This window comes from Flagellimonas amoyensis, assembly GCF_003058265.1.
Classification (GTDB): domain Bacteria; phylum Bacteroidota; class Bacteroidia; order Flavobacteriales; family Flavobacteriaceae; genus Flagellimonas; species Flagellimonas amoyensis.
Map to the genome: position 1 here is coordinate 230,687 of NZ_QBUK01000004.1, position 54,605 is coordinate 285,291.

Annotated in this window: 69 protein-coding genes (2 of these 69 running past the window's edge); 15 read left to right on the top strand and 54 right to left on the bottom strand. The window is 44.8% G+C overall.

Going from position 1 to position 54,605, the window contains the following annotated elements; genetic code table 11:
• Both DB398_RS07345 and DB398_RS07350 read left to right on the top strand, forming a co-directional pair.
• On the top strand, positions 1-513 hold the 3' end of the coding sequence (locus DB398_RS07345; protein WP_108423742.1) for a TonB-dependent receptor. The gene continues 2,055 nt to the left of window position 1, outside the view; only the last 513 of its 2,568 coding nucleotides appear in the window; the start codon falls outside the window, past its left edge; the stop codon is at positions 511-513.
• Between the two features lie 89 nt (positions 514-602).
• A complete protein-coding gene (locus DB398_RS07350; RefSeq protein ID WP_108423743.1) occupies positions 603-971 on the top strand; it encodes an endonuclease domain-containing protein in 369 nt (122 codons plus the stop codon).
• Positions 972-1,037: 66 nt separating this feature from the next.
• Here DB398_RS07350 and argS read toward each other — a convergent pair whose 3' ends face one another.
• Entirely contained in the window at positions 1,038-2,816 is a 1,779-nt protein-coding gene (gene argS / locus DB398_RS07355; RefSeq protein ID WP_108423744.1) for an arginine--tRNA ligase, read from the bottom strand.
• 104 nt (positions 2,817-2,920) lie between these two features.
• Between argS and DB398_RS07360 the strand changes: the two genes are divergently transcribed.
• From DB398_RS07360 to DB398_RS07370, 3 genes are all read left to right on the top strand, one after another.
• Positions 2,921-3,274, top strand: coding sequence for a bleomycin resistance protein (locus DB398_RS07360; RefSeq protein WP_159076346.1), 354 nt, complete (start codon positions 2,921-2,923; stop codon positions 3,272-3,274).
• Positions 3,275-3,276: 2 nt separating this feature from the next.
• A complete protein-coding gene (locus DB398_RS07365; RefSeq protein WP_108423746.1) occupies positions 3,277-3,702 on the top strand; it encodes a hypothetical protein in 426 nt (141 codons plus the stop codon).
• A gap of 413 nt (positions 3,703-4,115) precedes the next feature.
• The gene (locus tag DB398_RS07370; protein ID WP_108423747.1) at positions 4,116-5,621 is read left to right on the top strand and encodes a peptidase associated/transthyretin-like domain-containing protein; all 1,506 of its coding nucleotides are present in this window, start codon (positions 4,116-4,118) and stop codon (positions 5,619-5,621) included.
• On the opposite strand, the gene DB398_RS07375 is transcribed toward DB398_RS07370, so the two are convergent.
• From DB398_RS07375 to DB398_RS07395, 5 genes are all read right to left on the bottom strand, one after another.
• Positions 5,599-6,012, bottom strand: coding sequence for a hypothetical protein (locus DB398_RS07375; protein ID WP_108423748.1), 414 nt, complete (start codon positions 6,010-6,012; stop codon positions 5,599-5,601). The two genes, DB398_RS07370 and DB398_RS07375, sit on opposite strands and share 23 nt — an antisense overlap.
• A gap of 322 nt (positions 6,013-6,334) precedes the next feature.
• On the bottom strand, positions 6,335-6,973 hold the full coding sequence (locus DB398_RS07380) for a Pr6Pr family membrane protein (protein WP_108423749.1): 639 nt from the start codon (positions 6,971-6,973) through the stop codon (positions 6,335-6,337).
• 148 nt (positions 6,974-7,121) lie between these two features.
• Positions 7,122-7,685 carry a hypothetical protein gene (locus DB398_RS07385; RefSeq protein ID WP_108423750.1) on the bottom strand — a complete coding sequence of 188 codons (564 nt, stop codon included), beginning with the start codon at positions 7,683-7,685 and terminating at the stop codon, positions 7,122-7,124.
• A 167-nt stretch (positions 7,686-7,852) separates the two neighbouring features.
• The gene (gene ctlX / locus DB398_RS07390; RefSeq protein WP_108423856.1) at positions 7,853-8,776 is read right to left on the bottom strand and encodes a citrulline utilization hydrolase CtlX; all 924 of its coding nucleotides are present in this window, start codon (positions 8,774-8,776) and stop codon (positions 7,853-7,855) included.
• A gap of 79 nt (positions 8,777-8,855) precedes the next feature.
• Positions 8,856-9,782 (bottom strand): dimethylarginine dimethylaminohydrolase family protein, encoded by a 927-nt coding sequence (locus tag DB398_RS07395; protein WP_108423751.1) that lies wholly within the window; start codon positions 9,780-9,782, stop codon positions 8,856-8,858.
• 264 nt (positions 9,783-10,046) lie between these two features.
• On the opposite strand from DB398_RS07395, the gene DB398_RS07400 reads away from it, so the two are divergent.
• Entirely contained in the window at positions 10,047-10,496 is a 450-nt protein-coding gene (locus tag DB398_RS07400; protein ID WP_108423752.1) for a hypothetical protein, read from the top strand.
• A gap of 52 nt (positions 10,497-10,548) precedes the next feature.
• On the opposite strand, the gene DB398_RS07405 is transcribed toward DB398_RS07400, so the two are convergent.
• The 37 genes from DB398_RS07405 to rpsL form a co-directional block, all read right to left on the bottom strand.
• Positions 10,549-11,832: a citrate synthase gene (locus DB398_RS07405; RefSeq protein ID WP_108423753.1), complete on the bottom strand. Its 1,284-nt coding sequence runs from the start codon at positions 11,830-11,832 to the stop codon at positions 10,549-10,551.
• 122 nt (positions 11,833-11,954) lie between these two features.
• Positions 11,955-13,493 (bottom strand): glycogen synthase, encoded by a 1,539-nt coding sequence (locus DB398_RS07410; RefSeq protein ID WP_108423754.1) that lies wholly within the window; start codon positions 13,491-13,493, stop codon positions 11,955-11,957.
• 118 nt (positions 13,494-13,611) lie between these two features.
• Positions 13,612-14,904, bottom strand: a complete 1,293-nt coding sequence (eno, locus tag DB398_RS07415; RefSeq protein WP_108423755.1) for a phosphopyruvate hydratase — start codon at positions 14,902-14,904, stop codon at positions 13,612-13,614.
• Between the two features lie 118 nt (positions 14,905-15,022).
• On the bottom strand, positions 15,023-16,135 hold the full coding sequence (gene carA, locus DB398_RS07420; RefSeq protein ID WP_108423756.1) for a glutamine-hydrolyzing carbamoyl-phosphate synthase small subunit: 1,113 nt from the start codon (positions 16,133-16,135) through the stop codon (positions 15,023-15,025).
• Between the two features lie 104 nt (positions 16,136-16,239).
• Positions 16,240-16,968 carry a hypothetical protein gene (locus tag DB398_RS07425; protein WP_108423757.1) on the bottom strand — a complete coding sequence of 243 codons (729 nt, stop codon included), beginning with the start codon at positions 16,966-16,968 and terminating at the stop codon, positions 16,240-16,242.
• A 25-nt stretch (positions 16,969-16,993) separates the two neighbouring features.
• A complete protein-coding gene (rplQ, locus tag DB398_RS07430; RefSeq protein WP_108423758.1) occupies positions 16,994-17,494 on the bottom strand; it encodes a 50S ribosomal protein L17 in 501 nt (166 codons plus the stop codon).
• Positions 17,495-17,556: 62 nt separating this feature from the next.
• Positions 17,557-18,549 carry a DNA-directed RNA polymerase subunit alpha gene (locus DB398_RS07435; RefSeq protein WP_108423759.1) on the bottom strand — a complete coding sequence of 331 codons (993 nt, stop codon included), beginning with the start codon at positions 18,547-18,549 and terminating at the stop codon, positions 17,557-17,559.
• A gap of 21 nt (positions 18,550-18,570) precedes the next feature.
• Positions 18,571-19,176, bottom strand: a complete 606-nt coding sequence (rpsD, locus tag DB398_RS07440; protein ID WP_108423760.1) for a 30S ribosomal protein S4 — start codon at positions 19,174-19,176, stop codon at positions 18,571-18,573.
• 104 nt (positions 19,177-19,280) lie between these two features.
• Positions 19,281-19,676: a 30S ribosomal protein S11 gene (gene rpsK, locus DB398_RS07445; RefSeq protein ID WP_108423761.1), complete on the bottom strand. Its 396-nt coding sequence runs from the start codon at positions 19,674-19,676 to the stop codon at positions 19,281-19,283.
• Between the two features lie 101 nt (positions 19,677-19,777).
• Positions 19,778-20,152 (bottom strand): 30S ribosomal protein S13, encoded by a 375-nt coding sequence (rpsM, locus tag DB398_RS07450; RefSeq protein WP_072881268.1) that lies wholly within the window; start codon positions 20,150-20,152, stop codon positions 19,778-19,780.
• Positions 20,153-20,154: 2 nt separating this feature from the next.
• Entirely contained in the window at positions 20,155-20,271 is a 117-nt protein-coding gene (gene ykgO, locus DB398_RS07455; RefSeq protein WP_014166264.1) for a type B 50S ribosomal protein L36, read from the bottom strand.
• Between the two features lie 5 nt (positions 20,272-20,276).
• Positions 20,277-20,492, bottom strand: a complete 216-nt coding sequence (gene infA / locus DB398_RS07460) for a translation initiation factor IF-1 (protein ID WP_008239515.1) — start codon at positions 20,490-20,492, stop codon at positions 20,277-20,279.
• A 4-nt stretch (positions 20,493-20,496) separates the two neighbouring features.
• Complete coding sequence (secY, locus tag DB398_RS07465; protein WP_108423762.1) at positions 20,497-21,840, bottom strand: preprotein translocase subunit SecY; 1,344 nt, start codon at positions 21,838-21,840, stop codon at positions 20,497-20,499.
• 11 nt (positions 21,841-21,851) lie between these two features.
• Complete coding sequence (gene rplO / locus DB398_RS07470; RefSeq protein WP_108423763.1) at positions 21,852-22,304, bottom strand: 50S ribosomal protein L15; 453 nt, start codon at positions 22,302-22,304, stop codon at positions 21,852-21,854.
• Between the two features lie 14 nt (positions 22,305-22,318).
• Complete coding sequence (gene rpmD / locus DB398_RS07475; RefSeq protein ID WP_072881262.1) at positions 22,319-22,498, bottom strand: 50S ribosomal protein L30; 180 nt, start codon at positions 22,496-22,498, stop codon at positions 22,319-22,321.
• Positions 22,499-22,511: 13 nt separating this feature from the next.
• Positions 22,512-23,036 carry a 30S ribosomal protein S5 gene (gene rpsE / locus DB398_RS07480; protein WP_072881260.1) on the bottom strand — a complete coding sequence of 175 codons (525 nt, stop codon included), beginning with the start codon at positions 23,034-23,036 and terminating at the stop codon, positions 22,512-22,514.
• 8 nt (positions 23,037-23,044) lie between these two features.
• The gene (gene rplR / locus DB398_RS07485) at positions 23,045-23,398 is read right to left on the bottom strand and encodes a 50S ribosomal protein L18 (protein ID WP_108423764.1); all 354 of its coding nucleotides are present in this window, start codon (positions 23,396-23,398) and stop codon (positions 23,045-23,047) included.
• 12 nt (positions 23,399-23,410) lie between these two features.
• Positions 23,411-23,953, bottom strand: coding sequence for a 50S ribosomal protein L6 (gene rplF / locus DB398_RS07490; RefSeq protein ID WP_108423765.1), 543 nt, complete (start codon positions 23,951-23,953; stop codon positions 23,411-23,413).
• A 19-nt stretch (positions 23,954-23,972) separates the two neighbouring features.
• Positions 23,973-24,371, bottom strand: coding sequence for a 30S ribosomal protein S8 (gene rpsH / locus DB398_RS07495; protein ID WP_108423766.1), 399 nt, complete (start codon positions 24,369-24,371; stop codon positions 23,973-23,975).
• Positions 24,372-24,389: 18 nt separating this feature from the next.
• Complete coding sequence (rpsN, locus tag DB398_RS07500) at positions 24,390-24,659, bottom strand: 30S ribosomal protein S14 (protein WP_108423767.1); 270 nt, start codon at positions 24,657-24,659, stop codon at positions 24,390-24,392.
• Between the two features lies 1 nt (position 24,660).
• A complete protein-coding gene (gene rplE, locus DB398_RS07505; RefSeq protein WP_072881249.1) occupies positions 24,661-25,212 on the bottom strand; it encodes a 50S ribosomal protein L5 in 552 nt (183 codons plus the stop codon).
• A gap of 2 nt (positions 25,213-25,214) precedes the next feature.
• Complete coding sequence (rplX, locus tag DB398_RS07510; RefSeq protein WP_072881247.1) at positions 25,215-25,526, bottom strand: 50S ribosomal protein L24; 312 nt, start codon at positions 25,524-25,526, stop codon at positions 25,215-25,217.
• Between the two features lie 16 nt (positions 25,527-25,542).
• Positions 25,543-25,911, bottom strand: coding sequence for a 50S ribosomal protein L14 (rplN, locus tag DB398_RS07515; RefSeq protein ID WP_072881245.1), 369 nt, complete (start codon positions 25,909-25,911; stop codon positions 25,543-25,545).
• A gap of 2 nt (positions 25,912-25,913) precedes the next feature.
• Positions 25,914-26,171, bottom strand: coding sequence for a 30S ribosomal protein S17 (gene rpsQ / locus DB398_RS07520; RefSeq protein ID WP_014032003.1), 258 nt, complete (start codon positions 26,169-26,171; stop codon positions 25,914-25,916).
• A 13-nt stretch (positions 26,172-26,184) separates the two neighbouring features.
• Positions 26,185-26,376: a 50S ribosomal protein L29 gene (rpmC, locus tag DB398_RS07525; protein WP_072881243.1), complete on the bottom strand. Its 192-nt coding sequence runs from the start codon at positions 26,374-26,376 to the stop codon at positions 26,185-26,187.
• A gap of 21 nt (positions 26,377-26,397) precedes the next feature.
• Complete coding sequence (rplP, locus tag DB398_RS07530; protein ID WP_108423768.1) at positions 26,398-26,817, bottom strand: 50S ribosomal protein L16; 420 nt, start codon at positions 26,815-26,817, stop codon at positions 26,398-26,400.
• Positions 26,818-26,836: 19 nt separating this feature from the next.
• The gene (rpsC, locus tag DB398_RS07535; RefSeq protein WP_108423769.1) at positions 26,837-27,556 is read right to left on the bottom strand and encodes a 30S ribosomal protein S3; all 720 of its coding nucleotides are present in this window, start codon (positions 27,554-27,556) and stop codon (positions 26,837-26,839) included.
• Between the two features lie 10 nt (positions 27,557-27,566).
• Positions 27,567-27,974, bottom strand: coding sequence for a 50S ribosomal protein L22 (gene rplV, locus DB398_RS07540; RefSeq protein WP_108423770.1), 408 nt, complete (start codon positions 27,972-27,974; stop codon positions 27,567-27,569).
• Between the two features lie 7 nt (positions 27,975-27,981).
• Complete coding sequence (gene rpsS, locus DB398_RS07545) at positions 27,982-28,260, bottom strand: 30S ribosomal protein S19 (protein ID WP_108423771.1); 279 nt, start codon at positions 28,258-28,260, stop codon at positions 27,982-27,984.
• 12 nt (positions 28,261-28,272) lie between these two features.
• Positions 28,273-29,097, bottom strand: coding sequence for a 50S ribosomal protein L2 (gene rplB / locus DB398_RS07550; protein WP_108423772.1), 825 nt, complete (start codon positions 29,095-29,097; stop codon positions 28,273-28,275).
• Positions 29,098-29,106: 9 nt separating this feature from the next.
• On the bottom strand, positions 29,107-29,397 hold the full coding sequence (rplW, locus tag DB398_RS07555; RefSeq protein WP_072881232.1) for a 50S ribosomal protein L23: 291 nt from the start codon (positions 29,395-29,397) through the stop codon (positions 29,107-29,109).
• 7 nt (positions 29,398-29,404) lie between these two features.
• On the bottom strand, positions 29,405-30,034 hold the full coding sequence (rplD, locus tag DB398_RS07560; protein WP_108423773.1) for a 50S ribosomal protein L4: 630 nt from the start codon (positions 30,032-30,034) through the stop codon (positions 29,405-29,407).
• Positions 30,034-30,657 (bottom strand): 50S ribosomal protein L3, encoded by a 624-nt coding sequence (gene rplC, locus DB398_RS07565; RefSeq protein WP_108423774.1) that lies wholly within the window; start codon positions 30,655-30,657, stop codon positions 30,034-30,036. Before rplC ends, rplD begins: the two co-directional genes overlap by 1 nt.
• Positions 30,658-30,867: 210 nt before the next feature.
• The gene (gene rpsJ / locus DB398_RS07575; RefSeq protein WP_010519396.1) at positions 30,868-31,173 is read right to left on the bottom strand and encodes a 30S ribosomal protein S10; all 306 of its coding nucleotides are present in this window, start codon (positions 31,171-31,173) and stop codon (positions 30,868-30,870) included.
• A 12-nt stretch (positions 31,174-31,185) separates the two neighbouring features.
• Positions 31,186-33,312: an elongation factor G gene (gene fusA / locus DB398_RS07580; RefSeq protein ID WP_108423776.1), complete on the bottom strand. Its 2,127-nt coding sequence runs from the start codon at positions 33,310-33,312 to the stop codon at positions 31,186-31,188.
• Positions 33,313-33,320: 8 nt separating this feature from the next.
• On the bottom strand, positions 33,321-33,797 hold the full coding sequence (gene rpsG / locus DB398_RS07585) for a 30S ribosomal protein S7 (RefSeq protein ID WP_072881223.1): 477 nt from the start codon (positions 33,795-33,797) through the stop codon (positions 33,321-33,323).
• A 19-nt stretch (positions 33,798-33,816) separates the two neighbouring features.
• Positions 33,817-34,191: a 30S ribosomal protein S12 gene (gene rpsL, locus DB398_RS07590; RefSeq protein ID WP_013305196.1), complete on the bottom strand. Its 375-nt coding sequence runs from the start codon at positions 34,189-34,191 to the stop codon at positions 33,817-33,819.
• A 516-nt stretch (positions 34,192-34,707) separates the two neighbouring features.
• On the opposite strand from rpsL, the gene DB398_RS07595 reads away from it, so the two are divergent.
• The 4 genes from DB398_RS07595 to rlmB all read left to right on the top strand — a co-directional run bounded on the left by DB398_RS07595 (position 34,708) and on the right by rlmB (position 41,282).
• Positions 34,708-37,914, top strand: coding sequence for a SusC/RagA family TonB-linked outer membrane protein (locus DB398_RS07595; protein WP_108423777.1), 3,207 nt, complete (start codon positions 34,708-34,710; stop codon positions 37,912-37,914).
• Between the two features lie 11 nt (positions 37,915-37,925).
• Complete coding sequence (locus DB398_RS07600) at positions 37,926-39,344, top strand: SusD/RagB family nutrient-binding outer membrane lipoprotein (protein ID WP_108423778.1); 1,419 nt, start codon at positions 37,926-37,928, stop codon at positions 39,342-39,344.
• Between the two features lie 18 nt (positions 39,345-39,362).
• Positions 39,363-40,238, top strand: coding sequence for a DUF1735 domain-containing protein (locus DB398_RS07605; protein ID WP_108423779.1), 876 nt, complete (start codon positions 39,363-39,365; stop codon positions 40,236-40,238).
• A 312-nt stretch (positions 40,239-40,550) separates the two neighbouring features.
• Positions 40,551-41,282: a 23S rRNA (guanosine(2251)-2'-O)-methyltransferase RlmB gene (gene rlmB / locus DB398_RS07610; RefSeq protein WP_108423780.1), complete on the top strand. Its 732-nt coding sequence runs from the start codon at positions 40,551-40,553 to the stop codon at positions 41,280-41,282.
• A gap of 2 nt (positions 41,283-41,284) precedes the next feature.
• Here rlmB and DB398_RS07615 read toward each other — a convergent pair whose 3' ends face one another.
• A complete protein-coding gene (locus tag DB398_RS07615; protein ID WP_108423781.1) occupies positions 41,285-42,010 on the bottom strand; it encodes a rhomboid family intramembrane serine protease in 726 nt (241 codons plus the stop codon).
• A gap of 120 nt (positions 42,011-42,130) precedes the next feature.
• On the opposite strand from DB398_RS07615, the gene DB398_RS07620 reads away from it, so the two are divergent.
• Entirely contained in the window at positions 42,131-43,408 is a 1,278-nt protein-coding gene (locus DB398_RS07620; protein ID WP_108423782.1) for a replication-associated recombination protein A, read from the top strand.
• Here DB398_RS07620 and DB398_RS07625 read toward each other — a convergent pair.
• The 6 genes from DB398_RS07625 to radC are packed head-to-tail and all read right to left on the bottom strand — an operon-like array spanning position 43,405 to position 49,008.
• Entirely contained in the window at positions 43,405-44,253 is an 849-nt protein-coding gene (locus tag DB398_RS07625; RefSeq protein WP_108423783.1) for a hypothetical protein, read from the bottom strand. The genes DB398_RS07620 and DB398_RS07625 overlap by 4 nt on opposite strands.
• Before the next feature lie 12 nt (positions 44,254-44,265).
• Positions 44,266-45,723, bottom strand: a complete 1,458-nt coding sequence (locus tag DB398_RS07630; protein ID WP_108423784.1) for a DUF5723 family protein — start codon at positions 45,721-45,723, stop codon at positions 44,266-44,268.
• A complete protein-coding gene (locus tag DB398_RS07635) occupies positions 45,720-46,271 on the bottom strand; it encodes a hypothetical protein (RefSeq protein ID WP_108423857.1) in 552 nt (183 codons plus the stop codon). The genes DB398_RS07630 and DB398_RS07635 overlap by 4 nt, the downstream gene beginning before the upstream one ends.
• Positions 46,272-46,329: 58 nt before the next feature.
• Entirely contained in the window at positions 46,330-47,019 is a 690-nt protein-coding gene (locus DB398_RS07640; protein ID WP_108423785.1) for a YjjG family noncanonical pyrimidine nucleotidase, read from the bottom strand.
• Positions 47,012-48,307, bottom strand: coding sequence for a polysaccharide deacetylase family protein (locus tag DB398_RS07645; RefSeq protein ID WP_108423786.1), 1,296 nt, complete (start codon positions 48,305-48,307; stop codon positions 47,012-47,014). Before DB398_RS07645 ends, DB398_RS07640 begins: the two co-directional genes overlap by 8 nt.
• A gap of 2 nt (positions 48,308-48,309) precedes the next feature.
• Entirely contained in the window at positions 48,310-49,008 is a 699-nt protein-coding gene (gene radC / locus DB398_RS07650; RefSeq protein WP_108423787.1) for a RadC family protein, read from the bottom strand.
• A 54-nt stretch (positions 49,009-49,062) separates the two neighbouring features.
• Between radC and DB398_RS07655 the strand changes: the two genes are divergently transcribed.
• Positions 49,063-49,515 carry a DUF1569 domain-containing protein gene (locus tag DB398_RS07655; RefSeq protein ID WP_108423788.1) on the top strand — a complete coding sequence of 151 codons (453 nt, stop codon included), beginning with the start codon at positions 49,063-49,065 and terminating at the stop codon, positions 49,513-49,515.
• A gap of 1 nt (position 49,516) precedes the next feature.
• Here DB398_RS07655 and DB398_RS07660 read toward each other — a convergent pair whose 3' ends face one another.
• Positions 49,517-50,875, bottom strand: a complete 1,359-nt coding sequence (locus tag DB398_RS07660) for a UDP-N-acetylmuramate--L-alanine ligase (RefSeq protein ID WP_108423789.1) — start codon at positions 50,873-50,875, stop codon at positions 49,517-49,519.
• Between the two features lie 96 nt (positions 50,876-50,971).
• Here DB398_RS07660 and DB398_RS07665 point away from each other — a divergent pair, with 96 nt between their 5' ends.
• The 3 genes from DB398_RS07665 (at position 50,972) to DB398_RS07675 (ending at position 52,544) form a co-directional block, all read left to right on the top strand.
• Positions 50,972-51,283: a cupin domain-containing protein gene (locus DB398_RS07665; RefSeq protein ID WP_108423858.1), complete on the top strand. Its 312-nt coding sequence runs from the start codon at positions 50,972-50,974 to the stop codon at positions 51,281-51,283.
• Between the two features lie 2 nt (positions 51,284-51,285).
• Positions 51,286-52,071, top strand: a complete 786-nt coding sequence (locus DB398_RS07670; protein ID WP_108423790.1) for an SDR family oxidoreductase — start codon at positions 51,286-51,288, stop codon at positions 52,069-52,071.
• Positions 52,072-52,166: 95 nt separating this feature from the next.
• Positions 52,167-52,544, top strand: a complete 378-nt coding sequence (locus DB398_RS07675) for a DoxX family protein (RefSeq protein ID WP_108423791.1) — start codon at positions 52,167-52,169, stop codon at positions 52,542-52,544.
• A gap of 118 nt (positions 52,545-52,662) precedes the next feature.
• Here DB398_RS07675 and DB398_RS07680 read toward each other — a convergent pair whose 3' ends face one another.
• The 3 genes in view from DB398_RS07680 to DB398_RS07690 are tightly spaced (at most 59 nt apart) and all read right to left on the bottom strand, a layout consistent with a single transcriptional unit that may run on beyond the window.
• The gene (locus tag DB398_RS07680; protein ID WP_108423792.1) at positions 52,663-53,388 is read right to left on the bottom strand and encodes a LytR/AlgR family response regulator transcription factor; all 726 of its coding nucleotides are present in this window, start codon (positions 53,386-53,388) and stop codon (positions 52,663-52,665) included.
• Positions 53,385-54,443, bottom strand: coding sequence for a sensor histidine kinase (locus DB398_RS07685; protein ID WP_108423793.1), 1,059 nt, complete (start codon positions 54,441-54,443; stop codon positions 53,385-53,387). The genes DB398_RS07680 and DB398_RS07685 overlap by 4 nt, the downstream gene beginning before the upstream one ends.
• Before the next feature lie 59 nt (positions 54,444-54,502).
• Positions 54,503-54,605, bottom strand: partial view of a hypothetical protein gene (locus DB398_RS07690; protein ID WP_159076347.1) — the end only. Its footprint extends 107 nt past the window's final position; 103 of the gene's 210 nt are visible here — the last part of the coding sequence; the start codon falls outside the window, past its right edge; it ends in the stop codon at positions 54,503-54,505.

Consider the following 54,605-nt stretch of genomic DNA (forward strand, 5'->3'; position numbering starts at 1 on the left):
GGCATCGAATTCCTCATCAACAAGAAGAGTGATCGGTTCAGTACTTGGTTGAGTTATTCCTTCAACAAGAACGACTACACTTTTGATTCCATAGTGCCCCAAAAATTCCCCAACAATCTGGACATCCGCCACACGCTCACATTTGCCGGGGCCTATACCTATAAAAATCTGAAGTTGAGCGTAGGGGTGAACTATCGCACAGGCAAACCATTTACGGAACCCTTGGACGGCGACGATGCCCTCGACAATAATTTCTCTCCGGCACGCATCAATTACAAGCCACCGAACAGCAGCCGATTGCCGGAATATTTCAGGGCAGATGCCTCGGCTATTTATAGCTTTAAACTGGGTTCGGGCATCAATGCCAATGCCGGTCTCTCTTTATTGAACATGACCAACCGGAAGAACAGTCTGAACAAATACTATCGCGTGAACCAGAGTGATGAAATAGAGGCCGTGGAAAATCTTTCCTTGGGCATTACCCCTAATTTCAGTTTTCGGGTGAGTTTTTAATTTTCCCTATATTCAAGGTATCAATCTCCCCGGTTCAGTACCCTGAACCACCCCTCTTACGAAAGAGGGGAGCTTTTTAATTGAGATTGATGAAAAAAAGAATCCACAACCGGAAGGAACTCATCCAATTCCGAAAAAAATTAAGGAACAACGCCACTCCTGCTGAAGCATTCCTTTGGAGACACCTAAAGGCCAAAAAGTTATGTGGCAGACGTTTCAATAGGCAACATAGCATCAAAAACTACATTGTTGACTTCTATTGTGCAGCGGAAAAACTTGTCATTGAATTGGATGGGGCTGTCCATCAGTCGCCCAAAGCCCAAGAATATGACAAAAAGCGCACTGAAATTCTAAATGAACTGGGATATACCGTAATTCGGTTTGAGAACAAAATGGTATTTGAAAACTTGGAATCGGTACTCTCGGAAATTTCGGAACATTTTAAACAAACTCCATGAGCCTCTCCCTTTTTCAAAAAAGGGAGGTGTCCGTTGACTATTCGTCAATGGACGGAGGGATGTATGCTACATCCGCTCCGGCACATCGATGCCCAAAAGCAGGAACGCCGATTTGATCACTTCCCCCACTTTTTGGGACAACAACACCCTAAGCTGTTTCTTCTGCCCGTCGGGTTCGCCCAAAATGGACACCTGTTGGTAGAACGAGTTGAATTCCTTCACCAGATCATAGGTATAATTGGCGATAAGCGCCGGACTATAGTTTTCCGCAGCCAACTGTACCGTTTCCGGGAACAGTTGCACCTGCTTCAACAGCTCCTTTTCCTTTTCGTGGAGAACCAGTGAAGTCTCGACTGCGCTCGACCTGACATTGTCCGCCTTTCGGAGGATGGATTGGATCCTTGCATAGGTATATTGGATAAACGGCCCGGTATTGCCTTGAAAATCCACCGATTCCTCTGGGTTGAACAAAATCCGCTTTTTGGGGTCCACTTTTAGAATGTAGTATTTGAGGGCGCCAAGACCAATGGTGCGGTAGAGCTCCTTTTTTTCGGCATCGGAATAACCGTCCAATTTGCCCAGTTCCTCGGAAATGGCCTCGGCAGTATCCTCCATGCTCTGGATGAGGTCATCCGCATCCACAACGGTGCCTTCCCTACTCTTCATCTTACCGCTGGGCAGGTCCACCATGCCATAACTGAGGTGGTACAACTGTTCGGCCCAGGTGTAGCCCAATTTTTTCAGGATGAGGAACAGCACCTTGAAATGGTAGTCCTGTTCGTTCCCCACCGTATAGACCATTCCGTTGATGTCGGGAAAATCCGTCACCCGTTGGATGGCCGTACCGATATCTTGCGTCATATAGACCGCTGTACCATCGGAGCGCAGCACGATTTTTTCATCCAGGCCGTCCTCGGTAAGATCGATCCACACACTGCCGTCTTCTTTTTTAAAGAAGACCCCTTTTTCCAGACCGTCCTTGACCACATCACGACCCAACAGATAGGTATCACTTTCGTAGTACAATTGATCAAAGTCCACCCCAAGATTTTTATAGGTGATGTCAAAGCCTGCATATACCCAAGTATTCATCTTTTTCCAAAGGGCCACCACCGCTTCATCACCGGCCTCCCATTTGCGGAGCATTTCTTGGGCCTCCAACAAAATAGGGGCTTCCCGTTCCGCTTTTTCCTTCTCTGTTCCGGCAGCGATCAGTTCACCGACCTGCTCCTTGTAGGCCTTGTCAAACGCCACATAATATTTTCCCACCAAATGATCGCCCTTCAAGCCAGAGGATTCCGGGGTCTCCCCTTCTCCAAACTTCTGCCAAGCCAACATGCTCTTGCAGATGTGGATGCCCCTATCGTTGATGATCTGCGTCTTGTACACTTTGTTGCCCGATGCCTTTAAAATTTCGGCTACGGAATAGCCCAAAAGGTTGTTTCGAACATGCCCCAAATGCAGCGGCTTGTTGGTGTTGGGCGAAGAATATTCCACCATGATGGCATCATTGGACGTTGATTTCACGTATCCAAAATCCGCCTCATCTTTGATGGTGTTGAAAAAATTGAGGTAATAGCTGTCCGCGATCACAATGTTCAAAAAGCCCTGAACCACGTTGCACTTGGTCACCTCAGCCACATGTTCCTGAAGATAGTCCCCGATCTGGGCTGCAATCTGGGCCGGATTGCCCTTCACATAGCGCAACATGGGAAACACCACCACCGTGATGTCCCCTTCAAAATCCTTTCGGGTCGGTTGAAATTCCACCGAAGGCAGCTCAACTTGGTACAGTTGTTTTACCGCCTCGATCACTTTTTGGGTCAAATCGTTCTGTAAACTCATCTCATAGGCTTTCAGCCCGCAAAACTACATATTTTTTGCCCTTTTATGGCAATTCGGAGCAGTGTTGCCCCGATAGAAACCGTAATTTTATGCAAAACTCCCATATGGAACATTTACAACGTGCCGTGCCGGTACTCTTTGCCCTCAACGTTCGGAAAGCGGTCACTTTTTATCGTGAAAAATTTGGATTCGACAAACAAGGCTGGGTCGATGACCACTACGCCGTGATCGGTAGGGATAAGATTGAGCTCCATATTGCCAAATGCAATGACAAGATTTTTCCCGAGAACACCAGTTGCTATATCCATGTGGAAGGTGTGGACGAACTCTATGCGGAACTGAAAGAAACCGGGGTGGTCCACCCCAATGGCCCCTTGGGCGACAAACCATGGGGACTTCGTGAATTTTCGGCCCTGGACGGCGATGGCAATCTACTACGGTTCGGACAAAAATTGTGACCATGCTCCTGAACGTTTCCTATTCCGACAAGAACATCACCCAAAAAATAGACGAGGCCGTGGGCAAGCCCTTAACGCTAAAGGAACGTTTTGCCCTGGGCGGCATCGGTTCCCCAAAACTCCATATTACCCAGGCCAGTATGGAGATCAACAACCTGCTCCTTTTGGACAACAACCTCAACACCTGCAACATCGAGATCAGGCCCAAGGGCATCATCGTGCGGTTCCGTTCCCTGTTGGAGACCTACGGCCTCATCATCCCCTACTACAAATTGAACCTGTTCAAGGGGGATTTGGCGATCCATTCCATACACGTGGACAAGCATTTCATCAAGGTACGGTCGGACACAAAGGCCGTCCAAAAGTTTTTCAAAAAACTGCTGGATCATCGGACGGACAATTTGCCACCCTCTATCGATGATCTTTGAAGTATGCTGTCGGACTGAGCGTGGTCGAAATCTAGACAACGGACGAAGTACGAAGGTGGAAGTACAAACCAAACACTTTTGGAACACTCCACCAACCCATAGATTTCTCACATGCGTTCGAAATGACAGATGACTTTTACTGTCAGACTGAGCGCAGTCGAAGTCCATGTAAAAGAAGTACCCAAAAGCATTTCTAGACTGCTCCTTTGACTGCCCCTTCGACTGCGCTCAGGGTGACAGTTCAGGATGACATCTCGAAATGACAGATGGGCTATCAAGGAAAATTGTGTCAAAATCAACATCAGAAATAACAATCCTTTAAAACGCTTTGTTACAAAATTCGGCTAAGTTCGTCATATGACCGAAGCAACCTTGGCCGCTCCAATGGCGTCTTTATAGTAAAACACAAAACCATGGCATTCCACAAGATCCTGACCCTCTGTTCCCTTTTCATGTTGATGGCCCCTTCCCTCAGCGCCCAGACCATCAGTTCCCGTTTGGTGGATTCCAAGACCAAAAAGGGCATCCCCTACGCCACCGTGCAATATGGCGAACACCAAGGTGTGATCACCAACGACGAGGGCCGTTTCAGTTTTGTGCTGGAAGCCGGCACCATTCTACCCGACTCCATCCACATCTCCTCCATGGGGTACGAGAAAAAAGGTTTTGCCCCACAACAACTTCAGGACAGTGTGGTGATGCTCATCCCCAAGGCCATCGAGCTCAGCGGCGTGTACCTGTTTGACAAGGAACTGGAGGTGGACGACATCATCGAGAAAATGAAGGAACGCCTGCCCCAGAACATCAACAACGACCCCGTGAAACAACGGTTTTTCCTGCGGCGGTCCGAGTTCGCCACCATCACCAAGGTGGATTTCGGGTTTGAAAAGTCCACCATCAAGGAACTGGACAAGGAACTCATGGACAGCATTGCCCGCTCCGTGCCCAAAAATGCCCATCACTATACGGAGAGCCTGGGCGACCTCTACAAAAAGGGAACGGACTACAAACTGGCCATCGTCAAGGCCGCCGACCTGTACGACAAGAACAATGTGGGTTCTTTTGAGGACCTCGGCAAGCGCATGGAGGACATTTTCAAAAAGAACATCAAGCCGGATTCCTACCTGAAGATCAAGTCGGGTATTTTTAGCCAAAAAGTGCAGGTGGATTCCATTTTGGACGAAATGGACGAAGAACAGGCGCAGGAAGTGAAGCAGCGCATCCAAAAGGACAGCACTTCGGGGCTGTTGGACTCGCAGCGGCATACCATCAAGGACCTACTCGCGGAACTCTACTACCGGGAGGACAGCAAGCTGGACCTTATTGAAAAAACGAACCGCTACGACTTCAAACTGGCCGGCTATGCCGATATTGATGGTATGGGGGTGTATGTGGTGGACTTTTTCCCCAAGCGCAGCAGTGCCGATTTCAAGGGGCGGCTCTACATCAACATCGAGGATTTTGCCGTGATGCGGATGGATTTTGAGAACACCGACCGCCTGCGCAACTTCCGGTTGCTGGGCATTACCTACCGCGAGGTGCTCTACAAGGGTACGGCCCGCTTTGCCCAACTCCCCAATGGCCGGTACGACCTCAAGTTTATGGACCTTACCTTGGGGAACTACTTTGCTGTGGACCGTCCGCTGAAGGTGGTGGAAAAGAACAAACACGTAAAGGGCCGCCGCAAGCAGAACGAACTGGAGCTGAACATCGATTTTCGGATGAGCCCTACCGAAAAGTGGGAACTGGTGGTGTTTGGGCAGGACCTCGTGGACGAGCCGCAGTTTGCCAACTTCAAGGAGGACAAGACCGTGCGGGCCACCTATATGCCGCGCTACGACCCCGAGTTTTGGCAAGGCCACACCATCATGGAACCCAACCAGGCGATTAGGGGGTTTACCGTTGAGGAGGAGGATTAGTCCCTTTTGTTGGAATAGATACTACCTCTGTCGTTTCCATGTTGTAATAATATACCGCAATTCCTATGCTTACAAATATAATTTGAAGGAACAAAGAACCCAGTTCGACATTATCTCCTATGGTGAGATAAATAATTTTACTCAACAATGAAAACCCTGACCCAACCATTAATAGCATTGACCATATATTGATGGCCGATTTAGCATATTTATCTTTGGTGAGGACCAACACCAATACTGTTGCTTGAACAGCAAAAGGGAGCAGGGAAATATAACTTAAAGCAAAAATCGCATTAAATAGATTTACCGTCATCAAAATACCCAAAGCTGCCACTACTAATGCTTGGAAAGTTTGGTTATTAAAAACCGTTTTTTCTTGAATACTTGTCATATCCGACATTTAAAGTTGTCAATATAACCCTTTTCTTGTTTACCCAAAAGGCAGTAATAGTCCATTCATCCGATAGCTTATAATTTTGATTTTGTGCATGTTCGTATCAATCCATAAAACGAAGCACAAATCAATTTTACCTTGGCAAGCGGTCTCGATACATTCCAAACCCATTTGGAACACTCGACCTGACAACTACTTGCGGTATTGATAATTGGTTATTGTAAATTGTTCATTGCGATTTCCTTTACACCCCTAAAGTCCCCTTCCTTCGGCAGGCAGGCCTCAAGGGGACAATTCCTGGCAACCTATTGGAAATTGTTTATTGATCATTGGAAATTGTCCCCCTTCTGGGCTGCATCAATTTGCCCAAATAGAAAAGGGCGACCATGACCAACACCATCAAAGCACATACCACCGCAATGTTGAGCAAGGTGGGTGCCAGCCCCAATACTCCCACGTTCAGGAACGGATACGGGTAAAAACTGGAGAAATGCCCACGCACCATCACGAACAGCACATACCCTAAAGGGTATAGCAACCATCGGAAAAGCGGTTTCCACCCAACGGGCGTCCGCGCATGGAACATGACCCAGTAGATGTACACCAATACGGGGATGATGGTATGGAGCAGTTCGTCCACCACCATTTGCAATCCCGTGGGGTTCCAGAGTTTTCGCAGCACCACTTGGTATACCAGACCCACCACAATGATGAAGGCCGTGAGGGCCATCGGGGTTGCCTTTCCATGGAGCAGGGCCAATCGTTTTTGGTCTGCCCCAAATATTTTGATGGTAAAGAAAAGGGCCACCAAAGCGTTTGTCAAAATGGTGAAATAGCTGAAAAAGCGCACCAGGCTCTCGGCAACGCTCACTTCACGGTTTTGGAGCATCAGGTAGAGTTGGGCCATCACGGCGAACCAGCCCAAACAGAGCCCCAAGATCTCAAAATTTCTTCGCAAGGTCGGTTTTTGAACGTGAAGTTACAGATTTTTGGGGTTTTGTCAGGTAGCAAAAGCCTTTGGATAATTGATAGGCTTCAACTCATTTTGAGTTATAAATCTCAACAGAACGCTTTGGTTCACCAATATACTCCTTTTCAGGACCCCGTCAAAAACCCCTTAAATAAGTTATTACCGTTTGTCCAATAAATGGAGGTTTCAATACTTCAAAATCACCAATTGGAAATGCGATTTGATTTCCGTATTCTGATTTATCAGTATCATTTTTACATATATAAAGTCTACTTCTTATTGTTGAGATGTATGTTATAATCCTTACATGGCTCAATTTTTCATAATCAGATGAGTAACTATTCCCTACCAAGACCCTTTTTTCTTTTATCAAATTCCTTAGTTCTGCTAGATATCCATCATAATCAGGGATATTTTTTATTGGAAGAGAGATACTGTCCAAACAATACGTTTCCAATTGGCTACCATATGTGGATTCACTGTCCAAGTAAATTACAAATGGGTCATTTAGAAACTCATCTTCACCTGTATTCTCATTTTTTACAAGCTCAGCAGCCCAATACTTTGTTTTAATTTCTTTAGGTTCTGAAAACGTATCAGTTTCGTAAGTAAAAATCATCCATTCCTTTTCAGCAGTTTCTTGAGACTGTACATTATTGGTGGTAACAAACAAAAGCAGAAAATATATGCTTCCCCTCATAGTCAATACATTTTAATGTTCTAAAAAGAAGGGGAGCTTTTGATTAACCATTACAATATAAGTCTTTTATTAGAAAGCTTCCAATGAATAAACAGAGATAAATATGCGACAAAAAAGATACTTCAGGTCAATCACCATAATACATGTATCCCAAATATTCTTTTAACCTAGGATATCGTGAGACCCGATAAGTTTGGCAAAAACACTTCGGCCATCATACAACGGGCACTCCCGCCCCCGCAAGTCTCGATGGTGTCCAACGGACAGTGGATGATACCGCAATGCTTTTCCATGGCAGCGATCTGATCCTTCCGCAAACTATTGTAGGCCGCGGAACTCATCACCAGGTAACGTTGGTCGTCCGCACCTATAACTTGGAGCATGTTGCCCGCAAAGTGGTACATCTGGTCCACGGTAATGTCAATGATTTCCTTCCCGTCCTTTTTGAGGTGGTCCACCACGTTCTTGCGTTCTTTTTTATCGTCAATGGTGGCCAAACAGATCACGGCAAACGTCTCCGCCATGGCCATCATCACATTGGTGTGGTAAATGGGCAACCGCTGCCCGTCCACCGTCTGGTTGGCCGTAAAAATGACAGGGAAACAGTCAAAATCCTCACAGAACTCAATAAAAAGCTCCTCGTGCGCGCGCTCGGAAAGGGCGCAATAGGCTTTTTGGTTCACCCGGTCCAGCAGGATGCTGCCCGTACCCTCCAAAAAAACACCTTCCTCTTCCGCAGCGGTATAATCCATCACGTGGTCGATCACAAATCCCTGTTCCTCCAACAAGGCCAAAATATCCTCCCGGCGTTCCTTCCGACGGTTTTCGGCGAACATAGGATAGAGACAGACGGTCCCATCCTCATGAAAGGACACCCAATTGTTCGGAAAGATGGAATCGGGGGTGTCCCGCTCCTTGGTGTCGTCCACGGTGATCACGTTCACCCCATGGTCACGGAGCACCTGTACAAACTGGTCGAATTCCTGTTGGGCCTTGTGGTTGATCTCCGTGTTCCTCACATCCAGGTCTTCCTGGAAATAGTTGTTCACAGCGGTCTGTTCGTTCATCCTGAAATTCACGGGACGGACCATAAGAATGGTATCGGTAATCTGTTTTTTCACTCGTATGCTTTTTTAAATATGTGTAATGGTGGTGATTCTTCGACGGCGCTCAGAATGACATTCGTTCCCTGATCAAGGGCATGGTGCTGCAACGCAAAAGTCCCTCTTGCTTGGCAATCTCGGCATAGGGAATCTCCTCCACGGTCAGCCCCTGATCGCGGAGCCAGTGGTTCAAGCGGGTAAAGTTTTTCTCGGAGACCACCACCTCGGGTGAAATGGAGAACACGTTGCTGAACATCTGGTACATTTCGTCCTTATTGATTTCGAAAATGTTTTCCGGCCCAAAAAAATCCACCAAATACTGGTATTCCTCTTTCACTAAAAACCCATTCTTGTGCAAAATGGCCTTGTCCTTGCCCACGGGCTGAAAACAACAATCCAGATGTAGGGCATTTTCCCTAGGGTCGGTATTGGATTTTCGCAACTCGAAGGATTTCACCGTTTTGTGGGGAAATAGCTCCCGGATATATTCCACGGCTTCTTTATTGGTACGGGCGGTGATATAGCCTGCATAGTCCGGCCCGGTATAGGTTCCGATGAAAATATGATTGTTCCAAGGCATCACGTCCCCACCTTCGATGTGTACTTCCGCCGGAGGCCTGATGATGTTTTCCGAGGCGATCATGTCCAACACTTCGTGGATGGCCTCAAATTCCTGCTCCCGATCCGGCAGTATATTGGCATGAAAAAGCTTATCCTCTATCACAAAAGCTATGTCGCGGGCAAAAATCTGGTTACAATCTTCCAAAACTTCTGGCCGATAGACCTCCACTCCATATTTTTGGAACACTTGGACAAAGGCATCCATTTCACGTACCATATCCTCCTCTTTGGGATATGTGCCTGCCAAGATATGTTCCAACGATTTGGGGTCATAGGCTTCCTCTGGTTTCGGGGTGGGACCACAGCTTTTGGCCGTTCCCAACAGCACCGCCCTTAGTGGAGCCGTCTCATTTTCTATGTGCAATCGTATCATTTTGGTGGACCGTATTGACCGTTGAACGAATACCTTAAAATTTCTAGGGCAAATCTAGTGTTTTACTATTTATTTCCCTCTTACGAAAAAGGAAAAAACATAATAATCCCAATGGTTTACCCCATGCTTAAAAAGGAAAATCAAATTAAGCTAACACAATGTATATCAATTAGTTAATTTTTAATTTTTTGATACACTTTTCTTAAGATAAATGACCCGATACCATTTTTAATAATTACATTTGCTTCAAGATTTTTCCTACAAATGAAGAAAATACTATTATTGGCCTCACTCCTCACAGGTGCCTTTGCCGTGCTTGGGGGTATTGATGCGATTCATGGTGAACGAGGGGTTAATGACACTACTGTCTCCAATGACAGTACGCCAACTAACTATGCTGCAAAGTATAAGGATTGTATAGGTCAGGGAGATTTCCCTGAAAGCTATGTTCCCGATGCCGGTACTGACAATGATTGGGACATGAAAAAGGTGGACAATTCCTTGGCGAAGTACAAAATTTCCATGGAAACAGTGACCAAAAACCTGAACTACATCGATGCGCATAATTTCATCCATCAAGAGTTCCTGCGTTCCAAGGATTATCTCCAAAACAGGGAACTTTCGGAGATACAGAAACACTACCATGAGGAGGTCATGCGGATATGCTATGATACCGACAAGGCACTGAACTTAGGTTCCGCCAGTAGGCTATAACATGCAAAAAGGGCGATAAATCGCCCTTTCTATATAGTGGTTGTCCCAAATCTTACCTTTTTTCCAACGGCACAAAAGACCTTAGGTTTTCGCCGATATATACTTGGCGGGGTCTTCCAATGGGCTCTTTTCGCAATCGCATCTCTCTCCATTGCGCAATCCAACCGGGCAATCTTCCCAGTGCGAACATCACGGTGAACATTTCTGTAGGGATGCCGAGGGCTCGGTAAATGATCCCTGAATAAAAATCGACATTGGGGTACAGTTTTCTGTCCACGAAATAAGGGTCTTCCAGAGCTTCTTTCTCCAGTCCCTTCGCAATGTCAAGAATGGGATCTTGGATGCCCAGATTACCCAGGACATCGTCTGCCGCTTTCTTGATGATCTTGGCCCTTGGGTCAAAATTCTTATAGACTCGGTGCCCGAAGCCCATCAATCGGAACGGGTCGTCCTTGTCCTTGGCCTTCGCCATATATTTTTTGGTATCGCCACCATCAGCTTCGATAGCTTCCAACATTTCCAGAACGGCTTGGTTGGCCCCTCCATGTAGTGGCCCCCAAAGGGCGGAAATACCGGCGGACAACGAAGCGAACAGACCTGCATGTGAAGATCCCACGATACGCACGGTGGATGTGGAGCAGTTCTGCTCGTGGTCTGCGTGCAATATCAGCAACTTGTCCAATGCATCTATGGCAATCGGGTCTTTCTTGTAATCTTGGTTGGGTCTTTTGAACATCATTTTGTGGATGTTCTCCACATATCCCAATGAATCGTCTCCATAATCCAGTGGAAGCCCTTTCTTTTTGCGAAGGGTCCACGCCACCAAAACCGGGAACTTGGCCAGAATGCGCACAATGGAATTGTACATGGCCGTTTCCGAAGATACATCTACGGACGTAGGGTTAAAGGCGACCAAGGCACTGGTCAGGGAGGAAAGCACACCCATGGGATGGGCAGATTTTGGAAACCCGTCCAATATCTTCTTCATCTCCTCATCCACTTGGGATTCCTCTTTAATGTCGTTATGGAATTTTGCCAGCTGCGCCTTGTTGGGCAGCTCTCCAAAAATCAGCAGGTAAGCTACTTCCAAAAAGTCGGCTTTCTCGGCCAATTCTTCAATGGAGTAACCTCGGTACCTCAAAATCCCCTTTTCGCCATCGAGGAAGGTAACAGCACTTTCACAGGATCCCGTGTTCTTGTAACCCGGGTCTATGGTCACCATTCCCGTTTCGGCCCTCAACGCCTTTATATCTATAGCCAATTCATCTTCAGTACCTTTGATTACAGGGAATTCATACCGTTTACCCCCATATTCGAGTATAGCTTTATCCGACATTTATACAATTAAATAGATTAGTAAAAATAGAATGCGGAATTTACGAAAAAGCGGAACCATTAACAATTTACTGTTGTGATTTGTGCTGTTATTAACAATAAAATATCAATGGCAAGAAATCCTCAATTTGTTTTGTAAAGTTGCGTGTAATATTCGTCCACGGACTTTTGCCAAGTGAAGCGCATTTTTTTGGCGGAAGCTTGGATCTTTTTCCATTTGGGCTTGTCGTTTTGGAACACATCCAGTGCCTCGTCCAAGGCTTCCAACATGTTCTTGATCTTCTCATCGTAACTGTCGCCATCGAAACTGAAACCCGTCACCATATGCTCCACGGTGTCCTTCAACCCGCCGGTGTGATGGACAAGGCATGGGTTCCCATTGCGCATGGCCAACATCTGGCTGATGCCGCACGGCTCAAAAAGGCTTGGCATAAAATAAAGGTCGGATTCGAGATACATGGAATCGATCAATTTCTCCGATTGACCGTTGGTAAAGATGAGATTCTTGTGCTCGTAGCTCAGTTTTCTAAAAAGTTCTTCGTACTCGGGCGCCCCGGTTCCGAGGAGTATAAAAATCCCGTCCACTTTTTCCAAACGTTTCAAGATTTCCACAAAGGCTTCCGGGGAACGCATAAAAAAGTAGAATTTCTGTTCCGTCAAACGGGCCACGCTGGACGCAATGAACTTGGGCCTATTCTCCACGTACTCCATGATCTTTTCCCCCGTATGGGCCAGAAAATCGGCCTTGTACTTCTTGGATTCTTCCTGCAGCCATCGAAACAGTGCCTTGACGGTATTGCGGTAGATGTTTCCCTTTTTCTCCTTGTTGATGTTCTTGTAATTGCAGCCGTTCAAAATGCCAAAAAGTCTTCCTTCGGCATCGGCTTTTTGCAGGTCCCGTTCCAGACCTTCCCCCCCTATGAACTCGGGTGGGGAACTGGGCAAAAGCACATCTTCTTTGTAGGACGGGGAAACGGTGTGCACTGCATCCGCGAAGCGGATGCCCACGGCCATGAGGTTGATGCAGTCCCGGTACCTGGGATCCATCAAAGCCCTTTGGTCAATGGCTATGTCGGGAAACCAGTTCCTCACGGACGAATAGTTGTTTTCGAACGGTCGGATACCCTGTATGGCCAAATTGTGGATGCTGTACACGAACCGGATATCCTTCAAGTTGGTGTATTCGGGATGGAATTTTCGCAAGAACAGCAATAGACTGGAGTGCCAATCGTGCAAATGGACCACATCCAAACCCCCGAAAGCCCCCTTTTTGATGGCCTCGGCCACTGCCGTGCAAAAGATGAAATATTTTATGGCATCGGTATAGAAGGGTTCCTCCGGATCGTTGTGATAAATATGCGCAATGTCCCCGGCTTCGATTTCCGGGTGGTGCAGCACATAGTGGAAGATGTTCGGGAATTCCCTCTTCGGTTTTACTTCGTAGAGTTCCGCGGTATAGCCCAGTCCCCTTAGTGAGAAATTGAGCGTGGTCTTGGGCACTCCCCCATGATGGAGCCTTGAATAGGACGGCACAATGACATGCACTCTGTCCCCACGTTCTGAAATCTGTCTTGGAACATCCCTGACCACATCGCCCATGCCTCCTGCTTTGCAGTTTTCCAAGGCATCGTTTTCGGCCGCTACGAAAAGAAAATTCTTCATGAGGGAAAATTTAGATAGTATGTTTAGTTGAATATCAATTTAACCAAAGTTTGTTACTGTAACAAAAAAAAGCCCCTCCAAATTTGGAAGGGCTTTTATATTTAAAAAATCAATCTTTTTATTTGATCTTAAAGGCTTTTTCCTGTGGATAGTAGGCCACACTTCCCAACTCCTCCTCTATTCTGAGCAACTGGTTGTACTTCGCCATACGGTCGCTCCTCGAAGCCGAACCGGTCTTGATCTGACCTGTGTTCAATGCCACTGCGAGGTCCGCGATGGTATTGTCCTCGGTCTCTCCAGATCGGTGTGACATTACTGAGGTGTATCCTGCATTTTTTGCCATGTTCACGGCTGCGATGGTCTCGGTAAGGGTACCTATTTGGTTCACCTTGATCAAGATGGAGTTGGCGATACCATTCTCGATACCTCTGGACAAACGCTCCACATTGGTCACGAACAAATCGTCGCCTACCAATTGTACTTTGTCACCGATTTTTTCGGTCAACAGTTTCCATCCGTCCCAATCGTTCTCATCCATTCCATCTTCAATGGAAATGATGGGGTATTTTGCGCAAAGGTCAGCCAAATATTGTGCCTGTTCGGCAGAGGTCCTCACCATTCCCTTATCGCCTTCAAACTTGGTATAGTCGTATTTTCCGTCCACGTAGAATTCGGCAGAGGCACAATCCAAAGCGATCATGACATCATCTCCTAATTTGTAACCCGCTTTTTCCACAGCTTTTGCGATGGTGTCCAAGGCATCTTCCGTACCTCCGGCCAAGTTTGGTGCAAAACCTCCCTCATCCCCTACAGCGGTGCTCAATCCACGATCGTGCAACACTTTTTTAAGGTTGTGGAAAATCTCGGTACCCATCTGCATGGAATGGCTGAAATCTTTTGCTTTTACGGGCATCACCATAAATTCCTGAAACGCGATGGGCGCATCGGAGTGCGAACCTCCATTGATAATGTTCATCATGGGCACAGGAAGGGTGTTGGCACTTACCCCGCCCACATAGCGGTACAAGGGCATGCCCAACTCGTTCGCGGCCGCTTTGGCCACGGCAAGGGAAACGCCCAAAATAGCATTGGCGCCCAATTTGGATTTGTTGGGTGTGCCGTCCAGTTCGATCATGATCTGGTCTATCTGGTTCTGTTCAAAGACCGAAGTCCCCACCAATTCCTCAGCGATGATGGTATTGACGTTCTTGACGGCATTGGCCACGCCTTTTCCCATAAACGAGCTTCCTCCATCACGCAATTCAACAGCTTCGTGCTCTCCTGTAGAGGCTCCTGATGGCACTGCGGCCCTTCCCAAAATACCATTTTCGGTAACGACATCTACCTCTACTGTAGGATTACCTCTTGAATCTAATATCTGTCTTGCATGAATGTTGATGATAATGCTCATTGTAACGCTTATTAATGTTTTGATTTAATTGGGCTAAGATACAAAAGGAGCGGCTTTTTGATACTATGTAGCCCGCGATAAAACCCTCTTGATAACCTAAAAATAAAATTATAACGATTTAGTTTTTCCCTGTTTTGATCATATCAAAGAACTGATCGAACAAGTAGTCGGCATCGTGTGGTCCAGGGCTTGCCTCAGGGTGGTATTGCACCGAGAAAACGTCCTTGTCCTTCATCCGGATTCCAGCCACGGTCTGATCGTTCAGGTGCACGTGGGTGATCTCCAGCTGTGGGTGTGCCTCGGTCTCTTCCCTGTTCACGGCAAAGCCGTGGTTCTGGGAAGTGATCTCTCCCTTGCCTGTCACCAAGTTCAATATAGGGTGGTTGATCCCCCTGTGCCCATTGTGCATCTTGTAGGTGGACACCCCATTGGCCAAGGCCAGTACTTGATGTCCCAAACAGATACCGAACAAAGGCTTATCGGATTTTATCATTTCCTTGGCGGCTGCAATGGCATCCGTCAATGGTTCTGGGTCACCGGGTCCATTGGATATGAAATAGCCATCGGGGTTCCACGATTTCATTTCCTCAAAAGAAGTGTTGTAAGGGAACACCTTGATATAGGCTCCTCTTTTGGCCAAGTTTCTCAAGATGTTCTTTTTGATCCCGATGTCCAAAGCAGAGATACGATATGTTGAATTTTCGTCCCCGTAATAATAGGGCTCTTTGGTGGAAACCATGGAAGAAAGCTCCAATCCTTCCATACTGGGCACTTGCTTGAGCTCTTCTTTTAAGGCATCGATCTCATCGACCCTTGTGGAAATGAGGGCATTCATGGCCCCATTGTCCCGGATATAGCTTACCAGGGCACGCGTGTCCACATCGGAAATGGCAAAGAGGTTGTTCTTGTCCAAAAATTCCAAAAGGCTGGAATCTGCACTTGGCCTGGAATACTCGTAGCTGAAATTTTTACAGATAAGCCCTGCGATCTTGACGGTTTCGGATTCCACTTCATCTTCATGGGTGCCATAGTTGCCAATGTGGGCATTGGTGGTCACCATTAACTGTCCGAAATAGGAAGGGTCGGTAAAAATTTCCTGGTACCCGGTCATCCCTGTGTTGAAACAGACTTCCCCAACGGCGGTACCTTCCTTTCCCCCAACGGATTTACCATAGAAAATGGTTCCATCGGCCAACAAAATCAATGCGCTTTTCTTTGTGTGATACTTCATGCTGTGTTCTAATTTCTATTATGACAAAAAAACATAAAAAAAAGATAGGCTAGGTGCCTATCTTTTTTTCAATTGTATAAATACTTTAATGTAAACTTCATAGATCAATTATATCTTGAATAAGTGACTATTTTTTGTAAATCATCTTCTTCCTTAACTGAAAGTCCATTACTTTTTATAAACTTTTTGAGGTCTTTTGCTTCACTTTCATCAGCTTCCAACACTTTGACTATTGCATTTGTGGATAGCTTAAGTTCTGTCAACTTCTTTTCGTCTCCCACAAAGTAAAACACCTTGCTCTCTTGAACATACTTGTCTGATGTTTCCTTTACATGTGTCATAGGGTTAACTCTTCCCTCCTTCACACTTGCAGTATATCTTTTCAAGATGCTAAAATTATCGGACTCGGCGATAACCTCATAATAACTGTTCCTACCGAAATCAGGGTCTAAATATCTTTTGAACATTCTATTTTCAATTGAAAACTGTTCTATTATCCCTGGATTAAAAGAATAAATCGAATCTTTTGATACTTGAAGAATAAGCATATCCAACTTTGTATCATAATTGATTTTTTTTGTCTTATAAGTTTTTCCATTCGTTGTGGTAATGGAACCCGTCGTGTTCCATTCAGGAAATAAATATACAGACCCTTTTATTCTTTCATTTGAATAGGAAGTATTCCAAGTCCCTTTTCTCCAAAAATCATTCATTTGCTTTTCCAATACACCTTGTCCATCAATACCTCCAAATTGTCCAAAAGCACAAAAAAAGGATAAGAATGAAAGGAAAGGAAATAAAGCTTTAGTGAAAAATTGTTTGTGAAAAAACATCTTGGATAAATAAACGTCCTAATTTTTACTCTTCAGAATCGTCGGTTTTGGTTTCAGCAACCGGTGCAACCACCTCTGCTTTCTTAGTTCCTCCCCTTCGGCTTCTTCGGGTTGTTTTCTTAGCGGTCTTACCAGCGTTGTATAGCTCGTTGAAGTCCACCAACTCTATCATCGCCATATCAGCGTTGTCACCCAAACGGTTACCCAATTTGATGATACGGGTGTACCCTCCTGGTCTGTCGCCTACTTTCTCGGCCACTGTTCCAAAAAGTTCGGTCACCGCTTCCTTGCTCCTCAAGTTGCTGAAAACGATCCTTCTGTTGTGCGTGCCTTTTTCGGCAGTCTGGTTGTTCTCGGTCTTTGATTTGGTGATCAAAGGCTCAACGAACTGCTTCAAAGCTTTGGCCTTGGCAACAGTGGTGCTGATTCTCTTGTGCTCTATCAAGGAACAAGCCATATTGGCCAACATGGCCTTTCTGTGGGCCGATTTCCTTCCTAGGTGATTGATTTTTTTACCGTGTCTCATGTTTACAGTTTATCATCTTGCTACCAAATCCCATCTTCATAGGGAGAGCAAAATATGATTGATTAATCTTTATCTAATTTGTATTTGCCCAAATCCATTCCAAACTGAAGTCCTTTGTTGATCACCAACTCTTCCAATTCGGTCAAGGATTTTTTACCAAAGTTCCTAAATTTCATTAGGTCGTTCTTGTTGAAGGAAACCAAATCTCCCAAAGTATCCACTTCGGCAGCTTTCAGACAGTTCAATGCCCTTACGGACAGGTCCATGTCCACCAATTTGGTCTTCAACAGTTGACGCATGTGCAATGACTCCTCATCGTAGGTCTCTGTCTGTGCAATCTCATCAGCCTCTAGGGTGATGCGCTCATCGGAGAACAACATAAAGTGGTGGATCAAAACCTTGGCGGCTTCGGTCAATGCATCTTTTGGGTGGATGGAACCATCGGTGATGATCTCAAAAACCAATTTCTCATAATCGGTCTTTTGCTCTACCCTGTAGTTCTCGATGCTATATTTTACGTTCTTAACGGGAGTGTACACAGAATCCACTGCGATGCTACCAAGCGGTGCATTGGATTTCTTGTTCTCCTCGGCAGGAACGTACCCACGTCCTTTTTCGATGACGATCTCCATGTTGATACTCACTTTGGAGCCCATGTTACAGATCACCAAATCAGGATTGAGTACCTGATATCCTGAAATGAATTTCTGGAAATCACCGGCAGTCAATTGTTCTTTTCCGCTCACAGAGATGGAAACGGTCTCGCTCTCAACATCATCAATCTGTCTTTTGAACCTAACTTGTTTTAGGTTCAATATGATTTCGGTTACATCCTCAACAACGCCAGGGACGACAGAAAATTCATGTTCAACTCCATCTATGCGCACAGAAGTGATGGCAAAACCTTCCAAAGAGGAAAGCAAAACCCTTCTCAGCGCGTTCCCAACTGTCAAGCCATAACCAGGTTCCAAAGGGCGGAATTCAAATTTCCCTTCGAAATCTGTTGAATCTATCATTATAACTTTATCGGGCTTCTGAAAATTAAGTAATGCCATAATTGGATTAATGTTGAATTCTTATTTAGAGTATAATTCGACGATCAGCTGCTCCTTGATGTTTTCGGGAATCTGGATTCTTTGTGGAACAGATACGAAAGTACCTTCCTTCTTTTCAGAATTCCAAGTGATCCACTCATAAACGGAACTATTGGCAGCCAATGAATCTACGATGGATTCAACGGATTTTGATTTTTCCCTTACACCTACCACGTCACCTGCTTTCAACTTGTATGAAGGAATGTTCACTACGTCACCGTTTACAGTGATGTGCCTGTGGGAGACCAACTGGCGTGCGCCCCTTCTTGAAGGGGAGATTCCCATCCTGTAGACTACGTTGTCCAAGCGGGATTCGCACAACTGGAGCAATACCTCACCGGTAACTCCTTCTTTTCTCTTGGCCTCTGCAAACAGGTTACGGAACTGACGCTCTAAAATACCGTAGGTATATTTGGCCTTTTGCTTTTCCATCAACTGCACGGCATATTCTGATTTCTTGCCGCGACGTCTGTTGTTCCCGTGTTGTCCTGGAGGGTAATTTTTCTTTTCAAAGGATTTGTCATCCCCGAAAATCGCTTCTCCAAACTTTCTAGCGATCTTTGTTTTTGGTCCTGTGTATCTTGCCATCTTCTTTAATTTGGAAAGCGCGATTATGAATTAAGGCTTATCCTTCGATAATCTAACTGCGCCTTCGGTGAAGACCCTTTTGGGGCCATTATGATTATACTTGATTAAACTCTTCTTCTTTTGGGAGGTCTACAACCGTTGTGTGGTAGTGGGGTCACGTCGATGATCTCGGTAACCTCGATCCCTGAATTGTGGATGGAACGGATAGCGGATTCCCTACCGTTACCTGGTCCTTTTACATATACCTTCACTTTTCTCAATCCAGCTTCGTGGGCTACCTTGGAGCAATCCTCTGCTGCCACCTGAGCGGCATAGGGAGTGTTCTTTTTGGATCCGCGGAAACCCATTTTTCCTGCTGAGGACCAAGAGATCACATCGCCCTTCTTGTTGGTCAGGGAGATGATGATGTTGTTGAAAGATGCTACTACGTGCGCTTCTCCGGTAGATTCTACGATCACCTTGCGCTTTTTGGTAGCTGTTTTTGTATTTGCCTTTGCCATATCTTTTAGTTTCTAGTTGTTAGCTCTTAGTTATTGGAATCCTAGACTTTTACATTTCAAACAGATTCTTCTAACGTCTAAAGACTAATGACTATGTTTTATTATTTAGTTGCTTTTTTCTTGTTGGCAACTGTTTTACGTTTTCCTTTTCTGGTCCTAGAGTTGTTCTTGGTACGTTGTCCCCTAAGTGGCAGTCCAGCTCTGTGACGAATTCCACGGTAACAACCGATGTCCATCAAACGCTTGATGTTCATCTGTGTCTCTGAGCGGAGCTCTCCTTCGATGGTGAAAGTGGAAACGGCATCCCTGATCCTACCGATCTCGTCATCGTTCCAATCGGATACCTTGGTATCCTCACTTACTTGGGCCATCTTCAAAATCTCTTGCGCCCTGCTTTTACCTATTCCAAAAATATAGGTAAGTGAAATAACGCCACGCTTCTGTTTAGGTATATCTACACCTGCAATTCTTGCCATAACTACCCTTGTCTTTGTTTAAATCTAGGATTCTTTTTGTTGATTACGTACAATCTGCCTTTTCTGCGTACTATTATACACTCGGCACTCCTCTTCTTTATTGATGCTCTTACTTTCATCGTAATTAGTATCTATAAGTAATTCTTGCTTTTGTTAAATCGTATGGACTCATTTCCAACTTTACTTTGTCCCCTGGGAGCAATTTGATATAGTGCATCCTCATTTTTCCTGAGATATGCGCTGTAACGACATGCCCGTTTTCCAGTTCTACCCTGAACATTGCGTTTGACAATGCTTCAATGATAGTCCCGTCTTGTTCTATTGCTGACTGCTTTGCCATAGGGTTATGCTACTTTTCTATTTTTTCCGGTTTTCATCAAGCCATCATAATGTCTGTTCAACAAATAGGAATTGACTTGTTGTACCGTATCAATGGCCACACCAACCATGATCAACAGCGATGTTCCACCGTAAAACAGGGCCCAGCCTGCCTGCACATCCATCAACTTGACCACCAATGCGGGCAACACGGCCAACAACGCCAAGAAAATAGATCCTGGCAAGGTGATCAATGACATGATCTTGTCCAAATAATCCCCAGTTTCTTTCCCTGGTCTGATACCGGGTATGAAACCGCCACTTCTTTTTAGGTCATCTGCCATTTTATTGGTAGGCACGGTGATGGCCGTATAGAAATAGGTAAAGATGATGATCAATACAGCGAACAGGATGTTATAGGCCAATCCGAAGATATCTGCGAACTGGACTTCCATCCACTGTCCCACTGCGGTATTGTTGAACGTTCTTCCCAACAAACTTGGTGCGAACATGATCGCCTGGGCGAAAATGATGGGCATTACCCCGGAAGCGTTCAATTTCAATGGGATATACTGTCTAGCTCCCATGATGTTCTTTTCATAACCTCCAGAAGCAGTTCTTCTGGCATATTGTACAGGTATCTGTCTCACGGCCATGACCAATAGTACACTGGCCAAGATTACCAAGAACCATACGATCACCTCTATCAACATGAACATGATACCTCCGGTATTGTTCGTGGTCCTGGAGATGAACTCCTGTACGAAGGATTGTGGCATGGTGGCAATGATACCGACCATGATCAACAGAGAAATACCGTTTCCGATACCTTTGTCCGTGATCTTCTCACCCAACCACATGGCAAACACACATCCGGTCACCAAGATGATTACGGCAGGGATGATGAAATCCAATCCTTTACCCAATACAAAGGCACTGTCCGGCACTCCCAAAGCTCCAAGACCGTACAAATAGGCAGGTGCTTGTACAATACAGATACCGATGGTCAACCAACGTGTAATCTGGTTGATGGTCTTTCTGCCGCTTTCTCCCTCTTTCTGCAATTTTTGCAGATAAGGGATGGCGATTCCCATCAACTGTACCACGATGGATGCAGAAATGTAGGGCATGATCCCCAATGCAAATACGGAAGCATTGGCAAAAGCACCTCCTGTGAAAGCATTAAGAATCCCCAAAATACCCGAATCGGTTTGGGAGGCCAATTGGGCCAATTGGGCAGTATCAATACCGGGAAGCACGACCTGGGCACCAAAACGGTAAACCAACAATAGGCCGAGCGTAAGGATGATGCGCTGTCTCAGCTCATCAATTTTCCAGATATTTGATATGGTCTCGATAAATTTCTTCATGCTATACTTACTTATAAACTTATTGCCTCACCTCCGGCAGCCTCGATGGCAGCTTTTGCGGAAGCACTAAATTTATGTGCGGATACTTTTAGGGACGCTTTCAACTCTCCATTGCCCAAAATCTTGACCAAATCGTTCTTGTGCGCCAATCCGTTCGCGATCAACGTGTCCAATGTAACTTCGTTCTTCACACCGGCATTGTCCGCCAATTCCTGAAGTTTGGCCAAGTTGACTGCTTTGTATTCCTTTCTGTTGATGTTCTTGAAACCAAACTTGGGAACCCTTCTTTGCAAAGGCATCTGACCTCCTTCAAAACCAATTTTCTTGGAATATCCAGATCTAGCTTTGGCTCCTTTGTGTCCACGGGTGGAGGTCCCTCCTTTTCCAGAGCCCTCTCCTCTTCCTACACGTTTTCCTTCTTTGTGAACAGCGCCTTCCGCTGGTTTAAGATTATGTAAATCCATGTGCCGTTATATTTTTAGGCTTCCTCTGTGGAAACCAAGTGTTTTACCTTATTTATCATTCCAAGGATATTAGGCGTTGCATCGTGTTCAACAACATGCCCGATCTTGCGCAGTCCAAGGGCCTCCAAAGTCCTTTTTTGGTTCTGTGGCCTTTTGATGGCGCTCTTTACTTGTTTTACCTTAATCTTTGACATAATATCCTCTTGTTTATCCTTTAAAGACTTTTTCCAAAGAAATGCCTCTTTGTTTTGCCACGGTATCGGCGCTCCTCAATTGCAGTAGGGCATCAAAAGTTGCCTTTACCACGTTGTGGGGATTGGATGAACCTTGTGACTTTGACAATACATCGTGTACACCAACTGCTTCAAGTACGGCCCTAACCGCACCACCGGCGATCACTCCGGTACCATGGGAAGCTGGCTGGATATAAACCTTTGCACCTCCGTACTTCCCTTTTTGTTCGTGGGGAAGTGTGGCTTTGTTCAAAGGAATACGGACCAAGTTCTTTTTGGCGTCCTCGATTGCTTTTGCAATAGCGGTTGCAACTTCTTTAGATTTGCCAAGACCATGTCCAACAACTCCGTTTTCATCACCAACCACAACAATTGCAGAAAAACCGAAGGCCCTACCCCCTTTTGTTACCTTGGTAACCCTTTGTACTCCAACCAAACGGTCTTTCAACTCCAGTCCACCTGGCTTAACAATCTCTACGTTCTTATAATTTTGGTACATAGCTCTTATTAGAATTTTAGTCCTGCTTCCCTAGCTCCTTCAGCCAATGATTTTACTCTTCCGTGGTATAGGTTTCCTCCCCTATCAAAAGACACGGTGTCCACACCAAGCTTAAGGGCTTTTTCGGCAATGGCCTTACCAACGGCAGTGGCCACATCGGATTTTGATCCATTCGCGTCAACACCTTTGTCCCTGGACGATGCAGCTGCAAGGGTAACCCCTTTGTTGTCATCGATCAACTGGACATATATTTCCTTGTTGCTCCTGAAAACGGACAATCTTGGTCTTGTTTCAGTTCCGAAGGATACTTTGCGTATTCTTCTTCGGATGCGTAATTTTCTTTCAGTCTTAGATAATCCCATAGTCTTATATCATTAAGCTGATTTACCTGCTTTTCTTCTTAGTTGCTCACCTACAAACTTGATACCTTTTCCTTTGTAGGGCTCTGGCCTACGGAAACCTCTGATCTTGGCGGCTACTTGCCCTACCAATTGTTTGTCATGAGATGTTAGTTTCACAATGGGGTTCTTTCCTTTTTCGGAGATGGTCTCAATTTGCACCTCTGGAGCGATGTCCATGACGATGTTGTGTGAGAATCCTAGGGCAAGGTCCAATTTCTGTCCTTGGTTGCTGGCCCTATATCCAACCCCAACAAGTTCCAATTGCTTGGTCCATCCTTGAGAAACACCTTTGATCATATTGGCCACAAGAGCTCGGTATAGTCCGTGCTTTGCTTTGTGCTCTTTGGAATCTGATGGTCTTTCCACTACTACGGTTCCATCTTCCAACTTTACATCAACTTCCGAGAAATCCTGGGAAAGTTCTCCCAATTTTCCTTTTACAATCACCACGGCATCCTTCACCTCTACGGTGACGCCATCTGGAACTGTAATTGGATTGTTACCTATTCTTGACATTTTTTTTCTCTTTTCTCTATTAATATACGTAGCACAATACCTCGCCACCAACGTTCTCTTGCTTGGCTTGCTTGCTGGTCATCACTCCATGGGAAGTGGACACGATGGCAATACCCAAACCGTTCAAGACCCTTGGAAGCTCATCAGATGATGCATACTTTCGAAGACCGGGCCTACTCACCCTTTGCAACTTCTTGATGATGGGCTCCTTGGTGGATTTGTCATACTTAAGGGCTATTTTGATGTTCCCTTGTACTTGGTCCTCCTCGAACTTGTAGCTCAAAATATAGCCTTGATCGAACAATATTTTGGTAATCTGTTTCTTAAGATTGGAAGCGGGAATATCCACTACCCTATGACCTGCCTTGCTGGCATTTCTAATTCTGGTCAGATAATCTGAAATTGGATCTGTAAGCATTTCTTTTCTTTGTCTAAATTACCAACTTGCCTTTTTAACACCTGGTATAAGGCCTTGGTTGGCCATTTCCCTGAATGTAACCCTTGATATCCCGAAGGTTCTCATGTATCCCCTTGGTCTTCCGGTCAATTTGCAACGGTTGTGCATACGTACAGGAGATGCATTCTTTGGCAACTTCTGAAGTGCCTCATAATCTCCGGCCTCTTTCAGTGCCTTTCTTTTCTCGGCATACTTCTCAACCATTTTCGCCCTTTTTCTCTCACGGGCTTTCATTGATTCCTTGGCCATACTAGTTCTTTTTAAAGGGTATTCCCAATTGGGTTAACAATGATTTTGCTTCTTTATCAGTATCGGCAGAAGTAACGAAGGTGATATCCATTCCATTGATCCTGTTGATCCTGTCTATATTGATCTCTGGGAAGATGATCTGCTCGGTGATGCCCAAGTTGTAGTTGCCCCTACCATCAAAACCGGTAGCTTTCACTCCTTGGAAATCACGTACCCTTGGAAGGGCTGTGGTGATCAATCTATCCAAAAATTCGTACATGCGCTCTCCCCTTAGGGTCACTTTTGCCCCAATGGGCATTCCTTTTCTCAATTTAAAGGTAGCAACGTCCTTTTTGGAAATGGTGGCAACGGCTTTCTGACCTGTAATGTTGGTCAATTCGTCCACAGCATGGTCTATGAGCTTTTTGTCGGACACAGCGGCACCAACTCCTCGGCTCACAACTATCTTTTCCAACTTTGGAACCTGCATTACGTTCTTGTAACCAAACTCATCGGTCAGCGCTTTGATTACACGCTCCTTGTATTCTTGCTTTAATCTTGGGATGTAACTCATGACTAAATTACTTCATTGGATTTTTTGGAGACTCTTACTTTCTTGCCATCCCTTACTTCATAACCTACCCTTGTGGCTTCGCCAGACTTAGGGTCGATCAAGGAAAGGTTGGAAATGTGTATGGGAGCTTCCTTTTTTGTTATGCCTCCTTGAGGGTTCTTTGCACTTGGCTTTTCGTGTTTGGACACCATATTGATGCCTTCCACGATGGCCTTGTTCTTTTCGCGGTCCACTACGAGCACTTTGCCTTCGCTACCTTTGTGGTCGCCTGCCGTTACTCTTACCGTATCCCCTGTTTTGATTTTCAACTTCATCTCTCTGATATTTCTTTTATAGCACTTCGGGCGCCAATGAAACAATCTTCATGAACTGTCTGTCCCTAAGCTCTCTTGCAACAGGACCAAAAACACGGGTCCCCCTCATCTCGCCAGCAGCGTTCAACAATACACAGGCGTTGTCGTCGAAACGGATGTAAGAGCCGTCTGGTCTTCTTACTTCCTTTTTCGTCCGTACCACAACGGCCGTGGAAACAGAACCTTTCTTTACAGTACCGTTTGGAGTTGCCTCCTTGACGGACACAACAATCTTGTCACCTAGGGAAGCATACCTTCTTTTGGTTCCTCCCAGTACGCGGATGGTCAAAACTTCTTTTGCACCTGTGTTGTCCGCAACCTTTAATCTTGATTCTTGTTGTACCATAATTATTTAGCTCTTTCAAGGATTTCGACCAATCTCCAGCATTTTGTTTTGCTCAATGGTCTTGTTTCCATTATTTTAACGGTGTCACCTTCGTTGCAATCGTTCTTCTCATCGTGGGCTACATACTTCTTGGTCTTCAAAACGAATTTCCCGTACATGGGGTGCTTCACTCGTTTTACCTCAGAAACCACAATAGATTTCTCCATTTTGTTGCTGGTAACAACGCCTATTCTTTCTTTTCTTAAATTTCTGTTTTCCATAAGGCAGAACCAATTATTGTAATTCCCTTTTTGTTAATTCTGTCGCAAGTCTTGCCACCGTCCTTCTCGTCTTTCTGATCTGTAAAGGATTTTCCAAAGGAGTAATGGCATGTGCCATCTTAAGGTCGGCGTGTTGTTTTTTCAACTCGACCAACTTCTCCTTTAGCTCTTCAATTGAAAGTTCTTTTATTTCTGATTGTTTCATCTTTCTTCTCCAATTAAAAAATTAGGCGGAATAATCCCTTGCTACGATAAACTTGGTCTTTACCGGCAACTTTTGTGCCGCTAGCCTCATTGCTTCCTTGGCAACATCCAAAGGAACCCCGGCTACCTCGAACATGATCCTACCTGGCTTCACGATGGCCACCCAGTATTCTGGAGCACCTTTACCCTTACCCATACGAACCTCAAGAGGTTTTTTGGTGATGGGCTTGTCCGGGAATATCTTGATCCACAACTGGCCTTGTCTTTTCATGTACCTAGTTGCAGCAATACGCGCAGCCTCGATTTGACGGGAAGTAATGAAATGCGAATCCATGGATTTGATACCGAACATTCCATTGGAAAGTTGGTGCCCCCTTTGGGATATACCTTTCATACGTCCCTTCTGGGTCTTACGAAATTTTGTTCTTTTTGGCTGTAACATCTTACCTTACTTTATCTTATTACTTTCTACGGCGTGGTTTTTTGCCACCTTCTTGTTTACCGCCTTTTGTTCCTTGAGCCTTGGACAATCCTACCAATGGGGAAAGTTCTCTTTTTCCATAGACCTCTCCTTTCATGATCCACACTTTGATTCCCAATCTACCATAGGTAGTGTGGGCTTCCTGTAGTGAGTAATCCACATCGGCACGGAAAGTGGACAATGGAATCCTTCCTTCTTTGTAGGACTCGGAACGCGCCATCTCGGCACCGTTCAAACGTCCTGAGATTTGGATCTTGATTCCTTCGGCATTCATACGGATTGCAGCTGCAATCGCCATTTTGATGGCTCTTCTGTATGAAATCCTGCTCTCGATCTGTCTTGCCACACTGGCAGCGACCAAATTGGCATCAAGCTCCGGTCTCTTTATTTCATGGATATTGATCTGGACCTCTTTGTTGGTGATCTTCTTAAGCTCTTCCTTAAGTTTATCCACCTCTTGCCCACCTTTACCGATGATGATACCAGGTCTTGCCGTGGTAATGGTAATGGTGATCAGCTTCAAAGTCCTTTCAATGATCACTCTGGACACGCTGGCCTTGGCCAAACGCGCATGAACGTACTTTCTTATTTTATCATCCTCAGCCAGCTTATCGCCGTAATCGTTTCCTCCGTACCAGTTGGATTCCCATCCTCTGATAATTCCTAAGCGATTTCCTATTGGATTGGTCTTCTGTCCCATATTCTATTTTCTAGCTTTGAACGTTGTTATTGGATTCCACGATCATGGTCACATGGTTGGAACGTTTTCTGATTCTATGGGCCCTTCCTTGGGGAGCGGGTCTCAAACGTTTCAACATGGTTCCTCCATCCACTCGGATTTCCTTGATATAAAGATCCGCATCCTCGATGCTGGCGTCCTCATTCTTGGCTTCCCAGTTGGCGATGGCGGAAAGCAACAGCTTTTCCAGTTTCCTGGATGCCTCCTTAGAGTTGAACCTTAGAATGGCCAATGCCAATTCCACTTGTTTTCCCCTTACCAAGTCAGCTACCAAACGCATCTTTCTTGGAGATGTAGGGCAATTGTTAAGCTTTGCAATAGCAAGTTGCTTTTTTTCTTCCTTTAACCTTTCGGCCATTTGTCTTTTACGAACTCCCATAGCTTACTTACTTTTTACCTTTGTTTTTGGCTCCTGCGTGACCTCGGAAAGATCGCGTAGGTGAAAATTCTCCAAGCTTGTGTCCTACCATGTTCTCAGTAACATAAACCGGAACGAATTGTTTTCCGTTGTGTACCGCGATGGTCTGTCCCACAAAATCCGGGGTTATCATAGAGGCCCTAGACCATGTTTTGATAACTGTTTTCTTACCTGATTCTATATTAACCTGGACTTTCTTCTCCAAGCTATGATGAACGTATGGTCCTTTTTTTAATGAACGTGCCATTTCCTTTTTCTTTTATTTCTTTCTACGTTCGATGATATATCTATTGGTATCCTTGGTCTTGGAACGGGTCCTGTAACCTTTTGCAGGAATACCGTTTCTAGATCTTGGGTGACCTCCGGAAGCCCTTCCTTCACCACCACCCATTGGGTGATCGACAGGGTTCATGGCTACTGGTCTTGTTCTTGGTCTTCTACCCAACCATCTGCTTCTACCAGCTTTACCAGACACCAACAATTGGTGGTCGGAGTTGGAAACCGCTCCGATGGTGGCCAAACAAGTAGCCAAGATCATACGGGTCTCTCCAGAAGGAAGCTTAATGGTAACGAATTTACCGTCCTTCGCCATCAACTGGGCAAAAGTACCGGCACTACGCGCCATAATGGCTCCTTGACCTGGTCGAAGTTCAATACAGGAAATAATGGTACCCAATGGAATCTCACCCAAAGGCAAGGCATTTCCAATTTCGGGGGCAGAACCGGTACCAGAAGTTATCTTTTGGTCCACTTGCATCCCGTTTTGGGCAATCACATATCTTTTCTCACCATCAGCATATTCCACCAAGGCGATGAATGCAGTTCTGTTGGGATCGTACTGGATAGAGGCCACTGTGGCATCCACTCCCTGTTTGTCCCTTTTGAAATCGATAATACGATATCTTCTTTTATGACCTCCACCTCTATGGCGCATGGTCATTTTTCCTTGACTGTTCCTACCACCTGTCTTTTTTAACGGAGCAAGCAAGCTTTTCTCCGGCTTATCAGTAGTGATCGCGTCAAATCCGTTCACTACTCTAAAACGCTGACCAGGGGTTATCGGTTTTAATTTTCTAACTGACATTTCTCGTCTTTATAGATTACTGTAAAAATCAATGATATCTCCTTCAGCAACATCTACGATCGCTTTTTTCATGGCATTGGTCTTACCATGCTGGATACCTGTTTTTGTATAGCGGCTCTTACGTGTAGGACCATAGTTCATAGTCCTCACTTTTTCCACTGAAACACCATAAGTAGCCTCTACTGCTTCCTTGATTTCCAACTTGTTGGCCTTAGGCTCAACATAGAAACCATAGCGATTGAAAAGCTCGCTGTCAGCAGTCATTTTTTCCGTAATGATCGGTTTTATCAACACACTCATGATGCTCTTATTTCTTTAGATTCGATTCAATTCCTTCCAAAGCACTCTCTGTCAATACTAGACTCTTAGCGTTAACTATATTGTAAGTATTTAATTGTGAGCTAGTTACAACTTCGGAACGTTCCAAATTACGCGACGACAAATATACGTTATTATTTGTATCACCCAACACTATCAGGGACTTTTTATTGTCGATGCCCAAAGAAGTAAGGAAAGCAACAAAATCCTTGGTCTTAGGCGCTTCGAAGTTGAAGTCTTCCACAACCACCAAAGCGTTCTCCTTGGACTTGAGGCTAAGGGCAGATTTTCTGGCCAAACGCTTAAGCCCTTTGTTCAGTTTCTGGGTGTAGTCTTTTGGCCTAGGACCGAAGATTCTACCACCACCTCTGAAAACTGGGGATTTGATGCTACCAGCCCTTGCGGTACCGGTACCTTTTTGCTTTTTGATCTTACGTGTACTACCTGCAATCTCGGCCCTTTCCTTGGCTTTGTGCGTACCTTGTCTTTGATGGGCCAAATATTGCTTCACATCCAAATAGATGGCATGCTGATTGGGCTCTATCGCAAAAACGTCGTCAGAAAGGTCTACCTTTCTTCCGGTTTCTTTTCCGTTGATATCTAAAACTGCTACCTTCATTATTCCCACCTTTGAATAGTTACATATGCATTTTTGTGGCCAGGCACACATCCTTTTACAACCAAAAGGTTTTTCTCTGGGACCACTTTCAACACTCTCAAGTTTTGGACCGTTACTCGATCACCACCCATTCTACCGGCCATTTTCATTCCTTTGAAAACGCGGGCAGGATAGGATGCGGCACCGATGGAACCGGGAGCCCTCAACCTGTTGTGCTGACCGTGGGTCGCTTGACCTACCCCACCAAAACCATGGCGTTTAACAACACCTTGGAATCCTTTTCCTTTGGATGTGCCGACAACGTCAACAAACTCACCCTCCATGAAAATATCGACACCAACGGTATCGCCCAATTTGTATTCTCCTTCAAATCCTTGGAATTCGATGACTTTTTTCTTGGGAGAAGCACCTGCTTTTTTAAAGTGACCTGTTTCGGCCTTGTTAGCACGTTTTTCTGCCTTGTCATCGAAACCTAGTTGAAGGGCACTGTACCCGTCCACCTCTTCGGTTCTGACTTGGGTAACCACGCATGGTCCAGCTTCAAGAACGGTACATGGAATGTTCTTTCCATTCTCGTCGAAGATGCTGGTCATACCGATTTTTTTACCTATTAACCCAGACATATTTATTAATTATTAATTGATTACTCTTTTTATTTGCGCCAATTTCTCGGCAAAAAAATTGGGTCAAGAAAAGAATTCTGCTCTGACCCAGATTTTTTTCTTTCTCCGTTTTTCCCTGACCATCGTCAGAGACATGTACTTTGTAAGTCTTAAGTGTTAAGTTGAAAGCTATAATCACTTCACAACCTAAAACTCAATACTTAAAATTTATCAGACCTTGATCTCAACCTCAACACCACTGGGAAGCTCAAGCTTCATAAGGGCGTCGATGGTCTTTGATGAAGAGCTATAGATATCCAACAATCTCTTGTAAGAGCTCAGTTCGAACTGCTCCCTTGATTTTTTGTTCACGTGAGGTGAACGCAAAACGGTGAATATCTTCTTGTTGGTGGGCAACGGAATGGGTCCGGTTACCACAGCACCAGTTGTCTTTACTGTTTTCACGATCTTCTCAGCAGATTTGTCCACCAAATTGTGATCGTAAGACTTCAATTTTATTCTGATTTTTTGACTCATCTTGCTGAATTATTAAGCGGTTACTCCTTTAGCTGCTTTGATTACTTCCTCTGCAATATTGGAAGGAGTTTCTGCATAGTGTGAAAATTCCATGGTGGATGTTGCCCTACCTGAAGACAAGGTCCTCAACGAGGTCACATATCCGAACATTTCTGAAAGGGGAACCTCAGCTTTGATCACCTTGGCACCGGCCCTATCGTCCATGTTGTTCACTTGACCCCTTCTACGGTTCAAGTCACCCACGATATCACCCATGTTTTCCTCAGGCGTAAGAACCTCCAATTTCATGATAGGCTCCATCAACACCGCCCTAGCTGCTCTGGCCGCAACTTTGTAACCAAGTCTTGCTGCCAATTCGAACGACAATGAATCGGAATCCACAGGGTGAAAAGAACCATCCTTAAGGGTAATCTTCATACTGTCCATCTCAAATCCAGCCAAAGGTCCGTTCTTCATAGCTTCCCTGAAACCTTTTTCAACAGCAGGAACATATTCCTTAGGAATGTTACCACCTTTGATTTCATTGGAGAACTCAAGACCCACTTTTCCTTCTTCAGCAGGCTCCATGGAGAATACGATATCCGCAAACTTACCACGCCCACCGGTCTGTTTCTTATAAACCTCCCTGTGATCTGCCTTGGCAGTAAGGGCCTCTTTGTATTCCACTTGAGGTTGACCTTGGTTCACCTCTACTTTGAACTCACGACGAAGACGATCGACGATGATATCCAAGTGAAGCTCACCCATACCTGAAATGATGGTCTGTCCTGAAGCTTCGTCAGTTTTCACCTGGAAGGTTGGATCCTCTTCAGCCAATTTGGCCAAAGCCATACCCATTTTATCTACGTCAGCTTTTGTTTTGGGCTCAACAGCAATACCGATTACGGGATCGGGGAACTGCATGCTCTCCAATACGATCGGGTGCTTTTCATCAGAAAGGGTGTCACCCGTTTTGATGTCCTTGAACCCAACAGCAGCACCAATGTCACCTGCCTCGATAAACTCAATGGCATTTTGCTTGTTGGCGTGCATTTGATAGATCCTAGAGATACGCTCCTTGTTTCCTGAACGGTTGTTCAAGATATAAGAACCTGCATCCAAACGACCTGAGTATGCCCTGAAGAATGCCAAACGTCCCACAAACGGGTCAGTGGCAATCTTGAACGCCAAAGCTGCAAATGGCTCTTTGGGGTCCGGTCTTCTTTTTTCTTCTTTTTCCGTATCTGGATTGGTACCAATGATGGCCTCTTTATCCATTGGAGAAGGCAAGTAACGGCAAACAGCGTCCAAAAGGAACTGAACACCTTTGTTCTTGAAGGATGAACCACAGATCATCGGGATGATGGCCCTGTCCATAACAGCAGCACGCAAAGCGGCATGCACTTCCTCCTCGGTGATGGAATCTTCATCCTCGAAGAATTTCTCCATCAAGTTTTCATCATATTCAGCAACAGCCTCGATCAAAGCCGCCCTATATTCCTTCACCTCATCCTGCATATCTGCCGGGATGTCGATAACGTCAAATGTTGAACCGAAGTTGTCATCGTGCCACACAATGGCCCTGTTCTTCACCAAGTCAACGATCCCTTTAAAGTCAGCCTCGTCACCGATCGGCAATACGATCGGCACGGAGTTGGAACCCAACATTTCACGAACCTGTTTGCACACGTTCAAGAAATTGGAACCTTGACGGTCCATTTTGTTCACAAATCCAATACGTGGCACTTTATAGTTATCGGCCAACCTCCAGTTGGTTTCGGACTGTGGCTCAACACCATCAACGGCACTGAACAAGAATACCAATCCATCCAACACACGAAGGGAACGGTTTACCTCAACGGTAAAGTCAACGTGCCCGGGAGTATCGATGATATTAAAATGGTATCCTTTGGTATCAGGTGTAGGTTGTGCGTTTTCCAAAGGAAACTGCCAAGTACAGGTTGTAGCGGCAGAGGTAATGGTGATACCACGCTCCTGCTCCTGCTCCATCCAGTCCATAGTGGCCGCACCATCGTGCACCTCACCTATTTTATGACTCACACCTGTATAGAAAAGAATACGTTCTGTAGTAGTTGTTTTCCCAGCATCGATGTGAGCTGCAATACCTATATTCCTTGTATATTTTAAATCTCTTCCCATTGTACTGATTAGAATCTAAAGTGTGAGAATGCTTTATTGGCCTCGGCCATTTTGTGTGTATCTACTCTTTTCTTCACTGCCGCGCCTTCTTCTTTGGCTGCAGCCAAAATCTCAGAAGCCAATTTTTGGGCCATGGATTTCTCATTACGCTTTCTAGAGTAATTGATCAACCACTTCATGGCAGTGGATATCTTTCTGTCAGGACGGATCTGCATCGGAATCTGGAAGGTAGCACCTCCAACTCTTCTACTGCGAACCTCAACGTGGGGCATTACATTGGAAAGGGCATCTTTCCATAGCTCCAAAGCTGTTTTTTCCTCGTCCGTTTTCTTCTCGTCAACGATATCGATCGCATCATAGAAAATCTTGAATGCAATCGACTTTTTACCATCCCACATCATCATGTTCACAAAACGTGTCACAAGCTGATCGTTAAATCTTGGGTCTGGCAACAATGGTCTTTTCTTTGCCTGCTTTTTTCTCATCGCTTCTTCTTAAAGTTGATTACTTTTTAGGACGCTTAGCACCATACTTCGAGCGACGCTGTGTTCTACCGGCAACACCGGCAGTATCCAACGCACCGCGAACGATATGGTATCGAACACCAGGCAAATCCTTTACTCTTCCGCCCCTTACCAATACTATCGAGTGCTCTTGGAGGTTGTGACCTTCACCAGGGATGTAAGCGTTCACCTCTTTACCGTTGGTCAACCTTACCCTTGCAACTTTACGCATTGCAGAGTTTGGTTTCTTCGGTGTAGTGGTGTACACACGCGTACAAACCCCTCTTCGTTGAGGACACGAATCCAAAGCAGCCGATTTACTCTTCTTGGTAATCGTGGCCCTTCCTTTTCGTACTAATTGTGAAATTGTTGGCATTAAATTTCTTTTAAAAACTGAATAACCCTCATTTTGAGGGCTGCAAATGTAGTGATATTTCGGAATAATTCAAATCCTAACCAGTTAATTTTGACGGAACAGGAAAAAAAATATTCGGACCGACCTATATATCCATCCCATCGAAACATTCAACCCTGTTTTTTTACTATATATATATATATATATATATATATTAAAGGTATAACAGAAGGATTGATTTTGGTTTATGTTAAATTTAACTTAACAAGAATTAGAAGCAAATCTTCAAGAATGAACACCTAAAATTCATGCATTAAACAAAAAAATGAACCTTAACACCCTTTTTAGTGGGGCTATAGATACATATTTACATTTAAATTAACATCACCCCCTAAAAATTACAAAGTCAATAATCAATATCAAACATTTTGAGCTTATTGCATTTAGCTAAACTTTCTTAAATATTTTGTAAAATTAGTTTGGATTATTAACATGAAATTATGACTTTAGCCATCAGCTAATTCAAATAATTTAACAATGAGAACAAAACTTAATGGATTGTTAACGCTATTATTGGCGTTTATTGTGCAAATATCCTTTGCACAGGACAAAACGATCACGGGTACTGTCACGGATGCCAATGGCCTCCCGCTACCCGGGGTCAATATTGTTGTTGAAGGGACCTCCACTGGTACCCAAACAGATTTTGACGGAAACTATGTCATCAGTGCAAGTCAAGGTCAAATATTGCTCTATACTTATATAGGGCAAAAAACAGCGAAAAGAACTGTTGGCTCCACAAATGTGGTCAATGTTCAAATGGAAGAGGACACTCAAGCTCTGGATGAGGTCGTTGTCACCGCAGTAGGTATTAGCAGAAGTGAAAAACAACTGGGCTACAATGTACAAACTGTAAAAGCAGAGGCCATTGCCTCCAAACCTAATGCTGACTTGGTCAACTCTTTATCTGGTACTACGTCTGGTGTACAGATTGTGAATTCCTCAGGAGAAGCAGGAGCTTCAACTTTCATCACAATAAGGGGTTCCGCATCTATCACAGGTAACAACCAGCCTTTGTATGTAGTCAATGGTATGCCCATTCAAAGTGGAGGCGGAAATAGTGGTGTTGGGGGAGTAAATACATCCAACAGGTCTATTGATATCAACCCTGATGATATTGAATCCATCTCCATATTGAAAGGTGGTGCCGCCACGGCTCTTTATGGTGTACGTGCAGCCAATGGCGCCGTCATCATCACAACCAAGAGCGGTAAAAACCTATCCCAACGAAAAATTGAACTACACACTTCCATCGGCTTTGACAAAATAACCCAAGTGCCCGCCATGCAAAAAACCTTTGCACAAGGAAACAATGGTTCATGGGCGTCTGGAAATCAATTCACTTGGGGGCCTAAAATAGCAGATTTGGAATATGACGGAGACCCAACTTACATGTGGGACCCTAAAGGAAGATTAGTCCCTGTAGGTACTGGAAATGGCACTCCTGCTGAGTATTATGACCCTTACGACTTTTTTCAAACAGGAATAAACACCAATAACAGATTCAGCATTGCCAACGGGAACGAACAAGGCAACTACTATTTTTCCCTATCTAATCTAGAACAAGAAGGTGTTATCCCCAACAATGAATTCGGTAGAACAACACTGCGCTTGAACGCCACCACTAAAATATCAGATAAAATCACTTTTGGAGCTGATATGGCCTATACAAATTCACGCGCCACACAGATTCAAAAAGGTTCCAACGTTTCGGGTATCATGCTTGGTCTAGTCCGTACAGCATCAACTTTTGACAACAGTGCCGGTTATGAGTTCCCTGACGGCACACAAAGGAACTATAGGAATGGAGGAGGGTATGACAACCCATATTGGACTGCAAACAACATTGCCTTTGAAGAAGATGTTAATCGTTTTGTTGGAAACATTAACTTCAATATCGAGGTGGCAGATTACTTCAACATTAGCTACAATGGTGGTGTAGACTGGTACAATAGGAGATATACCGACAAATTCAAAATTGGATCAAGGGCTCAGCCTACAGGATACTTAGGAGAGTATCAAAACTATAGTGGGATTTTCAATTCTGACTTGTTGTTCAACTTTAACACTGATGTTTCCGACTCTTTCAATGTTCAGTTTACTGTAGGTAACAACTTGTACAAAACATTCAACCGTTTCCTTTTTGGAGATGCAACCGGACTGGAGATACCTGATTTTTATCAATTGAGCAATTCCAGCAACAATACTACAAGCACAGGTGAATCCAGCTATCGTACCATAGCCGTTTTTGGTGACTTACAGCTATCTTTCTGGGATATGCTTTTCCTTGGATTTACCGGTCGTAATGATTGGTCAACAACAATGCCACAACAAAACCAATCAGCTTTTTATCCTTCGGCCAGCTTAGGCTTTGTATTCACAGAATTGGAAGGACTTAAAAACAATTCCATCCTAAGCTATGGTAAATTAAGAGCTTCAGCTGCTCGTACTGCAAACATTGCAGGCCCATACAACACCTCTAATTATTTCTCTGCCGCTGGTACTGCTGATGGCTGGACAAATGGAGTGAACTTTCCATACCAAGGACAAACAGGTTTTGCAGTGCAAAATGGCCTAGGTAACCCCAACCTAAAACACGAAACCCAGGATACTTGGGAAGTTGGTGTCGACCTAAGGTTCCTAAACAATAGAATTGGTCTTGACTTCACTTATTTTGAAAACATAAACAAAGACCTGTTGATGTCTGTTCCAATCGCACCTTCTTCCGGTTTCACCTCTGTGTTCCAAAATGCAGCTAGCATGGAATCTAAAGGTATAGAGATCAGTTTGAATGCTACACCAATAAAAACAAATGATTTTTCATGGGATTTCTTGGCCAACTTCACACAGTTCACCAATGTCGTGACCGGTCTTGCAGATGGCGTAGATAACGTATTCTTGGGTGGTTTTACAGTACCACAGGTAAGAGCTGTTGTAGGCGCTGAATATCGAAGCATCTTTGGTTTTGACTGGTATAGAGATGCAAGTGGAAATGTATTGATTAACGACGATCCGTCTGACAGCTACAGAGATGGCTATCCAATGCCAGATGAGAGAGAGATGGTTCCCATTGGCGATTTTAATCCAGACTGGACTGCAAACATGACAAACAATATACGCTTTAAAAATGCATCTCTCTCCTTTTTGATTGATGTCAAAAAAGGTGGTATGATGTACAATGGAACCGCTTTCGCCATGAATTACTTTGGTACTTCAAAAGCGACAGAAAACAGAGAGGTATACTACACCCCCGAAGGTGCCATTGATTACTCCCAAACCCCCGCAGAAAACATAAAAGTGTTTGATGGGGTATATGGACATGTGGATTCTGATGGCAACCCTGTATCTTCTGGGGTAACCAATGTCACTCCCGTTGTTGAGGATGAAGCTTGGTTCAAAGGATTCGGAAGTAACTTTGGTGGCGGTCCTTCAGTGGCTGCAATGGAACCTGCCGATTGGGTAAGACTTAGAGACGTAACATTGGCCTATGACTTCCCTGAAATCATGAAGGGTATCGATAATCTCCAAATTTACGTTTCTGGTAGAAATTTGTGGATAGACACACCATACAAAGGTGTAGATCCTGAAACAAGTCTTAATGGGGCCTCAAATGCCCAAGGGATGGATTATTTTAACAGCCCTGGGATAAAATCCTATTTGATGGGCGTAAAACTCACATTTTAAATCTCTCCCCTATGAAACTTATTATAAGCAATATAATCATGAAAAGGAATAATATAAAAAATATAGCAAGAACTCTTTTGTTCTGTTCCCTTATTGTATTTCTTGCAGGATGCGAAAGAAATACAGATTGGATAGACGAAGGATTGAATGTCGACCCGGATTCTCCAGCCGATGTGCCAATGAAATTATTGTTACCTGCCATTCAACAAGAAATGGGATATAATCTAGTTGGAAACAATACGGCAAGGACCAACAATATATGGACCCAACACTTTGACGGGGTTTCTAGGCAAGCATATACTGAAGCTAGGTACCAATTAACCCCTGCTGACGTAAATAACGTATGGGGCTCAATTTATGCCTCAATGCTGATCAACTCTCAGTTGATTATTGAGAAATCAAAAACAGAAGGACAAGAGTCCCCTCATTATGCTGGCGTTGCTCAAGTACTTCAGGCAACCACCCTTGGCATAACTACTGACCTTTTTGGGGACATCCCTTATTCTGAGGCTTTAAAAGGTTCAGAGAATATCTTGAGGCCAATATATGATTCCCAGGAGTCTATTTACAACAATATTTTCGCTTTGTTGGATGACGCCTTGACCAATTTAAACAGCCCTACCAACGTTCTTGATGTAGAAGGAGATGTCTGTTTTGGAGGAGATATTGACAATTGGATAAAAGCCGCCAATTCAATAAAGGCTCGACACTACCTACAATTATCAAATCAATTGGGCAATCAGGCCTATACATTGGCACTAGCGGCTCTCCAAAACGGTTTCACATCCAATGCCGATGATTTTCTAGTTCCTTTTGAAGATGCCAACAGAAACCCACTGTTCCAATTCATGGAACAAAGGACAGATATTCGTATGGCATCAACATTTGTAGACCTTCTTATAGCTAGTGATGACCCTAGGCTACCATTCTATGTTGCAGAAAATGGTGATGGAGAATTTGTTGGAAGTGTCATTGGAAGTCAGAATGAGTCCGCTTCATGGCCTGGTGATTATATAGCAGGTCCATCTGCATCAGTTCCCATGATGACCTATTCCGAACTTAAATTCATTGAAGCAGAAGCTAGGTTTGTACTAGGACAGGCTGGCGCGCAAGAGGCATATGAAGATGCTGTTGCCGCTTCAGTTCTTAGAGTTACTGGTGAAGCCAACACTGCTTGGTTGGATGCAAACATTAATGGTGACCCAGTTACCCTTGAAAAAATTATCCAACAAAAATATATAGATGGTGTTGCAACAAACCAACCTTATGCCGATTGGAGAAGAACTGGGCTACCTGTTATAGCATTGCATCCTGATGCTGTCATTTCCAATATCCCAACAAGATTCCCCTATGCTCAGTCAGAAATTGACAACAACAGGGAAAATGTGCCTTCTGTCACGATTTCGGATAAACTTTGGTGGGATCAATAAAATATTAAAAAGACTATTATGAAAAAAAATATAAACAAAATAGGAGTATTGAGTTTATTCTCTTGCTTACTCCTCTTCATTTCATGTGATTGGGATGAGAGCAATTATGACAGTCTAACTAAAGAGTTAGACCCAAATGCCACCTATTACATCCAATTTAAAGATGCATCTCAAACTTTGGAATCAGGTTTTGATCCGTCAGGAGAAATCATTGATATCGAGTCCACAATAACAGTGGTATTGTTGGGTACACCCCGTGCACAAGATATATCAGTTGACCTTAGCCTTGACCCTGCAAGTACAATCGAGGCTTCAATGTATGAGATAGGAACAACATCTTTGACCATACCAGCAGGTGAAACGTCTGCCTCAACCACATTCAGAACCATTACTGAAAATATGGTAGAGGAGGAATTGGTCACCTTTATTTTAAATATCGATATGGGTGAAAACAATGCAACTTCTGGAACTACGCTCAACTACGAGCTAACAAGATTGGCTCCATGTCGTCCAGTACCCGGGACCTACACCATTGAGATGGCGGATTCTTATGGTGATGGATGGCAAACTGATGGAGGCAATGGAGGTAATGGCATTACCATAGATCTTGATGGCAATATCATCGAAGTAGGTCTCTGCTCACCTTATGAGGGTAGCGACTATGATTGCACCGGTTTTGATACTGTATTCGATTCTGATGTTCTAGACTGGACCAGTGGTACAGCTACATTTGAAATCCCCGAGGGAACCCAATCCGCCAAATGGTTCTTCCCTGGAGATGCTTATGGTGAAATTTCATTTAAAGTATATGGTCCAGAAGGCGAACTACTATACAGTGTAAGCACTGGAGAAGGCGTTGCCGGGCAATTACCTATCGAAAATTGTATATTATAATGATTTAGTTTTCTTACAAGAATTAAGTTTATTTTATTTCAAAGCTTTAAGGGACGGTGCTGAATATTCAGCACCGTCCTTTTTCGTACAACAAACCTTAAAAAATATTCATGGCTTCTATAGAAGTAATAGGTACCATAGTAAAAGGAAAGGTGGCATGTAAGTTCAATAGTGAAGGATTCTTTTGGAGAGCACATCACTATGCAAAAGACGATTCGGCAATTCTAGCTTTAGATTTATAAATTGATATTACATTTATAAAAGAAGCTATAAAAAGTTTTTTTAGATATTTGCAGACTTTATAAAAATGAGATGAGCGACCAAATCTACGGAATCAGAGCTATACTGGAGGCCATCAGTGCCGAACAACCCATCAATAAAATATTCCTTCAAAAGGGACTTAAGGGAGAGCTGTTCAAAGAACTGGAAACCTCTATTCGAAAAAATGGCATCAGTGCATCCTATGTGCCCATTGAGAAATTGAATCGCCTTACCCGCAACAACCATCAAGGGGTTGTGGCCCAGATTTCCCCAGTTTCCTTCAAAGATTTTGAACAACTTGTGGAAGAGGTCATTACCAAAGAAAAAAGTCCACTTCTTCTGCTCTTGGACCAAGTATCCGATGTCCGGAATTTTGGCGCCATCATCCGGACCGCCGAATGTTGTGGCGTACACGGCATCATTGTTCCAAAAAATGGAGCTGCGCCCATAACGAACGATACCGTAAAAACTTCTGCCGGGGCAGCTTTCAATGTCCCGATTGCCAAGGTAGACCACCTAAAGGATGCCGTGTTCTATTTGCAATCATCAGGGATATCCGTTACCGCGGCCACTGAAAAAACCGAAGATGAAATTTATGCCGTGGATTTTGACCAACCTTCGGCCATCATTATGGGGTCCGAAGAAAAAGGGATCTCCCCTTCCATCCTCGGTATTGTGGACCAAAAGGCAAAATTGCCCCTTTTGGGCAAAATAGGCTCATTGAACGTATCCGTGGCATGTGGGGTATTCCTATACGAAGTGGTCAGGCAACGAAGAAAATAGCGTCACTCCTTTTTATCCGGTCGATAGTGGTACCTGACCTCCATTATATCCTCCCCTTCTTCTTCCCGATTCTCTATGAAATTACCATTCTCATCAAAATGTTTGAGGAAAGGATCGTTGTCCTCACTATAATCTTCCCGCTCCCATTCATACTTTCTTTCCAAGGGCAGTTTGACCTTAATGGCCAATGCAAGCAATAACCCAGTAGCAAAACCTGCCAGATGTCCTTCCCATGAAATATCCTCTTTGATGGGGAAAATATACCAGATCATACTCCCATAAATGAAAACGACCACCAAAGAAAGGGCAACCAATCTGTAGTGCTTGGCAAAGATGCCCTTAAAAAATATAAAACTGGACAGTACGTAGATAAGTCCACTTGCGCCGATATGGTAAGATGGTCTGCCTATCAACCAAGTGATGAGGCCCGAAAGTACTACCCCCAACAACAAGACCCTAAAGGCTGTTTCGCGATAAAAATAGAACAGAAAAGACGATAGCACCGCCAAGGGAACCGTATTGTTATAAAGATGCTCCACCGACCCATGGATAAACGGACCCAACACTACACCCTTCAACCCAGAAACAGTTCTTGGGTATATGCCATATTCGTTCAGGTTGATGCCAAAGCGCACCTCCGCCCAAAACACGGTCCATATGGCCAGCACCGCCAAAAGAGGTGCCAGCACTACACTTTGGGAAAACTTATAAGGTTTGGACAATTCCATGGTTACTTCATTGCAATTATGTTACCAGAACCTTGAAAATACACAAATTGTCATATTCCTGAACATTAGATCGGAAAAGGAGGTCAAAATCACCATCAAAATTGTCTTATTTTTACACCTATGAATGAACCTTTGGCAGAACGGATACGCCCAAAAACACTGGAAGATTATATCAGCCAGCAACATTTGGTGGGCGAACATGGCGCATTGACCACTCAAATCAAAAATGGGGTCATTCCTTCTTTGATATTTTGGGGGCCTCCGGGAACCGGAAAGACCACCTTGGCAAACATCATTGCCACGGAAAGTCAAAGACCGTTCTACACCCTCAGCGCTATAAGCAGCGGTGTAAAGGATGTAAGGGAAGTCATTGACAAGGCCAAACAAAGTGGGGGCCTGTTCACCTCAAAAAATCCGATCCTTTTTATTGATGAGATCCATCGGTTCAGCAAATCCCAACAAGATTCCCTGCTGGGTGCCGTGGAAAAGGGATGGGTGACATTGATAGGTGCCACCACCGAAAATCCCAGCTTTGAAGTGATTCCCGCATTGCTGTCCAGGTGTCAGGTCTATGTCCTGAACCCTTTTGGCAAAGAGGACCTCGTGGCTTTGTTGGAAAGGGCCATCAAAACGGACAATGCTCTCAAAAACAAAAAAATATCCCTGAAAGAAACTGAGGCACTCCTGCGTTTGTCCGGCGGCGATGGCAGAAAACTGCTCAACATCTTTGAACTCATCATCAACTCGGAAGCCAGCGAGAGTATCACCATCACCAATGATCTAGTCCTTAGTAAAGTCCAAAAGAACACCGTACTTTATGACAAGACTGGGGAACAACATTATGATATCATTTCAGCATTCATCAAATCGGTCAGGGGAAGTGACCCCAATGCTGCGGTCTATTGGCTGGCCCGAATGATTGAAGGTGGCGAGGATGTGAAGTTCATTGCCCGCCGAATGATCATTTTGGCATCGGAGGACATAGGAAATGCCAACCCCACGGCACTGGTCATGGCCAATGCCACTTTTGAGGCCGTAAACATTATTGGATACCCGGAAGCGAGGATCATTTTGGGACAATGTGCCACTTATCTGGCCAGCTCACCAAAGAGCAACTCCAGTTACATGGCCATCAATGAAGCCCTACAAATGGTAAAGCAGACCGGAGACCTATCCGTCCCCATGGCCATTCGGAACGCCCCAACAAAGTTGATGAAGGACCTTGGCTATGGCAAAGGCTATGCATATGCCCATGACCACGAGAACAATTTTGCAGAATTTGAGTTCCTGCCCGATGAGATTTCGGGCACCACTTTTTACAAACCCGGAAACAACCCTAGGGAAAAGGGCATGAGGGATTTTTTAAAAAGTAGATGGAAGGACAAATATGATTTTTAGAACTTGATGTCGAGCTCCATCATTTTTTTCTCCCCATTATCGGAATATTCCAGAACCCACTTTTCGTCCTTTTTGAAAACCACGGCACTGTTTCCTGCATAATTTGTCAAGAAAACATTCTCCATAGAGGTCTCACCCAACTTCAATACAATTTTTGGGGTGCTGTCCACCAATTGATAGCCATTCTCAATCGGCTGCGCATAGAGCACGCCTGATGGCACTTGGACCTGAGGCTCGGAGGCAGTTGTGGGTCTTTGAATAGTGGAAGGACGTGGTTCCACGCTCTTATAGGTCTGTTCTTCCAAAGTGGCCTTTTGCTCCACAACATATTCCTTGGGCTTTTCCTCCAACGTTTTCACATCGTCCTTAAAGCTGATCGTCAAGGGCTTATCCTGTGAAACGACTTCCTGGGTCTTGGGCTCATACTGATAGTTCATCGTGGAGAAAGAAGCAAAGGCACGTTCCAAGGCCTCTTTGTAAGCGGCATCAAACTCTTTGGTCTTGCTCTTTCCCTCTTCAGTCCTGAACACTTCAACATTCTGGCAGTTCTTCAAGGTAAGGTGCAGTTTTGTGGAAAACATGGAAGAATTGTCCAAAAGGTCGGCCATAAGCCCCAAACACCTATTGGCCGCCAAGTCCGCCGGAAGGGCATCGTCATATACCGCCGTAAAACCATTTTCGCCAAAAAAATGTTTGACCAAGGTACTGGTCTGATATTGGTTCTCCGATTTAAAACTTCCAAACTTTTTGGGCACAATGATATATTTGTACTCATTCAATTGTGCACTTACGGAATAATTCAGCCCTAGGGCAAACAACAAAATATATAGCAATTTCGATTTCATGGTAACAATAACTCAATTATTGTTCCAAGATATGATATTAAATCCGAACTGTAAAGAAGCGTAGTGACTATCGGCTATGTTCCCGTAGCTTAAAACGTTGTCTCCCAGTACATAAAAATTTACAGGACCGGCCTGTAAATTCAACCCAAGACCGATGTTGGTGAAAGAATACTTATCCACAGTGTAGGTCGTCTTCAATGACAGTGTCCTTCCCAATCTTTTTTGATAGAATCCGGTCAGTGCAGCCTGAATGCCCCTTGGCCTTTTGATCATATAGAGCTGTCCCCCTACACTGTTCCTGTAGAAATCGCTATTGGAGCCGCCGCCTGTGTTTATGGCACAACCGCAGTTCTCTGACCAGCTTCTCCCTCCTTCCCCAAAATCATATCGAATGGAGCCATATGCCTTTACCGGTCTTAACGAAATATAGCCGGACTGGTTTTCCCCATGGGGCAGTGCCTCATCAATTTCATCCACAAGATCTTGCCAAAGGTCGTTGTTCACATTGTCGATATCCTCGGGTAGAAAAACCGTGATTCCCTCGGTACTTGTGGCACCCTCAAAGGTGTAGTTCCAGACATCGTTGGAATTATAGATGAACCCCACATCCAAAATACTTCCCGTTATGGAGGTCTGCGGATTCAACTGATGGGTAAACCCGGCATCGAAGCCCAGTCCCAAGCTTCCCCCGAGCAACACACGTTCCGTGAACAGGCTGGTCAGGTCCTTTCTGGTGGTTCCGGTATCCGCATCAATGATATCATAAAATCCTTTCACACCGGAAGTCTGCAATTGCATGTCGGCCACGATGATACTGTTGTACATATTGTTCTGTCCCTCCACGGTTCGGAAAGAGCCTGAATTTTTGATGGACTGGAACTGGAAAATGCTGGAATATAATTTTGCCCTGGCCCCAATGGTCAGGGTATTGCTGACTTTCCTATTGATGCCAAAATGGAACACATTCACCATCTCACCCCTTAAGCTCAAATCACCCAGGTCAAAACTCCTACCGATATTGTTCCCACCATTGCCCTCAAAAGCCAAAAGGGCCAAATCTTTGGGCCAGTAACTTATGATGTCCATTTCACCGTACATCCCGAAGGAATAGTAGTCATCTGGTCTATTCTTGCCCCGAAAACCAATATTGAACCCATCTATCTGACTCGTGGAACCAAAATCGTCCCTTCGGGTCATCACATCCAAAACACGCTCCTGTACCTTTGTGGTAAAATCCACCCCATCATTGGCAAAAAGGTCATTCACGGTGACCCCACTGGTCGAAGCTTGAAAAAACAGGCCCGATAGTACTGGGACCCCAACATGCCAGCGCTGCGAGGTCTTCATTCCCGGGTTGAGCATCAACGCCTGTGGGATTTCATTGAAATCGTAGAGCAATTGTCTATTTTGGGCATGAATGGAAGAAATCCCAAAAACAGCTATAAGTATAGTTTTGAGGAATCCTCTCATTTCAAACGGAATATAAATTCTGCGGCGGAACTCAACGAAATCTTGGGTTCCGGATGTGTAGATGTACTAGTGGCATCGCCCAAATTCCTACCCGTGACCCTAAAACTTGACGTATTGGTAAGAATGGAAAGGCTGAGACCTCCCGGGCCGTAAGTAACCTCCCGGGTAAACGTTTCCGTAGGGTTGGCTTCCACCGTAAATGTTTCTTGATATATGGGAGTTCCTGACTCATCCAAAAAATCGATGCTGATATCCGCTCGTTTGCTGGTCGTGTTCTCAATTTCGTAGATGATCACCCCTTCCAGTAAACGCTCTGCCACATAGGCTTCGTTGAATGCGTCAAAATTTACGGTTTGGGCATAGAATGTGCCAAACCCCCCAGCTGAATTGATGGTCTCCTCATCCGATTCCAAATAAAAAATACCTGAGGCCAGTGTTGGTGTCACACTGAGATCATCGATTTGGCTGAAATCCTGTTCTTCCGTACACGAAGAAAGCATCAAAATGAAGATTGAGGCAAAAAGCACCTGGAAAAACAATTTTTTCATAGCCAAAAGCATTTTCAAGAGTAGTGCAAAAGGGGTATGCCGTTCTTACTATATAACTCTATAAAATGCTTTTTATTTCAATAAGATCGTAGATAGTTTTGCAAACATCATGGCTGGCTTCATTATTGGAATTGAAGTGTACCACCTGCATTCCCATGGCCTTGGCCCCCAAAATATCCGCCTCCAGATTGTCCCCCACCATAAGCGTGTGCCTTGGTTCAACTTTGGCCCTACTCAGGGCCAGCTCAAAAATGTAGGGATCGGGTTTCTTTACCCCGGCCATTTCAGAATTGATGATCTGATCAAAGTAATGATGGATATTGCTCCCCTTGAGCTTACGTTCCTGCACTTTCTCAAACCCATTGGTAATGATGTGCAATCGGTATTTTGGGAAAAGGTATTCCAATACTTCGACAGTGTTGGGCAAAAGGTGTACGAACGAGGGCAAATGTTCTATGTATTCATGGGACAAGGCATGGATGGTCTCATCCGTGACCGACTCTTTCAAGGTGTCAAAAGTGCGCCGTAAACGTTGGTAGCGGAGTTCCGATTGGGAAATGCCATTTTCACGGTACAGTTTCCACATCTCAAGGTTGATCGGGGAATAGGTTTCCAAAAAACCACTCAGATCTACATTCACACGGTTACTTTCCAAAATTTTGGCAAAGGTGAGTGCCGAATTCCTTTCAAAGTCCCACAAAGTATGGTCAAGGTCAAAGAAAATGTCCGTTACCTTATGATCAAACATAGTACCGCTTTAAAAAAGATTGATAGAGCTCCATCCAGTCCAAGTGTTGCTTGCCGCCCAACAGTTCGTTGGAGAACACCACAATGAAATCCCCTTTCACCTGCTTGACCATGCGGTACATCTTATCCATTTTTTCGAAGATCTCCTCCTTGTCACGGTAGTTCAACAAGGCATAATCGTGTACGGCAAAAGGATGCACCCTGAGCGGTTGCTTCACTTCCATATTGATGTCATAAAAATGAAAGGGCGTGCAGGTCCCTGCCCTGAAACCGACTTCGTGGGTATAGCCCATGGAAAAATCGTCCGTAAACTCTGTTTCCACCAAATTACGATAGGTGGCGGGAACATTCACCCTATTGTACCGAAGCCTGGAGTAGGTAATGGGCCTGTTGATCAGATTGCCCAATTGATTTTTCTCTTGCTTCAACACGGTTTTGTCCGTAGACGACAAAAATGAGGTGCTGAGCGATACCTCACTGTAATCCGCCACTGATTTTATCAGATACCTGAACTTGTTATGGTTTGTGGAGACATTCTTATCATGGGCCGAATGTTTGGCAAACTGAAAGAAGAACATGGTCTTTATGGGAAACTTTTTGTGGATTTCGATAAGTTCATAAAAATTGTCAAACGGGTCTTTCTTCAAGCCCAACAGGACTGAGAAACGGTCCAGGACACTGCGAAACTTAAAATTCCCAAGGTCGATGAAAAAGCCCCCAAGGGTCCTGGCCAAACCTCGCATGGCAAAGGCATGCGAAGTGGTGACGTTGATGATGGACGTGAATCGATATGATTTTTCCTTGTGCTCAATATCGGGGAAACGTTGTTGGAGCGCATCCAAAAGTTTAAGAGCCCATAGATCCACCACGGGCAGTTCCAAAAAGTTGTTCTGGTAGGCAATGCTCTCCTTGACCGGAAACCGACCTACGCTGTCCTTCACATGGGGAAGGTATTCCTCATAACGGCTCAGAAGAAAAAAACTTGCCGAAAAAATATCGAAGGGTAACGTGCTCTTGTCCCCTGCAGAGAAAAAACAGGGCACGCCTTCCCAGTCCATCACCTTAATATCCAAATCATTGATACCTTGTTCAAACAAGAGGTCATTGCTTCGTATAAAAAATTCATTTTGCAGGGGCTGCTTGGAATAGGTCATCTTGGGACCGGTATGCTTGATAAAATCCTCTACCCTGGTGGTAAAGGTGATTTCCATCCCCAATATTTTTTCAAATAGCTGCCTTGCCGTGTAGGTGAGCCTGTTCGTGATCTTATGGGTGAATATCAGCAACATGGTTATAGGATTCCTTTGTCCGCGAAGCTCAGATATTGGTGCTGGGCCACGATCAAGTGGTCCAAAATTTTGATATCCAACGCTTCCGATGCTTTTTTGAGCTTTTCCGTGATCTGTTTGTCCGCCAAACTGGGTTTTAGTGTGCCAGACGGGTGGTTGTGTGCCAAAATGAGGCCCACGGCCCCTAGTTCCAGTGCCTGTTTCATCACCAACCGCACATCTACCAAAGTACCAGTGATGCCCCCCTTGCTCAACTGCGATTTGTGGATGACCTTGTTGGAGTTGTTCAGGTATAAGATCCAGAATTCTTCATGCGGCAACTCCCCTATCAATGGGTACAGCAACTCAAAGGCATCCTTGCTACTGGTTATGGCCGTGATCTTCTTGGTATCCTCCATTCTCCTTCGGCGGCCCATTTCGAGTGCCGCAGCTATGCTGACAGCCTTTGCTTCCCCAATACCCTTGAATCTCATCAATTGGCTAACGGAGAGCTTTCCCAGTTCATTGAGGTTGTGGTCCACTGAGGCCAAAATGCGTTTGGACAGCTCCACAGCACTTTCCTCACGGCTTCCGGAGCCTATCAAAATGGCGATCAGTTCGGCATCCGACAAGACAAAACAGCCCTTCTGCACCAATTTTTCCCTTGGCTTGTCATCATCGGCCCAATTCTTAATGGAAAAGGAAGCTAATTTTTCTTGCATGGTCTAAAGATAGGAGATTAATTTTATGTAATTTCCATAGATAAATTCCATCCCATGAAATCACTTTTTGACCCTTCCGCACATACCGAAATCTTATCCAGGGTAGACCAACTTTCCGAGGCTTCCGAAGGGCAATGGGGCAAAATGAAAGTGGGCCAGATGTTGTGCCATTGCCAGTATCCGCTAAAAATAGGTTTGGGGCGACACAACCCCAACAGCAAGCCTAGCCCAATGCTAAAGTTGATGGGCAAGCTTTTCAGGAAAAGCCTATATAATGATAAACCTTGGCGACAAAATCTGCCGACGGCAAAGGCTCTCAAAGTGGTAGAGGACAAGGATTTTGCAACAGAAAAGGAAAAACTGGTCACTTTGATCAACGATTTCCATCAACAAAAAGACAAGAAAGTCTGGGACCCCCATCCCGTCTTCGGTACTTTCACGCATGAACAATGGGGACAGATGCAGTACAAACACCTGGACCACCATTTAAGACAATTCGGCGTTTAGGCTATTTCAAAAAAATAGCCTCCAATTTTTCAAAATCGATGCCCCCATAGTTCCCGGAACTCATGAACAATAAGGTAGTGTCCTTATAATTCTGGGCGAACAGGTAGTCCTGAAAGGCCAAGGAATTCGTGAAAATTTGGACATCCATCCGATTCAGGGCCTCCATGATCTGCTCCTTGGTCACTTCCTGCAGCCCTTTCACCTTCACCGATTCCGGGGAATAAAAGACCACTGCTGTGTCTGCGGCATCCAAAGCCCCTCGGTATTGCTTCAGGAATTCGGGGTTCAGACTGCTGTAGGTGTGCAGCTCCAAACAGGCGATCAACCGGTGTTGCGGATATTGCTCCTTCACTGCTTTTGTGGTGGCACTGACCTTGCTCGGTGCGTGGGCAAAATCCTTGAAGGCTATCCTATCCTTTCCCTCGACCAGTTTTTCCAGACGCTTGGAAGCCCCTTTAAAAGTGGCCATGGCCTCATAAAAATCCATTTCGTCCACCCCCATTTGCTGGCAGATCCATTTGGCCCCTGCCAAATTGCCCAAATTATGTCTTCCAAAAATTTCAAGCGGCATTTCGCCATCTGGCGTATCCAGCAGGGTTTTCCCGTCTTCCACTCGGTACTGAGGCGTGCTGTACGGGAACTTTCGTATGGGATTTTCCGTGGTCTCCACTATTTTGCTCACTTCGGGATCTTCCGAATTGTAGGTGATGCTACCGCCCTTTACAATGCTGTCCACAAAAATGCGGAACTGTTCCACGTAGTTTTCAAAAGTGGGAAAAACGTTGATATGGTCCCATGCAATGCCGCTCAAGAGGGCAATGTTGGGCCTGTACAAATGGAACTTGGGCCTTCTGTCCGTTGGTGATGAAAGGTATTCGTCCCCCTCCAAGACCATAAAATCGTTTTCCTCGGTAAGATGCACCATTTTATCAAATCCGTCCAACTGGGCCCCCACCATATAGTCCACTTCAATGTCATGGTAGCGAAGCACATGCAGGATCATGGAGGTAATGGTGGTCTTGCCATGGCTCCCTCCAATAACCACCCGGGTTTTGTGTTTGGAATGTTCGTAGAGAAATTCGGGATAGGAAAATAGCTTCAATCCCAGCTCTTGGGCTTTCAAAAGTTCCGGGTTATCAGCCTTGGCATGCATGCCCAAGATCACGGCATCCAGGCCTCCGTGGATTTTTTCAGGGAACCAACCAAACTCTTGCGGCAACAGGCCATTGGCCTGCAACCTGCTCTTGGACGGTTCAAAAATGACATCGTCACTCCCTGTTATTCCGTGCCCCTGCTCCTGCAATGCCAGTGCCAGATTGTGCATGGCACTGCCCCCGATGGCTATAAAGTGTATGTGCATCAATACGGTTTATGGTTCAAAAATAGCCATTGGACCTACCAATACAAACAAAGAAACCATCTTATTAATTTCTATCTTGCCAAAAATTTTGTCACGATGAACCTATCCGAACTACAATCAAAGGAAATTATGCCGGGCTACCATGGAAAATTAATCCACGGGGAGCAGATGAGCTGGGTGTTCTGGGATGTGGAAAAAAACGCCGTAGTACCTGAGCATAGTCACATGCACGAACAAATCATGCACGTGGTGGAAGGGACTTTTGAATTTACCCTTGATGGAAAAACAGATACCTATGGCCCTGGGGATGTGGTGATCATCCCTTCGCATGCGCCACATAGTGGAAAAGCCATCACAACTTGTAAATTGATGGACATTTTTAGTCCCGTTCGGGAAGAATACAGATAGCCATGAACATTTCACTCAAAGGTAAGACTGCCCTCGTAGGCGGGAGCAGCAAAGGAATCGGCGAGGCCATAGCCAGGCAATTGGCATCCAGTGGGGCCAGTGTAACGCTTATGGCACGGAGCGAGGAACGCATGGAGGCCATCGTAAGGGAAATGGACACTTCCCAAGGACAGCAACATCAATATCTGGTGGTCGATTTCTCCAATTTTGAAGCGTTCAAAGCCAGCATTTCAGCATTTTTTGAACACAACACCATCGATATTTTGGTAAACAACACCCAAGGTCCACAAGCTGGTGGTGCCCTGGAAAAGAAGGTCGGGGATTACCAAGAAGCTTTTGACCTGTTGTTCAAATCCGTGGTTTTTACCACAGAACTTGCCTTGAGACACATGCAACAGAACCAATGGGGAAGAATCATCAACGTGGCCTCCATTTCGGTGAAGGAACCACTGAACTATTTGGCGCTCTCCAACTCCATAAGGGCGGCCGTGGTGACTTGGGCCAAAAGTCTGGCCTATGATGTGGCCAAGGACGGAATCACCATAAACAGCACCTTGACAGGTTATTTTGACACGGACCGCATTGCCCAACTCAATATGAAAAAAGCAGAAACCCTCGGCATATCAGCTGAAGATGTGCGCTCCAACATGGAAGAACAAGTTCCTATGAAGCGGATAGGAAAGCCTGAAGAATATGGTTTTTTGGTCACTTTCCTTGCTTCGGACCAAGCTGCTTTTATTACCGGGACCAACATCCCCATTGATGGAGGATTATTGAAATCCCTATAATCATTTTTTATTATAAATAAAAATATATTCCAAACAAATTAACATATGTTTATTTTTTGAATACATTTATTGGATAAACCATAAAATCCAACTCTATGAATTCAAAAGTTTTTTTGGTGGTCCGCATACTTTTGGGACTGTTTGTCCTGGTCTTCGGACTCAACAAGTTCTTAAATTTTATACCTGCTGGCGGTGAAATGCCCGAACCTGTAATGAACTATTTCGGTGCAATCTCTTCCACACACACCATAAGCTTGGTGGGCATTGTTGAGGTATTGGCGGGACTTGCCTTGATACTCAACAAGTATGGTGCCCTCATGTCGTTAATCTTGATGAGCGTATCTGTAAATGCCGTTATGTTCCACGCTACATTGGCTCCTGAGGGCATTGGTCCTGCCTTGGGCCTTTTGATATTGAACATTATCGTATTGATTGGGTATAAAGATCGGTACAAGGATCTTCTCCGTCCATAGGACTAAAAAGAGACTTTCTGTCAATTCGAGCGCAGTCGAGAATTTATTGGTTGCTGACAATCAAGAGGTTTCGACTGCGCTCAACCTGACAAAATCCAAACTTTAGCCTCCTGCCTTGTTATAAACTCATTCGATCTTTAAAAATATAGGACTGCCTTCGCGACACTTCCACTTCTTCCCCGTTCCTTAGGGTGAGTTTTAATTTACCATTGAACCAAGGGACCACGTTTTCGATGAAGTTGGTGTTGACAATTTGCTGGCGGTTGGCCCTAAAAAAAGTCTCCTCTGGGAGTTTTTCCTCCACTTGGTTGAGCGATTTGTACAGCAGCGGTTTTTTATCGTCAAAAAACACCTTGGTGTAATTGCCGACAATCTCGAACAGCGAAATGTCCCCAATTTTCACCAACCAGCAAGATTCCCCATCCTTGATGAATATTTGGCTGCCCTCCGTCAGTTTCTTGGTCTTGTCACTGTCCCTTTTCGCCGTTTCCATCTTGGCCCTTACTTTTTCCAGTGCCATGGCAAAACGCTTTTCGTTCACGGGTTTGAGCAGATAGTCGAGGGCATTGTATTCAAACGATTTGATGGCATACTCATCAAAGGCGGTGGTAAAAATAGTCATGGGCACTTCGTCCAACATCTCAAGAAGTTCAAAACCATCTTTCTCGGGCATATTGATGTCCAGGAACAAAAGATCGGGATTTTCGGCCTGTATCAACCCATACCCTTCATCCACGTTCTCCGCCTCTCCCACAAGCGTTATGTCATCATACTTTTTCAAGAGCTCTTTGAGCTCATTGCGTGCCAATCTGGAATCTTCTACTATGACTGCCCGGATATTCATGTGAGTGGAATGGTTATTTGGGCTACGACCTCATCGGCCACTTCCTCCAATTTAAACGATGCACGGTCGGCATACAACAATTTCAATCGTTGTTTTATATTTTTCAATCCCAATTGCGTGGAATCCTTGGATATGTTCAGTTGTCCCGTATTCCTGACCTCTATGAGCAAATGATCTTCTTTTTGGACGATTTTCAAAAGGATCCTGCCCCCGTTTTTCAGATTGGCGATCCCGTGCTTGGCGGCATTCTCCACCAGCAATTGAATCACCATGGGCGGGATTCTGAGGTCGAGGGTCTCGGCATCCACTTCTTTGACAAATTCCAACCTGTCCTCAAATTGGATCTTGGAGAGGTCGATGTAGTTGTCCACCACTTCCAGTTCCTCCCTCACCGCAATATCGTTGATGTTGTTCTTGGTCAATGAGTACCGCAAGATCTCTGATAGCTTTGTGAGCATTTCCCTGGATTTTTCCACATCTTCCAACATGAGTCCTCGGATATTGTTGAGACTATTGAACATAAAGTGTGGGTTGATCTGCCCCTTCAAGGTGTTCAGTTGCGCTTGTTTCAAATTCGTGTTCAGTTCCAAGCGTTCTATCCTGTCCTGATTGAGCTTGAGCAATAGGGTAATGACCAAATAGGTGACTATCCAAGCTCCCACCAAGAAAAGTGAGTTCAGTACTTGGATCCAGAAATTGTCATAGCTCTTGAACATGCGGAGCTCATTCTCCGTCAGTGGGGGGCCAAATTTGCCATATAGAAATCCAAAGAACATGTTCAGCAGACCAAACACCACGGATGTCAATACAAATGAAGCTAGGATTTTTAGAATATCCCTTGGCCCAAAGTTATCAAAATGCACATTCCGCTTTAGGTACCATCTCAATATGGACGTGGGGAGAATCCCGATAAAAGTACCTGCAATAACAGAATACAGGGTCAATTCCATAGTGATGCCCTTCGGCACAAACGCCGCTATGGAATTGATGAAACCCCAACCCAAAAATTGCAGGATCCAAAAGGTCTGGTTTCTTCTTTTATTGCTTAATTCCATATCACTTGGCTATACTGCCAAATATAATCCATTGTTTCCTTGAAATTTGTCCAATGTCCTTATGATTCTTGCGCCCTATTCCTTCTGAACAGCCCACAACAGGACTTACTGGAAGGCAAAAAAACAATCCAGACCATTGTCATACCGGTGTAGAAGAATGGA

Excerpts from the sequence above, each read along its gene's own strand:
- DB398_RS07350 (WP_108423743.1), top strand. The coding sequence starts at position 603 with ATGAAAAAAAGAATCCACAACCGGAAGGAACTCATCCAATTCCGAAAA.
- argS (WP_108423744.1), bottom strand. The coding sequence starts at position 2,816 with ATGAGTTTACAGAACGATTTGACCCAAAAAGTGATCGAGGCGGTAAAA.
- DB398_RS07360 (WP_159076346.1), top strand. The coding sequence starts at position 2,921 with ATGGAACATTTACAACGTGCCGTGCCGGTACTCTTTGCCCTCAACGTT.
- DB398_RS07365 (WP_108423746.1), top strand. The coding sequence starts at position 3,277 with ATGCTCCTGAACGTTTCCTATTCCGACAAGAACATCACCCAAAAAATA.
- DB398_RS07370 (WP_108423747.1), top strand. The coding sequence starts at position 4,116 with ATGGCATTCCACAAGATCCTGACCCTCTGTTCCCTTTTCATGTTGATG.
- DB398_RS07375 (WP_108423748.1), bottom strand. The coding sequence starts at position 6,012 with ATGACAAGTATTCAAGAAAAAACGGTTTTTAATAACCAAACTTTCCAA.
- DB398_RS07385 (WP_108423750.1), bottom strand. The coding sequence starts at position 7,685 with ATGAGGGGAAGCATATATTTTCTGCTTTTGTTTGTTACCACCAATAAT.
- ctlX (WP_108423856.1), bottom strand. The coding sequence starts at position 8,776 with ATGGTCCGTCCCGTGAATTTCAGGATGAACGAACAGACCGCTGTGAAC.
- DB398_RS07395 (WP_108423751.1), bottom strand. The coding sequence starts at position 9,782 with ATGATACGATTGCACATAGAAAATGAGACGGCTCCACTAAGGGCGGTG.
- DB398_RS07400 (WP_108423752.1), top strand. The coding sequence starts at position 10,047 with ATGAAGAAAATACTATTATTGGCCTCACTCCTCACAGGTGCCTTTGCC.
- DB398_RS07405 (WP_108423753.1), bottom strand. The coding sequence starts at position 11,832 with ATGTCGGATAAAGCTATACTCGAATATGGGGGTAAACGGTATGAATTC.
- DB398_RS07410 (WP_108423754.1), bottom strand. The coding sequence starts at position 13,493 with ATGAAGAATTTTCTTTTCGTAGCGGCCGAAAACGATGCCTTGGAAAAC.
- eno (WP_108423755.1), bottom strand. The coding sequence starts at position 14,904 with ATGAGCATTATCATCAACATTCATGCAAGACAGATATTAGATTCAAGA.
- carA (WP_108423756.1), bottom strand. The coding sequence starts at position 16,135 with ATGAAGTATCACACAAAGAAAAGCGCATTGATTTTGTTGGCCGATGGA.
- DB398_RS07425 (WP_108423757.1), bottom strand. The coding sequence starts at position 16,968 with ATGTTTTTTCACAAACAATTTTTCACTAAAGCTTTATTTCCTTTCCTT.
- rplQ (WP_108423758.1), bottom strand. The coding sequence starts at position 17,494 with ATGAGACACGGTAAAAAAATCAATCACCTAGGAAGGAAATCGGCCCAC.
- DB398_RS07435 (WP_108423759.1), bottom strand. The coding sequence starts at position 18,549 with ATGGCATTACTTAATTTTCAGAAGCCCGATAAAGTTATAATGATAGAT.
- rpsD (WP_108423760.1), bottom strand. The coding sequence starts at position 19,176 with ATGGCAAGATACACAGGACCAAAAACAAAGATCGCTAGAAAGTTTGGA.
- rpsK (WP_108423761.1), bottom strand. The coding sequence starts at position 19,676 with ATGGCAAAGGCAAATACAAAAACAGCTACCAAAAAGCGCAAGGTGATC.
- rpsM (WP_072881268.1), bottom strand. The coding sequence starts at position 20,152 with ATGGCAAGAATTGCAGGTGTAGATATACCTAAACAGAAGCGTGGCGTT.
- ykgO (WP_014166264.1), bottom strand. The coding sequence starts at position 20,271 with ATGAAAGTAAGAGCATCAATAAAGAAGAGGAGTGCCGAGTGTATAATA.
- infA (WP_008239515.1), bottom strand. The coding sequence starts at position 20,492 with ATGGCAAAGCAGTCAGCAATAGAACAAGACGGGACTATCATTGAAGCA.
- secY (WP_108423762.1), bottom strand. The coding sequence starts at position 21,840 with ATGAAGAAATTTATCGAGACCATATCAAATATCTGGAAAATTGATGAG.
- rplO (WP_108423763.1), bottom strand. The coding sequence starts at position 22,304 with ATGGATTTACATAATCTTAAACCAGCGGAAGGCGCTGTTCACAAAGAA.
- rpmD (WP_072881262.1), bottom strand. The coding sequence starts at position 22,498 with ATGTCAAAGATTAAGGTAAAACAAGTAAAGAGCGCCATCAAAAGGCCA.
- rpsE (WP_072881260.1), bottom strand. The coding sequence starts at position 23,036 with ATGTACCAAAATTATAAGAACGTAGAGATTGTTAAGCCAGGTGGACTG.
- rplR (WP_108423764.1), bottom strand. The coding sequence starts at position 23,398 with ATGGGATTATCTAAGACTGAAAGAAAATTACGCATCCGAAGAAGAATA.
- rplF (WP_108423765.1), bottom strand. The coding sequence starts at position 23,953 with ATGTCAAGAATAGGTAACAATCCAATTACAGTTCCAGATGGCGTCACC.
- rpsH (WP_108423766.1), bottom strand. The coding sequence starts at position 24,371 with ATGCTTACAGATCCAATTTCAGATTATCTGACCAGAATTAGAAATGCC.
- rpsN (WP_108423767.1), bottom strand. The coding sequence starts at position 24,659 with ATGGCCAAGGAATCAATGAAAGCCCGTGAGAGAAAAAGGGCGAAAATG.
- rplE (WP_072881249.1), bottom strand. The coding sequence starts at position 25,212 with ATGAGTTACATCCCAAGATTAAAGCAAGAATACAAGGAGCGTGTAATC.
- rplX (WP_072881247.1), bottom strand. The coding sequence starts at position 25,526 with ATGAAGTTGAAAATCAAAACAGGGGATACGGTAAGAGTAACGGCAGGC.
- rplN (WP_072881245.1), bottom strand. The coding sequence starts at position 25,911 with ATGGTACAACAAGAATCAAGATTAAAGGTTGCGGACAACACAGGTGCA.
- rpsQ (WP_014032003.1), bottom strand. The coding sequence starts at position 26,171 with ATGGAAAACAGAAATTTAAGAAAAGAAAGAATAGGCGTTGTTACCAGC.
- rpmC (WP_072881243.1), bottom strand. The coding sequence starts at position 26,376 with ATGAAACAATCAGAAATAAAAGAACTTTCAATTGAAGAGCTAAAGGAG.
- rplP (WP_108423768.1), bottom strand. The coding sequence starts at position 26,817 with ATGTTACAGCCAAAAAGAACAAAATTTCGTAAGACCCAGAAGGGACGT.
- rpsC (WP_108423769.1), bottom strand. The coding sequence starts at position 27,556 with ATGGGACAGAAGACCAATCCAATAGGAAATCGCTTAGGAATTATCAGA.
- rplV (WP_108423770.1), bottom strand. The coding sequence starts at position 27,974 with ATGGGAGTTCGTAAAAGACAAATGGCCGAAAGGTTAAAGGAAGAAAAA.
- rpsS (WP_108423771.1), bottom strand. The coding sequence starts at position 28,260 with ATGGCACGTTCATTAAAAAAAGGACCATACGTTCATCATAGCTTGGAG.
- rplB (WP_108423772.1), bottom strand. The coding sequence starts at position 29,097 with ATGTCAGTTAGAAAATTAAAACCGATAACCCCTGGTCAGCGTTTTAGA.
- rplW (WP_072881232.1), bottom strand. The coding sequence starts at position 29,397 with ATGAGTGTGTTGATAAAACCGATCATTACGGAAAAAATGACTGCTGAC.
- rplD (WP_108423773.1), bottom strand. The coding sequence starts at position 30,034 with ATGAAGGTAGCAGTTTTAGATATCAACGGAAAAGAAACCGGAAGAAAG.
- rplC (WP_108423774.1), bottom strand. The coding sequence starts at position 30,657 with ATGTCTGGGTTAATAGGTAAAAAAATCGGTATGACCAGCATCTTCGAC.
- rpsJ (WP_010519396.1), bottom strand. The coding sequence starts at position 31,173 with ATGAGTCAAAAAATCAGAATAAAATTGAAGTCTTACGATCACAATTTG.
- fusA (WP_108423776.1), bottom strand. The coding sequence starts at position 33,312 with ATGGGAAGAGATTTAAAATATACAAGGAATATAGGTATTGCAGCTCAC.
- rpsG (WP_072881223.1), bottom strand. The coding sequence starts at position 33,797 with ATGAGAAAAAAGCAGGCAAAGAAAAGACCATTGTTGCCAGACCCAAGA.
- rpsL (WP_013305196.1), bottom strand. The coding sequence starts at position 34,191 with ATGCCAACAATTTCACAATTAGTACGAAAAGGAAGGGCCACGATTACC.
- DB398_RS07595 (WP_108423777.1), top strand. The coding sequence starts at position 34,708 with ATGAGAACAAAACTTAATGGATTGTTAACGCTATTATTGGCGTTTATT.
- DB398_RS07600 (WP_108423778.1), top strand. The coding sequence starts at position 37,926 with ATGAAACTTATTATAAGCAATATAATCATGAAAAGGAATAATATAAAA.
- DB398_RS07605 (WP_108423779.1), top strand. The coding sequence starts at position 39,363 with ATGAAAAAAAATATAAACAAAATAGGAGTATTGAGTTTATTCTCTTGC.
- rlmB (WP_108423780.1), top strand. The coding sequence starts at position 40,551 with ATGAGCGACCAAATCTACGGAATCAGAGCTATACTGGAGGCCATCAGT.
- DB398_RS07615 (WP_108423781.1), bottom strand. The coding sequence starts at position 42,010 with ATGGAATTGTCCAAACCTTATAAGTTTTCCCAAAGTGTAGTGCTGGCA.
- DB398_RS07620 (WP_108423782.1), top strand. The coding sequence starts at position 42,131 with ATGAATGAACCTTTGGCAGAACGGATACGCCCAAAAACACTGGAAGAT.
- DB398_RS07625 (WP_108423783.1), bottom strand. The coding sequence starts at position 44,253 with ATGAAATCGAAATTGCTATATATTTTGTTGTTTGCCCTAGGGCTGAAT.
- DB398_RS07630 (WP_108423784.1), bottom strand. The coding sequence starts at position 45,723 with ATGAGAGGATTCCTCAAAACTATACTTATAGCTGTTTTTGGGATTTCT.
- DB398_RS07635 (WP_108423857.1), bottom strand. The coding sequence starts at position 46,271 with ATGAAAAAATTGTTTTTCCAGGTGCTTTTTGCCTCAATCTTCATTTTG.
- DB398_RS07640 (WP_108423785.1), bottom strand. The coding sequence starts at position 47,019 with ATGTTTGATCATAAGGTAACGGACATTTTCTTTGACCTTGACCATACT.
- DB398_RS07645 (WP_108423786.1), bottom strand. The coding sequence starts at position 48,307 with ATGTTGCTGATATTCACCCATAAGATCACGAACAGGCTCACCTACACG.
- radC (WP_108423787.1), bottom strand. The coding sequence starts at position 49,008 with ATGCAAGAAAAATTAGCTTCCTTTTCCATTAAGAATTGGGCCGATGAT.
- DB398_RS07655 (WP_108423788.1), top strand. The coding sequence starts at position 49,063 with ATGAAATCACTTTTTGACCCTTCCGCACATACCGAAATCTTATCCAGG.
- DB398_RS07660 (WP_108423789.1), bottom strand. The coding sequence starts at position 50,875 with ATGCACATACACTTTATAGCCATCGGGGGCAGTGCCATGCACAATCTG.
- DB398_RS07665 (WP_108423858.1), top strand. The coding sequence starts at position 50,972 with ATGAACCTATCCGAACTACAATCAAAGGAAATTATGCCGGGCTACCAT.
- DB398_RS07670 (WP_108423790.1), top strand. The coding sequence starts at position 51,286 with ATGAACATTTCACTCAAAGGTAAGACTGCCCTCGTAGGCGGGAGCAGC.
- DB398_RS07675 (WP_108423791.1), top strand. The coding sequence starts at position 52,167 with ATGAATTCAAAAGTTTTTTTGGTGGTCCGCATACTTTTGGGACTGTTT.
- DB398_RS07680 (WP_108423792.1), bottom strand. The coding sequence starts at position 53,388 with ATGAATATCCGGGCAGTCATAGTAGAAGATTCCAGATTGGCACGCAAT.
- DB398_RS07685 (WP_108423793.1), bottom strand. The coding sequence starts at position 54,443 with ATGGAATTAAGCAATAAAAGAAGAAACCAGACCTTTTGGATCCTGCAA.